Origin of the sequence: Mycobacterium sp. Aquia_213 (assembly GCF_026625985.1) — a bacterium.
GTDB lineage: Bacteria > Actinomycetota > Actinomycetes > Mycobacteriales > Mycobacteriaceae > Mycobacterium.
On record NZ_CP113116.1, the window covers coordinates 2,626,204 to 2,682,124 of the forward strand.

General features: G+C 63.9%; 57 protein-coding genes (2 of these 57 running past the window's edge). 29 read left to right on the forward strand and 28 right to left on the reverse strand.

Annotated elements, in window-relative coordinates; genetic code table 11:
• Positions 1–672 carry the 5' portion of a universal stress protein gene (locus LMQ14_RS12280; protein WP_267734977.1) on the reverse strand. It extends 141 nt beyond the left edge of the window, so 672 of the gene's 813 nt are visible here — the first part of the coding sequence; it begins with the start codon at positions 670–672; its stop codon lies off the left edge, out of view.
• A 272-nt stretch (positions 673–944) separates the two neighbouring features.
• Here LMQ14_RS12280 and LMQ14_RS12285 point away from each other — a divergent pair, with 272 nt between their 5' ends.
• The 8 genes from LMQ14_RS12285 to LMQ14_RS12320 all read left to right on the forward strand — a co-directional run bounded on the left by LMQ14_RS12285 (position 945) and on the right by LMQ14_RS12320 (position 9,832).
• Positions 945–1,832 carry a universal stress protein gene (locus tag LMQ14_RS12285; protein WP_267734978.1) on the forward strand — a complete coding sequence of 296 codons (888 nt, stop codon included), beginning with the start codon at positions 945–947 and terminating at the stop codon, positions 1,830–1,832.
• Between the two features lie 95 nt (positions 1,833–1,927).
• Entirely contained in the window at positions 1,928–2,815 is an 888-nt protein-coding gene (locus LMQ14_RS12290; RefSeq protein WP_267734979.1) for a universal stress protein, read from the forward strand.
• 93 nt (positions 2,816–2,908) lie between these two features.
• Entirely contained in the window at positions 2,909–4,405 is a 1,497-nt protein-coding gene (locus LMQ14_RS12295) for an AAA family ATPase (protein WP_420714680.1), read from the forward strand.
• A gap of 628 nt (positions 4,406–5,033) precedes the next feature.
• Positions 5,034–6,137: a 3-oxoacyl-ACP synthase III family protein gene (locus tag LMQ14_RS12300; protein WP_267734981.1), complete on the forward strand. Its 1,104-nt coding sequence runs from the start codon at positions 5,034–5,036 to the stop codon at positions 6,135–6,137.
• Complete coding sequence (locus LMQ14_RS12305; protein WP_267734982.1) at positions 6,121–7,056, forward strand: 3-oxoacyl-[acyl-carrier-protein] synthase III C-terminal domain-containing protein; 936 nt, start codon at positions 6,121–6,123, stop codon at positions 7,054–7,056. The genes LMQ14_RS12300 and LMQ14_RS12305 overlap by 17 nt, the downstream gene beginning before the upstream one ends.
• A gap of 4 nt (positions 7,057–7,060) precedes the next feature.
• On the forward strand, positions 7,061–8,464 hold the full coding sequence (locus tag LMQ14_RS12310) for a WS/DGAT/MGAT family O-acyltransferase (protein WP_267734983.1): 1,404 nt from the start codon (positions 7,061–7,063) through the stop codon (positions 8,462–8,464).
• Positions 8,465–8,647: 183 nt separating this feature from the next.
• Entirely contained in the window at positions 8,648–8,911 is a 264-nt protein-coding gene (locus tag LMQ14_RS12315; RefSeq protein ID WP_267734984.1) for a hypothetical protein, read from the forward strand.
• 138 nt (positions 8,912–9,049) lie between these two features.
• Positions 9,050–9,832, forward strand: coding sequence for an SDR family oxidoreductase (locus LMQ14_RS12320; RefSeq protein ID WP_267734985.1), 783 nt, complete (start codon positions 9,050–9,052; stop codon positions 9,830–9,832).
• On the opposite strand, the gene LMQ14_RS12325 is transcribed toward LMQ14_RS12320, so the two are convergent.
• The 7 genes from LMQ14_RS12325 to LMQ14_RS12355 form a co-directional block, all read right to left on the reverse strand.
• On the reverse strand, positions 9,825–12,725 hold the full coding sequence (locus LMQ14_RS12325; RefSeq protein WP_267734986.1) for an RND family transporter: 2,901 nt from the start codon (positions 12,723–12,725) through the stop codon (positions 9,825–9,827). The genes LMQ14_RS12320 and LMQ14_RS12325 overlap by 8 nt on opposite strands.
• On the reverse strand, positions 12,722–13,138 hold the full coding sequence (locus LMQ14_RS12330; RefSeq protein WP_420714641.1) for an MmpS family transport accessory protein: 417 nt from the start codon (positions 13,136–13,138) through the stop codon (positions 12,722–12,724). Before LMQ14_RS12330 ends, LMQ14_RS12325 begins: the two co-directional genes overlap by 4 nt.
• A 302-nt stretch (positions 13,139–13,440) precedes the next feature.
• Positions 13,441–14,049 carry a TetR/AcrR family transcriptional regulator gene (locus LMQ14_RS12335; RefSeq protein ID WP_267734987.1) on the reverse strand — a complete coding sequence of 203 codons (609 nt, stop codon included), beginning with the start codon at positions 14,047–14,049 and terminating at the stop codon, positions 13,441–13,443.
• A gap of 140 nt (positions 14,050–14,189) precedes the next feature.
• Positions 14,190–15,131 (reverse strand): alpha/beta hydrolase, encoded by a 942-nt coding sequence (locus LMQ14_RS12340; protein WP_267734988.1) that lies wholly within the window; start codon positions 15,129–15,131, stop codon positions 14,190–14,192.
• A gap of 73 nt (positions 15,132–15,204) precedes the next feature.
• Entirely contained in the window at positions 15,205–15,825 is a 621-nt protein-coding gene (locus tag LMQ14_RS12345) for a hypothetical protein (RefSeq protein WP_267734989.1), read from the reverse strand.
• On the reverse strand, positions 15,822–16,424 hold the full coding sequence (locus tag LMQ14_RS12350) for a methylated-DNA--[protein]-cysteine S-methyltransferase (protein ID WP_267734990.1): 603 nt from the start codon (positions 16,422–16,424) through the stop codon (positions 15,822–15,824). The genes LMQ14_RS12345 and LMQ14_RS12350 overlap by 4 nt, the downstream gene beginning before the upstream one ends.
• A 2-nt stretch (positions 16,425–16,426) precedes the next feature.
• The gene (locus tag LMQ14_RS12355; RefSeq protein WP_267734991.1) at positions 16,427–16,927 is read right to left on the reverse strand and encodes an RNA polymerase sigma factor; all 501 of its coding nucleotides are present in this window, start codon (positions 16,925–16,927) and stop codon (positions 16,427–16,429) included.
• 123 nt (positions 16,928–17,050) lie between these two features.
• On the opposite strand from LMQ14_RS12355, the gene LMQ14_RS12360 reads away from it, so the two are divergent.
• Genes LMQ14_RS12360 through LMQ14_RS12370 form a run of 3 tightly spaced genes read left to right on the forward strand, consistent with a single transcriptional unit; the run spans position 17,051 to position 18,977 of the window.
• Positions 17,051–17,563 (forward strand): methylated-DNA--[protein]-cysteine S-methyltransferase, encoded by a 513-nt coding sequence (locus LMQ14_RS12360; RefSeq protein ID WP_267734992.1) that lies wholly within the window; start codon positions 17,051–17,053, stop codon positions 17,561–17,563.
• Positions 17,563–18,276: a 2OG-Fe(II) oxygenase gene (locus LMQ14_RS12365; RefSeq protein ID WP_267734993.1), complete on the forward strand. Its 714-nt coding sequence runs from the start codon at positions 17,563–17,565 to the stop codon at positions 18,274–18,276. Before LMQ14_RS12360 ends, LMQ14_RS12365 begins: the two co-directional genes overlap by 1 nt.
• 35 nt (positions 18,277–18,311) lie before the next feature.
• Positions 18,312–18,977 carry a nitroreductase family protein gene (locus LMQ14_RS12370; protein WP_267734994.1) on the forward strand — a complete coding sequence of 222 codons (666 nt, stop codon included), beginning with the start codon at positions 18,312–18,314 and terminating at the stop codon, positions 18,975–18,977.
• Positions 18,978–19,032: 55 nt separating this feature from the next.
• Here LMQ14_RS12370 and LMQ14_RS12375 read toward each other — a convergent pair whose 3' ends face one another.
• A complete protein-coding gene (locus tag LMQ14_RS12375) occupies positions 19,033–19,644 on the reverse strand; it encodes a sigma-70 family RNA polymerase sigma factor (RefSeq protein ID WP_267734995.1) in 612 nt (203 codons plus the stop codon).
• Between the two features lie 174 nt (positions 19,645–19,818).
• Positions 19,819–20,736, reverse strand: coding sequence for a LysR family transcriptional regulator (locus tag LMQ14_RS12380; RefSeq protein ID WP_324291136.1), 918 nt, complete (start codon positions 20,734–20,736; stop codon positions 19,819–19,821).
• Positions 20,737–20,948: 212 nt separating this feature from the next.
• On the opposite strand from LMQ14_RS12380, the gene LMQ14_RS12385 reads away from it, so the two are divergent.
• Complete coding sequence (locus tag LMQ14_RS12385) at positions 20,949–21,527, forward strand: carboxymuconolactone decarboxylase family protein (protein WP_267734997.1); 579 nt, start codon at positions 20,949–20,951, stop codon at positions 21,525–21,527.
• Here the strand turns inward: LMQ14_RS12385 and LMQ14_RS12390 are convergent.
• From LMQ14_RS12390 to LMQ14_RS12405, 4 genes are all read right to left on the reverse strand, one after another.
• On the reverse strand, positions 21,524–22,648 hold the full coding sequence (locus tag LMQ14_RS12390; RefSeq protein ID WP_267734998.1) for an NADH:flavin oxidoreductase: 1,125 nt from the start codon (positions 22,646–22,648) through the stop codon (positions 21,524–21,526). The two genes, LMQ14_RS12385 and LMQ14_RS12390, sit on opposite strands and share 4 nt — an antisense overlap.
• 152 nt (positions 22,649–22,800) lie before the next feature.
• Entirely contained in the window at positions 22,801–23,826 is a 1,026-nt protein-coding gene (locus LMQ14_RS12395) for a CobW family GTP-binding protein (RefSeq protein ID WP_267734999.1), read from the reverse strand.
• A gap of 674 nt (positions 23,827–24,500) precedes the next feature.
• Positions 24,501–24,662 (reverse strand): hypothetical protein, encoded by a 162-nt coding sequence (locus LMQ14_RS12400; protein WP_267735000.1) that lies wholly within the window; start codon positions 24,660–24,662, stop codon positions 24,501–24,503.
• Positions 24,663–24,855: 193 nt separating this feature from the next.
• Complete coding sequence (locus LMQ14_RS12405) at positions 24,856–25,101, reverse strand: hypothetical protein (RefSeq protein ID WP_267735001.1); 246 nt, start codon at positions 25,099–25,101, stop codon at positions 24,856–24,858.
• 321 nt (positions 25,102–25,422) lie between these two features.
• Between LMQ14_RS12405 and LMQ14_RS12410 the strand changes: the two genes are divergently transcribed.
• Both LMQ14_RS12410 and LMQ14_RS12415 read left to right on the forward strand, forming a co-directional pair.
• Entirely contained in the window at positions 25,423–27,108 is a 1,686-nt protein-coding gene (locus LMQ14_RS12410; protein WP_267735002.1) for a GMC family oxidoreductase, read from the forward strand.
• A gap of 148 nt (positions 27,109–27,256) precedes the next feature.
• Positions 27,257–28,066, forward strand: coding sequence for a DUF1906 domain-containing protein (locus LMQ14_RS12415; RefSeq protein WP_267735481.1), 810 nt, complete (start codon positions 27,257–27,259; stop codon positions 28,064–28,066).
• 27 nt (positions 28,067–28,093) lie between these two features.
• Here LMQ14_RS12415 and LMQ14_RS12420 read toward each other — a convergent pair whose 3' ends face one another.
• Both LMQ14_RS12420 and LMQ14_RS12425 read right to left on the reverse strand, forming a co-directional pair.
• The gene (locus LMQ14_RS12420; RefSeq protein ID WP_267735003.1) at positions 28,094–28,705 is read right to left on the reverse strand and encodes an LGFP repeat-containing protein; all 612 of its coding nucleotides are present in this window, start codon (positions 28,703–28,705) and stop codon (positions 28,094–28,096) included.
• A 91-nt stretch (positions 28,706–28,796) separates the two neighbouring features.
• On the reverse strand, positions 28,797–31,079 hold the full coding sequence (locus LMQ14_RS12425; RefSeq protein WP_267735004.1) for a putative bifunctional diguanylate cyclase/phosphodiesterase: 2,283 nt from the start codon (positions 31,077–31,079) through the stop codon (positions 28,797–28,799).
• Positions 31,080–31,277: 198 nt separating this feature from the next.
• Between LMQ14_RS12425 and LMQ14_RS12430 the strand changes: the two genes are divergently transcribed.
• Positions 31,278–31,601, forward strand: coding sequence for a hypothetical protein (locus LMQ14_RS12430; RefSeq protein WP_267735005.1), 324 nt, complete (start codon positions 31,278–31,280; stop codon positions 31,599–31,601).
• A gap of 13 nt (positions 31,602–31,614) precedes the next feature.
• On the opposite strand, the gene LMQ14_RS12435 is transcribed toward LMQ14_RS12430, so the two are convergent.
• The 3 genes from LMQ14_RS12435 to LMQ14_RS12445 all read right to left on the reverse strand — a co-directional run bounded on the left by LMQ14_RS12435 (position 31,615) and on the right by LMQ14_RS12445 (position 34,329).
• Positions 31,615–31,821 (reverse strand): hypothetical protein, encoded by a 207-nt coding sequence (locus LMQ14_RS12435; RefSeq protein ID WP_267735006.1) that lies wholly within the window; start codon positions 31,819–31,821, stop codon positions 31,615–31,617.
• A 12-nt stretch (positions 31,822–31,833) separates the two neighbouring features.
• A complete protein-coding gene (locus LMQ14_RS12440; protein WP_267735007.1) occupies positions 31,834–31,968 on the reverse strand; it encodes a hypothetical protein in 135 nt (44 codons plus the stop codon).
• A gap of 321 nt (positions 31,969–32,289) precedes the next feature.
• Positions 32,290–34,329: a serine/threonine-protein kinase gene (locus tag LMQ14_RS12445; protein WP_267735008.1), complete on the reverse strand. Its 2,040-nt coding sequence runs from the start codon at positions 34,327–34,329 to the stop codon at positions 32,290–32,292.
• Between the two features lie 157 nt (positions 34,330–34,486).
• Between LMQ14_RS12445 and LMQ14_RS12450 the strand changes: the two genes are divergently transcribed.
• A complete protein-coding gene (locus LMQ14_RS12450) occupies positions 34,487–34,963 on the forward strand; it encodes an ATPase (protein WP_267735009.1) in 477 nt (158 codons plus the stop codon).
• A gap of 25 nt (positions 34,964–34,988) precedes the next feature.
• Here LMQ14_RS12450 and LMQ14_RS12455 read toward each other — a convergent pair whose 3' ends face one another.
• Positions 34,989–35,270, reverse strand: coding sequence for a hypothetical protein (locus LMQ14_RS12455; protein WP_267735482.1), 282 nt, complete (start codon positions 35,268–35,270; stop codon positions 34,989–34,991).
• Positions 35,271–35,539: 269 nt separating this feature from the next.
• Between LMQ14_RS12455 and LMQ14_RS12460 the strand changes: the two genes are divergently transcribed.
• A complete protein-coding gene (locus tag LMQ14_RS12460) occupies positions 35,540–36,226 on the forward strand; it encodes an NlpC/P60 family protein (RefSeq protein ID WP_267735010.1) in 687 nt (228 codons plus the stop codon).
• Positions 36,227–36,260: 34 nt separating this feature from the next.
• Here the strand turns inward: LMQ14_RS12460 and LMQ14_RS12465 are convergent, their stop codons facing one another.
• Positions 36,261–36,575 carry a DUF732 domain-containing protein gene (locus LMQ14_RS12465; RefSeq protein WP_267735011.1) on the reverse strand — a complete coding sequence of 105 codons (315 nt, stop codon included), beginning with the start codon at positions 36,573–36,575 and terminating at the stop codon, positions 36,261–36,263.
• Between the two features lie 419 nt (positions 36,576–36,994).
• Between LMQ14_RS12465 and LMQ14_RS12470 the strand changes: the two genes are divergently transcribed.
• From LMQ14_RS12470 to LMQ14_RS12480, 3 genes are all read left to right on the forward strand, one after another.
• Positions 36,995–37,561: an FKBP-type peptidyl-prolyl cis-trans isomerase gene (locus LMQ14_RS12470; RefSeq protein ID WP_420714642.1), complete on the forward strand. Its 567-nt coding sequence runs from the start codon at positions 36,995–36,997 to the stop codon at positions 37,559–37,561.
• A 309-nt stretch (positions 37,562–37,870) separates the two neighbouring features.
• The gene (locus tag LMQ14_RS12475; protein WP_267735013.1) at positions 37,871–38,920 is read left to right on the forward strand and encodes an MBL fold metallo-hydrolase; all 1,050 of its coding nucleotides are present in this window, start codon (positions 37,871–37,873) and stop codon (positions 38,918–38,920) included.
• A gap of 69 nt (positions 38,921–38,989) precedes the next feature.
• Positions 38,990–39,457, forward strand: coding sequence for a carboxymuconolactone decarboxylase family protein (locus LMQ14_RS12480; protein ID WP_267735014.1), 468 nt, complete (start codon positions 38,990–38,992; stop codon positions 39,455–39,457).
• On the opposite strand, the gene LMQ14_RS12485 is transcribed toward LMQ14_RS12480, so the two are convergent.
• Entirely contained in the window at positions 39,403–40,665 is a 1,263-nt protein-coding gene (locus tag LMQ14_RS12485; RefSeq protein WP_267735015.1) for a type III PLP-dependent enzyme, read from the reverse strand. The genes LMQ14_RS12480 and LMQ14_RS12485 overlap by 55 nt on opposite strands.
• Before the next feature lie 153 nt (positions 40,666–40,818).
• Here LMQ14_RS12485 and LMQ14_RS12490 point away from each other — a divergent pair, with 153 nt between their 5' ends.
• The gene (locus LMQ14_RS12490) at positions 40,819–41,853 is read left to right on the forward strand and encodes a GGDEF domain-containing protein (RefSeq protein ID WP_267735016.1); all 1,035 of its coding nucleotides are present in this window, start codon (positions 40,819–40,821) and stop codon (positions 41,851–41,853) included.
• Here LMQ14_RS12490 and LMQ14_RS12495 read toward each other — a convergent pair.
• A complete protein-coding gene (locus LMQ14_RS12495; RefSeq protein WP_267735017.1) occupies positions 41,850–42,290 on the reverse strand; it encodes a limonene-1,2-epoxide hydrolase family protein in 441 nt (146 codons plus the stop codon). The two genes, LMQ14_RS12490 and LMQ14_RS12495, sit on opposite strands and share 4 nt — an antisense overlap.
• A gap of 189 nt (positions 42,291–42,479) precedes the next feature.
• On the opposite strand from LMQ14_RS12495, the gene LMQ14_RS12500 reads away from it, so the two are divergent.
• Entirely contained in the window at positions 42,480–44,114 is a 1,635-nt protein-coding gene (locus LMQ14_RS12500; protein ID WP_267735018.1) for an L-lactate permease, read from the forward strand.
• 15 nt (positions 44,115–44,129) lie between these two features.
• Here the strand turns inward: LMQ14_RS12500 and zwf are convergent, their stop codons facing one another.
• A complete protein-coding gene (zwf, locus tag LMQ14_RS12505) occupies positions 44,130–45,629 on the reverse strand; it encodes a glucose-6-phosphate dehydrogenase (protein WP_267735019.1) in 1,500 nt (499 codons plus the stop codon).
• 125 nt (positions 45,630–45,754) lie between these two features.
• Positions 45,755–46,609, reverse strand: coding sequence for an LLM class F420-dependent oxidoreductase (locus tag LMQ14_RS12510; RefSeq protein WP_267735020.1), 855 nt, complete (start codon positions 46,607–46,609; stop codon positions 45,755–45,757).
• Positions 46,610–46,804: 195 nt separating this feature from the next.
• Here LMQ14_RS12510 and LMQ14_RS12515 point away from each other — a divergent pair, with 195 nt between their 5' ends.
• On the forward strand, positions 46,805–47,446 hold the full coding sequence (locus tag LMQ14_RS12515; protein ID WP_267735021.1) for a cutinase family protein: 642 nt from the start codon (positions 46,805–46,807) through the stop codon (positions 47,444–47,446).
• 78 nt (positions 47,447–47,524) lie between these two features.
• Positions 47,525–48,703, forward strand: coding sequence for a glycosyltransferase (locus LMQ14_RS12520; protein WP_267735022.1), 1,179 nt, complete (start codon positions 47,525–47,527; stop codon positions 48,701–48,703).
• On the opposite strand, the gene LMQ14_RS12525 is transcribed toward LMQ14_RS12520, so the two are convergent.
• Entirely contained in the window at positions 48,704–49,636 is a 933-nt protein-coding gene (locus tag LMQ14_RS12525) for a DMT family transporter (RefSeq protein ID WP_267735023.1), read from the reverse strand.
• Between the two features lie 115 nt (positions 49,637–49,751).
• On the opposite strand from LMQ14_RS12525, the gene LMQ14_RS12530 reads away from it, so the two are divergent.
• Positions 49,752–50,300: a thioredoxin family protein gene (locus tag LMQ14_RS12530; RefSeq protein ID WP_267735024.1), complete on the forward strand. Its 549-nt coding sequence runs from the start codon at positions 49,752–49,754 to the stop codon at positions 50,298–50,300.
• Between the two features lie 188 nt (positions 50,301–50,488).
• Positions 50,489–51,247, forward strand: coding sequence for a cutinase family protein (locus LMQ14_RS12535; protein ID WP_267735025.1), 759 nt, complete (start codon positions 50,489–50,491; stop codon positions 51,245–51,247).
• 12 nt (positions 51,248–51,259) lie between these two features.
• On the opposite strand, the gene LMQ14_RS12540 is transcribed toward LMQ14_RS12535, so the two are convergent.
• Positions 51,260–52,063, reverse strand: a complete 804-nt coding sequence (locus LMQ14_RS12540; protein WP_267735026.1) for an MOSC domain-containing protein — start codon at positions 52,061–52,063, stop codon at positions 51,260–51,262.
• A 61-nt stretch (positions 52,064–52,124) separates the two neighbouring features.
• Positions 52,125–52,529: a PPOX class F420-dependent oxidoreductase gene (locus LMQ14_RS12545; RefSeq protein WP_267735027.1), complete on the reverse strand. Its 405-nt coding sequence runs from the start codon at positions 52,527–52,529 to the stop codon at positions 52,125–52,127.
• Positions 52,530–52,604: 75 nt separating this feature from the next.
• On the opposite strand from LMQ14_RS12545, the gene LMQ14_RS12550 reads away from it, so the two are divergent.
• The 3 genes from LMQ14_RS12550 to katG all read left to right on the forward strand — a co-directional run.
• Positions 52,605–53,648, forward strand: a complete 1,044-nt coding sequence (locus tag LMQ14_RS12550) for a class I SAM-dependent methyltransferase (RefSeq protein ID WP_267735028.1) — start codon at positions 52,605–52,607, stop codon at positions 53,646–53,648.
• Positions 53,649–53,766: 118 nt separating this feature from the next.
• Positions 53,767–54,207 carry a Fur family transcriptional regulator gene (locus tag LMQ14_RS12555; RefSeq protein ID WP_267735029.1) on the forward strand — a complete coding sequence of 147 codons (441 nt, stop codon included), beginning with the start codon at positions 53,767–53,769 and terminating at the stop codon, positions 54,205–54,207.
• 49 nt (positions 54,208–54,256) lie between these two features.
• Positions 54,257–55,921, forward strand: the 5' portion of a protein-coding gene (gene katG / locus LMQ14_RS12560) for a catalase/peroxidase HPI (protein WP_267735030.1). Its footprint extends 540 nt past the window's final position; the window shows 1,665 of its 2,205 coding nt (coding positions 1–1,665); it begins with the start codon at positions 54,257–54,259; its stop codon lies beyond the right edge, outside the window.

The window sequence follows — 55,921 nt, forward strand, 5'->3', positions numbered from 1 at the left end:
GGCTCCACCTCGTGCGGCCGCCGGACGGACGTGCACCTCGCGATACTCAGCTGCCCAGCGGCCAAGGCGATGTTCGAGCTGCTGGTACGGAATTTCGCCCAGGCCCCAACGCCAAACTCCCAGCGCCAAAATTGGAGCACCGCGAAGCCGCGCTTCCCTGAATCCGTGCTCGAGTACGGCGTCGTTGTCCGGTGATTCGTCGACAACGACTGCGATCGACCCGGAACCCGACTCGTCGGCGCCACGGTTGTGGCGAATGATCGCCACCGGGCACTGGGCCTTCTGCGCAACCGCGTCGGCGGTCGAGCCGAGAACCCTGCGGGCGATCTGCCCGATCCCAATGGACCCTATGCAAATCATTGCTGCGTGGCGTGATTCGCCGATCAGAGCGTCTGCGGGCGATCCGTGCACGAGGTCGGTTTCAATTTTGACGTGTTCACTGATCGCATGCAGCGCAGCGCAGGCGGCGCGAAGCGCTGTTTCGCCGTACTCGATATCCAGACTCTCATCACCTGCGGCTCCATCTGCCTGTCGTTCGGGGATTGCGTGGATCAGGCGCAGCGGCACATCGCGGCTAATTGCTTCGGCAACTGCCCATTTGGCCGCGTTGATCGCTGCGTCGGAGCCGTCGACACCCACAACAACCCGTTGTGGCGATTGCGGATGGTTCATTGCATCCTCCGATTGAGAGCCGTGTTAGCGGGATATCCCGCGCTCAATTGGAAACGCTATTCGGCGGTGGGACCCCTCAGCAGGGCCGTTGGGCCCCCCTTCCGTGGCGATGGTCACCCGCCGGGTCCGTGCACGCAGGGGAGACGCTATGTCCGAGAGGTCAACCAAGGGTCAGCCGATGAAGGCCTCCCGACCATGGGGTTGGGGACGAAAGTCTCATGACTGACCGGCTGTTGGGTCCGTAGCGTTCTAAGTGACTGAGGGAGAACGAAATGGCGGCATCCGAGAAGCGTTATGGCATCGTCGTTGGGGTCGATGGGTCGGCCGCCTCGAATTTCGCCGTCTGCTGGGCCGCACGCGATGCGGCGATGCGACGTATTCCACTGACCTTGGTTCACATGGTGAACCCGGCTCTGCCGGTGTGGCCGCAGATGGACGTTGTAGCCGACACATTGACATGGCAGGACGACTACGGCCGTCGCGCTCTCGAAGAAGCGGCCAAGATCGCCCAAGACGCTGCGAAGGCCTACTGCCGCATCAGAATCGTGTGCGAGCTGAGGCACGAATCCCCTGTCCGGGCGTTGATCGGACTGTCCGAGCAGGCAGAGATGGTCGTCGTGGGCAGCAATGGGCGCGGTGCGGTCGCGCGGGCGTTGCTTGGTTCGGTCAGCTCCGGTGTTGTGCGAGGTGCACGCTGCCCGGTCGCAATCATTCGTGACGAAGACCCATTGATGCCTGATCCACTACACGCTCCGGTGCTGGTGGGGATCGATGGCTCACCGGCCTCGGAGCTTGCGACCGCCATTGCGTTCGACGAAGCGTCGCGTCGCGGGGTCGAACTGAAAGCGGTGCACGCATGGAGCGACACCGCGCTGTTCGAACTGCCCAGGGCTGATTGGTCGGCGGCCAGGTCCGAAGCCGAGCGGGATCTTTCTGAACGCCTTGCGGGCTGGCAAGAACGGTACCCGGATGTCGCGGTGCATCGACTCGTCATCCACGACCAGCCGGCGCGGCAGCTGATCGAGCAGTCGGAATCGGCCCAGCTGTTGGTCGTGGGCAGCCACGGCCGAGGCGGTCTGAGCGGCGTCCTGCTCGGATCGGTCAGTAACGCGGTCGTTCACGCGGTCCGTATGCCGGTGATCGTCGCGCGGCCGTCCTAGGCCGCCCAGGTCGCAGGACTATGGGGTAGCTACTAAAGCCTCATGATCGACGACTGTTCCCGCAGTAGCGTTTTCAATGACTGAAGGAGAACCAAATGACCGCTTTCGAGAGGCGTCACGGGATCGTCGTAGGAGTCGATGGATCGGCCGCATCCAATGCCGCCGTCGTTTGGGCAGCGCGTGACGCGGCCTTGCGAAATGTCTCGTTGACCCTGGTCCACATGTTCAGCACATTCGTGCCGACCTTTCCGCAGATCCCGATGCCGAGCGGAGTTGCGCTATGGCAGCAAGACGACGGTCGCCAAGCCCTCGAGCAGGCGATCAAGATCGCCCAGGACGCCGTCAAAGCAGACCAGAAGCTGGTAATAGCAACTGAAGTGAGGCCTTCACCTCCGGTGCCGACGCTAATTGAAATGTCGGAGGCGGCCGAGATGGTCGTAGTCGGCTCCAACGGACGCGGCGCGGTGGACCGGGTCTTGCTCGGTTCGGTCAGTTCGGGTTTGGTGCACGGCGCGCGGTGCCCGGTCGCGGTGATTCACGCCGAGGGTTCGGTCCTTCCGCATTCCGATCACGCTCCGGTTCTGGTGGGAATCGACGGGTCACCGGCCTCAGAGCTGGCAACGGCCATCGCGTTCGACGAAGCGTCACGGCGCGGTGTCGAGCTGAAAGCCCTGCACGCGTGGAGCGACGTCGAGTATTTCGAGCTGTCTGGACATGACTGGACAGCGGTGAGCGCTGAAGAGGAGCGGAATCTGGCCGAATCTCTGGCGGGCTGGCAAGAACGCTACCCCGACGTCACGGTGCAGCGCCTCGTTGTTCGTGACCGGCCCGCCCGGCAATTGGTCGAACTGTCAGAATCGGCCCAGCTGGTCGTTTTGGGCAGCCACGGTCGAGGTTGCTTGAGCGGCGCGATGCTGGGTTCGGTCAGCAACGCGGTCGTGCAAGCCGTTCGTGTGCCTGTGATCGTTGCTCGGCCTTCCTAGGTTTCTCCGCGAAATCCCCTTAGAGACAGCGAAATTACGATCATGGCGGTTGCGATCAGGGCCAACGGGTTCACCGGCTCGGGGACGGCAGAGATGCCTTACGTGGATGTGCACGAAACACACACGGGTGTGGTGGTATTGGTCGGTGACCGAGCGTTCAAGGTAAAGAAGCCGGTATTGACCGACTTTCTCGATTTCCGGACAGTTCAACAGCGTGAGCGCGCATGCGTCCGGGAAGTCGAGTTGAATAGCCGCCTATCTCCCGACAGCTATTTCGGCGTCGCGCATCTCAGCGATCCGGACGGAGGGCCGGCCGAACCGGTCGTCGTCATGCGGCGGTACCACGACGACGACCGGTTGGCGTCCGTGGTGACCCGTGGCCCCGACGAATACGTTCGCGGCGTACTTGACACCATCGCCGCCGTGCTCGCTGGCTTTCACGAGAATGCCGAGCGAAGTCGGGTGATCGACGCCCAGGCCAAGGCGGGCGCGGTGGCCGGACGCTGGCATGAGAACCTGTTGGAACTGAATCACTATGCGGACAAGTCAAATTCGATGGTCTCCTACGAGTCTCTCTCGCGGATTCAGCGTCTTGCCGCCGAATTCAGCTCTGGCCGCACCCCATTGTTCAGGCGGCGGATCGAAGAGGGGTGCATTGTTGACGGCCACGCCGATCTGCTCGCCGACGATATTTTTTTCGCCGACGGCGAACCGGCACTACTCGACTGCCTGGAATTCGATGACAAACTGCGTTACGTCGACCGCATCGATGACGCTGCTTTCTTAGCGATGGACTTAGAGTTCTTGGGCCGCAAAGACCTTGGCGACTACTTCCTCGCGCGTTACGGTGTGCACTCGGCCGATACGGCGCCATCGTCGCTGCTGGACTTTTACATCGCCTATCGCGCGGTGGTAAGGGCGAAGGTCGACTGTATGCGGTTGTCACAGGGCAAATTGGATGCTGCGGTAGATGCGTCCCGGCACCTAGCCATTGCGACCGAGCACCTTGAACACGGCAGCGTTCGTCTGGCGCTGGTCGGTGGGAATCCGGGAACGGGCAAGTCGACCGTTGCCCGTGCGCTGGCTGAAAGAGTTGGGGCGCAAGTAGTTTCAACAGATGACATACGCCGGGAACTACGGGAAGCGGACACCATAGTCGGGGACTCAGGCGCTCTTGATGCAGGGCTGTATAGCGCCAATAACGTCAGAACGGTCTACGACGTGGCCCTGGACCGGGCTCGGGAGTTGCTGGGTAACGGGCAATCAGTCGTTCTCGATGCCACCTGGCGGGATCCGCATGTTCGTGCTCACGCTCATCAGCTCGCCACGGAAACACTTTCGTCGATGGTGGAACTCGTGTGCGTAACAACGGCGGACCTGGCGGCCCAGAGAATTACGACTCGGCTGCGGGGAAACTCCGATGCGACTCCGGAGATTGCAGCAGCGTTAGCGTCCCGGTACAACGGCTGGGACACCGCGTACCCGGTGGACACCTCTGGATCGGTTGAGCATTCTGTCCAAGCTGCGTATGACGTTTGGTGTCAAGCGATCTACGCGCCGGGTCTGCGGACGATCACCGCTCGATCCTGATTGAGTGCGCGATTGCATATAACCGGGACGAGTCGATCGCGTCTCGGCGAAGCGCTCCGCACGCGCGCTCAATGTCACCGCATGCCCGGCAGCCAGCAGCCGCCCGGCGTACACACTGCCGTGACTCTGACGGTGGGCAACCGCGTGGCCTCGGGGCAAAGCCGATACTCCTAGCCGTCGCGGTCGTACGCCGGGTCCTGCGCGTAGGCCTTGCGCGCTGCGCTCACCGGGCTGGCTTGCAGGTGGAGTCGAACGTCTCGGAGGTTAAGGACCAATGGCTCTGTCAGCAAGCGACACGAAATCCCTAGTGTCGACTCACAGACTCAATGAGGTGGTTGACATGCCAGTCAAGGTGCCGGATTGTCACGTGATCCGGGACGCGGTGAGTCTCGCATGTCATGCGCCTTCGCTGCATAACAGCTGACGTTGAGTTGCGGTGCGGTCCTTGATCATCTCCGAGTCGCCATCGCCGCCGTCGGCTGGGACAGCGCCACGGCGCGCCTTCCCGATCCGGACGAACCGAATCATCTTGCGACACTTATATTCCAACCCATCCAGACGGTGACTGAGGCAGATCAGCGGCGCTCGGCTCGCTGACGACCAGTAGCCGCCGAAGGAGGTATCGCTGATGGTTCGGCATTGGCTGGTGATGGAAACCGACGGACAAGGGGTGCCGGCACCGTTCGTCGCCCGGTTGGCAGGTGCCGGCCGGCATCTGCCCGAGACGCACCTCACCACAGACGAATTAATGGCGACCACACGGCATCGCACCCACATCGATCTGGAACGGTTGACCGGGATCCGCGAGCGCCGGGTTTCGGTGGGCGACGAGGATTCCTACACTCTGGCCACCTCCGCGGCACTGAACTGTCTCACCACTGCGCAGCAGGATCCAGCGTCGCTTGACGTGGTTATCAGCTGCAGTATCACGAAGCTCCGCGGGGGGTTTACTCAGTGGCTTGAACCGACTATGAGTAGTGCTGTGGCGTGCGGCATCGGGGCGTCGCGGGCAATGACCTTCGATGTTTCGAATGCGTGCGCCGGGATGCTCACCGGGGTAACAATTTTGAACAATTGGATCCGGCAGGGCATCGTCGAGCGCGGACTGGTGGTCAGCGGAGAATACATCTCCCAGCTCGGCCATAACGCGGCCCGTCACATCCGCAACATCATGAGCAAAGAGCTCGCCTGCCTGACCCTTGGTGATGCCGGCGCGGCACTTCTGCTGGAGCGGGCTCCCGCCGGCTCAGCGGGAATCGTCCTTGCCGGGTTCACCACGGTCGCCGATTACAGCCGGCTCTGCTTGGCGTATCCAAAGGGCCACGATCCGGGCGCGCGGATGTTCACCAATTCCCGCGCCATCCAGAAGGCCGCGATTGCCAACACTCCGCTGCTGCTGCACGAAGTTCTTGACACCGTTGGCATTTCGATTCACGACATCGACCACGTGATCACCCACCAGACTTCGGCACGTGCTATCCGCAAAGGAATGGTCCGAATGTCGGAGTCGTTCGGCGACAGTCCGCGGCACGACGCCGTGATCACCGTCGACCGGTACGGCAACACGGCATCGACGACCCATACGGTGGCCCTCGTCGAGGAACTCGAGGCGGGACGAATCGAGGCCGGAGAAAGGATCGCGCTGCTTGCGCTGGCCTCGGGGCTGGAGATCGGCGTGGTTTTACTGACCCTGGATGAGGAGTTGGTGAGCCGTTATGGGGACAGTCATTGATCGAGTCGACATCGCGCACCCCCGCTGGCGTGACCGGCACAGCGCGCTGCACATCGCGGTCGGTGCCGCCAAGGACTGTCTGCAGCGTGCCGGATGCGATCCCAATGAATTGGATCTTGTGGTCAATGCGGGGATTTACCGCGACCGCAATTTGGGGGAGCCTGCGCTGGCCGCGCTGATTCAGGATGACATCGGGGCCAATCCCGAGGATCCTCACGATGACGGTCACGGCACCTTCTCTTTCGATATCGCCAACGGCGCCTGCGGACTACTTACCGCGCTGCAGATCGTCGACGGATTCCTGCGAACGCACAGCGTCCGCCGCGCGCTCGTCGTGGCCAGTGATGCCGATCCGGGTCATGGCATGAGCGAGCACTTTCCGTTTTCGGCCGCCGGTGCGGCGTTGCTGTGCGGATGGACCGATGACAGTTACGGCCTTCGCGGTGTGTCCTGGGTGAATGTCAACGATGCGGCAGATGGTGCCGAGATATTCTCTGCAACAGTCGGATTCGCTGACGCGCGTAACGTTCTTCGGTTCGCTCAGTCAGCCGCGATGGATGAGCGATTCGCAGCGGTGGCCGCGCAGGCGGCGCACGCCTGCTTGGAAGCGCAATCCGTGCGGCTGTCCGATATCGACATGATTGTCGCTGCACCTGCGCGGCACGGGTATCGCACCGCGTTGAGCAGCCGGCTGGGGGTGCCGGTCGACCAGATCTGCGTCGCTGACGATCAGCGGGTGCATACCGCCGCGCTGGCGGCGGCGTTCGAGCGGCAGGTCGACCGGCTGTCGGCGGGCGCGCAGGTTCTGTTCATCGCCGCCGGTGCAGGCACCACCGCGGGTGCCGCCCTGTACCGCCAGCCGCCGCCCACTTTCAGGACTTTCGACCCTCACCGCGGGCAACGCGAGAGAGCACAGTAGCGAGATGGAGCATCTAAGTGCCCTTGATGCCACTTTCCTCGAGGTAGAAGACTCCGATCCGCACGTGAGTCTGGCGGTCGGCGGCGTGTCGATCATGGCAGGGCCGGCTCCGAGCTACGACGAGTTCGTTTCGGTGTTCGCCGAACGGGTACCGACAATCCCGCGCTGCAGACAGATCCTGCGGACTCATCCGCTCGATCTCGGCTCACCCGAATGGGTGGATGACCCGCACTTCGAAATCTCGCGGCACCTGCACCGTCTCGCATTGCCACATCCTGGCGACGATGCCGAATTGTTCGAGATGGTCGCGACTGTGATGGAGCGGCGCCTTGATCGCGAGCGCCCGTTATGGGACTGCTGGATCATTGAGGGGCTGAGCGGCAACCGGTGGGCCGTGCTGACCAAAATTCACCACTGCATCGCCGACGGCATCTCGACAACGCAGATGCTGGCGAAGTTCAGCGATGGCGGCGGCGGCGACAGCTTCGCCACCGACATTCGCGCGGCCAGGGAGCCGGTCCGGCATTGGCTTGGTCTGCCGAAGGTGAGCTTGAACCCGTTGAGCTGGGTGAGCGGGATTGCCCGGAGTGCGTTTGCCGCAGTGGCCGCAGCCGAACACATGGCGGTGGGTGCGGCCGAACTGACGGCCAGTCTGCTCAGCGCGACGCCCGAATCGTCGCTGAACGGACCCGTCACGACGATGCGACGCTACAGTGCGGCCCGGGTTCTGTTGGCTGACCTGCGGGAGGTTTCTCAGGCATTCGACGTGACGCTCAACGACGTGGCGCTGGCGGCAATCACGGACAGTTACCGCAGGATTTTGCTTGACCGCGGTGAGCAGCCCGGCCGCAACTCGTTGCGCACACTTGTTCCGGTTTCGGTCCGCGCGACGAGCAAATTCAACATGACCGATAACCAGGTCTCCGCGATGCTGCCGTTACTGCCGGTCGATGAGGCGGACCCGGTGCAGCAGCTGCAGCTGGTGCACAGTCGGCTTGCGCGGGCCAAGGCCAGCGGTCAACGCGAAGGTGGCAGCGCGCTGACTTCGGCGGCCAAAAGTGTCCCGTTCGCGTTCTCGGCGTGGGCCATTCGCTTGCTGACCCGGTTGCCGCAAAAGGCGGTGGTCGCCGTGGCGACCAATGTTCCCGGCCCACGGAATAGGCAAAAACTGATGGGCCGGCAGGTGCTGGAAGTCCTGCCGATACCTCCGATCGCTCTTCAGCTGCGCACCGCCGTCGCGATGCTCAGCTATGCGGACAACTTCGTGTTCGGCATTACCGCCGACTACGACACCGCGCCCGACATCGACGCGTTGGCCGCGGGAATCGAGGATGGGGTTGCGCGGTTAGTCATGGCCAGCGGCGCGCGTCGCCGCAAACGCGGATCCAACCCGCGTCGGACAAAGTGAAATCCTTTACTAGCCAAGCCGTCTGGCGTCGCCAGGGCGTGAGCCTGACGCTTGGGCCAATGAGTAATTCGGCGCTCGGGCGAGGGACTTTCGGCCACGACGCCGGCCGTGATACTAGACGAGTCTGAGTTTAAGCTGGCCGCGGAGCGGCCCCCGATGAAGCCATTAGGAAACCGAATAACCATGGCGCACCGTGCATCGCCCGCTTTCGTCGATTTGTCCGCACTCTTGTCTTCGGTGTCGGACGAGGCACTGCTTGCTGATTCAGCGCTGAGGGCACTGATGGTCGACTACTCCTGTTACCAATTGCACCTGGCCGATTGGCACGCGCGGCAGCCGCCCAGGCGGCACGGCGAATTCAAAGACTGGATCATCGAAGGCCGGACACTGTTCGACGGGCTCGACGAACTGAAGCAGATCGCCCACAGCCACCTGCGACGAGACTGAGGCCGCAATCGATGGCTTCGGTGGATCGGCGTTGGCCGAAGTCATCGAGAACGGAAGGTCTGGTCATACAACCCTGCGTATATGTATGGTGATCGCCAGCGTCTAGGCCTGGCGCACCGACACGACAGGAGATATGTAGTGGCAGAGCGGTTGGCGGGAAAGGTTGCGCTGATTAGCGGGGGTGCGCGGGGGATGGGCGCCTCGCACGTGCGGATGCTGGTGGCGGAGGGAGCCAAGGTCGTGTTCGGCGACATCCTCGACGACGAAGGCAAAGCGGTAGCAGCGGAGGTCGGCGACTCGGCTCGTTACCTGCACCTCGATGTGACCAAGCCCGACGACTGGGATGCAGCGGTGGCAACCGCGCTGCGCGAATTCGGCGGCATCGACGTGCTGGTGAACAACGCGGGCATCATCAACATCGGAACCTTTGAGGACTACGCGCTCTCGGAGTGGCAGCGGATCCTCGACATCAATTTGACCGGTGTGTTTCTCGGTATCCGGGCCGTGGTCAAACCGATGAAGGAAGCCGGACGAGGCTCGATCATCAACATCTCCTCGATCGAAGGCATCGCCGGCACCATCGCCTGCCACGGGTACACCGCGACGAAATTCGCTGTCCGGGGTCTGACGAAGTCGGCGGCGCTGGAGCTTGGGCCCAGCGGAATCCGGGTGAACTCAATCCATCCCGGCCTGATCAAAACCCCGATGACCGATTGGGTTCCCGACGACATCTTCCAGACCGCGCTGGGCCGGGCCGCCGAACCCAAGGAGGTCTCGCACCTGGTGGTCTATCTGGCCAGCGACGAGTCCAGCTATTCGACAGGGTCGGAATTCGTGGTCGACGGCGGCACCACGGCCGGGTTAGGTCACAAAGACTTCTCCGCTGTGCAAACCGATGAGCAGCCGGAGTGGGTTACGTAGCGGCAGTTACAGATTCGGGCTCCGTGGCGGGCTTCGGCCAGGGCGACGGGATCGGGCGTTGCCGCACTCGTTGCGGCCACCAGAACCACTTGCCTAACAGCGCGGCAATGGATGGCGTCATCAGCGACCGCACGATCAGCGTGTCGAAGAGCAGGCCCAAACCGATGGTGGTGCCCACCTGGCCGATGACGGTCAACTCGCTGACCGCCATGGTCATCATCGTGAAGGCGAAGACCAACCCGGCCGAGGTGACCACCGAGCCGGTGCCGCCCATCGACCGGATGATTCCGGTGTTCAAGCCGGCGTGGATCTCCTCCTTGAACCGCGCGACCAGTAGCAGGTTGTAGTCGGCACCGACGGCGAGCAGGATGATGACCGACATCGCGAGCACCATCCAGTGCAGCTCGATGCCGATAATGTGCTGCCAGATCAGCACCGACAACCCGAACGACGCGCCCAGTGAGAGCAAGACGGTGCCGACGATGACCGCCGAGGCCACCACACCTCGGGTGATGATCAGCATGATGATGAAAATCAAGCAGAGCGAAGCGATTCCGGCGATCAACAGGTCGTAGGTGTTGCCGTCACTGAGGTCTTTGAAGATGGCCGCGGTGCCCCCGAGGTAGATCTTGGAGCCCTCCAGCGGCGTGCCCTTGAGCGCTTCGTAGGCAGCTTTCTTGATGGCGGCGATGTGCGAAATGCCTTCTTGCGACATCGGATCGCCGTCGTGGCTGATGATGAAGCGCACCGCATGGCCGTCGGGGGAGATGAAATTCTTCATGCCCTTTTTGAATTCGGCGTTGTTGAAGATCTCCGGCGGCAGGTAGAACGAGTCGTCGTTCTTGGACGCGTCGAATGCCTTACCCATCGCGTTCGAGTTCTTCTGCGCCTCGCTTTGCTGATCCTGCAGACCCTTTTGGGTCGAATACATGGTCAGCATCGTGACTTTCATGGCCTTCATGTTTTCCAGCATTGCTGGCATCAGCGCCACCATCTGAGGCATCAAAGTGTCGAGATGATCCATGACGGGCAGCAGGCTCTGGATGTCATCGGTCATCGTGTCGACACCGTCGAACAGGTCGAAGACGGATCGTAACGAGTAGCACACCGGGATGTCGAAGCAGTGTTTTTCCCAGTAGAAGTAGCTGCGAATCGGTCGGAAGAAATCTTCGAAATCGGCCATGTGGTCCCGCAATTCAGAAACATCCAGGGTCATCGCATGCATCTTGGCGACCATCTGGTGCATATCGTTGGCCATCTTCGCGGTGATGTCTGACATCTTTTGCATGCTGTCGATAGTCGTCTGCATCATGTCGGCCTGTTTGAGCATGTCGGCCATCTGGTCTTCTTGGTACTTCTGGTTCATCTGCTGGCTGACGCCCTGCATGCTGATCTGGAACGGGATTGAGGTGTGCTCAATCGGTTTTCCCTCGGGGCGGGTGATGGCTTGCACGCGGGAGATTCCAGGTACCCGGAAGATCGTCTTGGCGATCTTGTCGATGACCAGGAAGTCCGCGGAGTTGCGCAGATCGTGATCGCTTTCGATCATCAGCACTTCGGGGTTCATTCGCGCATGCGAAAAGTGCCGATCGGCGGCGTCGTATCCCTCATTGGCGGGTAGATCGGCAGGCAGATAATTGCGGTCGTTGTAGTTGGTGCGGTAGCCGGGCAGGGTCAGCAAGCCGACGAGCGCGACCCCGATCGTCATGACCAGGATCGGCCCGGGCCAGCGCACCACGACGGCACCGACCTTGCGCCACATACGAATACGCTGCGTGCGCTTGGGCTCGAGCGTCTTGCCGAAACGGGTTGCCACCGCGATGACGGCGGGACCGAGCGTCAGTGCCGCCGCCACCACGACCACCATGCCGATGGCCAGCGGGATTCCCAGCGTCTGGAAATAGGGCAGGTTGGTGAAGTGCAGGCAGAACGTCGCGCCGGCAATGGTCAAGCCGGAGCCCGCCACCACGTGTGCGGTGCCGTGAAACATGTCGTAATAGGCGTCTTCTCGGGAATCGCCCTTACCCCGGGCTTCCTGATAGCGGCCGATCAAGAAGATCGCGTAGTCGGTGGCGGCCGCGATCGCCAACGTGACCAACAGGTTGGTGGCGAACGTGGAGAGCCCGATGATGTTGTGGTAGCCCAGGAACGCGACCATTCCGCGCGCGGCCGACAGCTCCAGCACCACCATCACGAGCGTGAGCAGCAGCGTGATGACCGACCGATAGACCAACAGCAGCATTGCGATGATCACGGTGAACGTGCACATCGTGATGAGTTGGACGCTGCGATCACCCGCCATGTGCTGATCCGCTGAGAGCGCGGCGGGCCCGGTGACGTAGGCCTTCACGCCGTTTGGCGGGGGCATGCTTTTGACGATGTCTTGGACGGATTCGACGGAGTCGTTGGCCAACGCTTCGCCCTGATTACCGGCGAGGTAGACCTGGACGTAGGCGGCCTTGCCGTCGTTGCTCTGCGCGCCCGCCCCGGTCAGCGGGTCGCTCCACATGTCCTGAACGTGCTCAACGTATTTGGTGTCGGCGTCGAGCTTCTTAACGATCGCGTCGTAGTAGGCGTGAGCATCGGCACCGAGCGGCTTTTGGCCCTCGAGGACGATCATGATCGAACTGTTGGACTTGTATTCGTTGAACACCGCGCCCATGCGTTTGGTCGCGACCACCGATTGTGCATCGTCGGGTGCCATCGACACCGAGCGCATCTTCCCGACCGTGTCCAGGTCGGGGACGATCGTGCTGAGCACCGCAATGAGCCCGATCCAGCCCAGGATGATCAGTACTGCGAATTTCCGGATGAAACGCGGGATCTTTTCCCGCACTGGCTCTTTAGCCGCGGGAAGGGCGTCGGTGCGCGTGTCGTTGAACGTTGTGCTCATGCTGATTTCACCAGGCAGAAGGTCAGGGCGTGCACGCCATTGGTTATCTTCTCGTCCTTGATTTCGTCATCGATGGTGATGCGGCAACCGAGGTAGTCGCCGTCGCTTTGCGCTGAGAGGTTCGGGAAGACCGTCGGGGCGGTTGTGCTGAGGACCAATGTCCACGGCAGTGGTGCACCGTCGATCCGCTTGGGGTCTCCGGACAGATCCAGATAGTTCACGTTGGCGTGGCTTGCCGAGCCGAAGACCTCGTATTTGACGACCTTGGGTTTGAACGGCTTGGAGTCCTCGAGTCGCGGGCTCGTCAGGATGCCGGTGTCGTTGGCGCCGAAGAAAGACTTGACCCGCACCACGGCAAAGCCGCCCACCATCACAACCGCCACGATCAAGAGCGGCAACCATGCGTTCCGCACAATCTTGGATAGCAGCAACTACGTGAGTCCTTTTCTCGTCACCGTCGGGTGGCCAGCGCCCGCGTAACTTGCAGGCATTCGTGCGCACGAGCGGCATGACTCAGCATCGGATTTCGGTCCTAGCCGTGAGTTGCGCGCCCGATCGTTGCTTGCAGATGACGCTGACGGCGCGCGCCGGCAGTCGTTTCCGGTACCGACGCGTGCCTCGCTTTGCGGAAGCGTCCCCGAACACCGCCACCAGCGCATAGTACATGATGTGCATATCTTGCACATCATGCAACATTTGCCGGCGGTGTTTCAGATCACTTTGTAAAGATGCTGTTCACGAGCGCGGCGGCCCGCTCGACATAGGGCATCGGCGTGTCGTCGGGATCCACCGGCTCGCTGTTTGCCCACTTTTCGAGGCCCGAACGCACCGCGGTCAACGCCAGCGCGGAAATCAGGGCGGCCATCTCGTCGTCCGGCTTCATATCCTGGCGGCGCACGATGATGTCGGCCAGCTGAAGCTGAAAGCGCTCCAGGTCGGCGAGGAACGCGGCCAACACCGCGGGGGAGGTTTTGGCGAGTTCGAGCATGTGGGCGGCCTGCTCGCGCAGCGGGGGCACGTCGCGCAGATGGTGCGCGGCCAGGGTGATCAGCTCGGCCAGCACCACTGAGTAGGGAGCGGGTCCGGCCGCGACGAAATCCGCGGCCAGCTCGGGCGGGATGTCCGAGGGGCCGTAGGCGATGGCCGACTCTTTGTTCGGGAAGTAGTTGAAGAACGTGCGCGTCGAGATTCCGGCTTCAGCGCAGATTTCCTCGATGGTCACCTTGTCGAATCCACGCTCGAGGGCCAGCCGCACCGAGGCGTCGCGGATGTCTGCGCTGGTCTCGCGGCGACGCCGCTCGCGCAGTCCCATCGGGTTGGCCATACCCCCATAGTTGCACGTTCTGCACATTTTGCAGTCAACTAGCCTGATTCGACTACCGGCCGGGTCGGCTCGAACGACCGTTGCCTGCGGCGCACGATCGCGAAATTCGAACGCGTACACCGCAATTTCTGGGTAAGCGCTTAGCCTGGCTGGTCTTCTGCCGGCGCGGCCAAGGCGGCCCAGAGATGGTCGCGCTGGCTGGCGAAGAACTTCACCGAAATCGGCGCCTTGTCGACGATGTGGTCGAACGCGTGGAACGCGCCGGGGGCGATCTCCTCGTGGACGGGCACGCCTGTCTCGCGCAGCCGCCGCCCGTAGTCCAGACACTCCTGGTGGTAAAGATCCAACGTCCCGACACCGATCCAGGCCGGGGCCAGCCCGGACAAATCCGGGCGACGCCCCGGGGCCGCCTCGACGGGGTCTGCTCCGTCGAGGTACCACTGCCAGGCCAGTTGATTGTCGGTTTCGGTCCACATGATGCGCTTGGGGCCGTCACGGTTGACGCCCGTGCGATCGTCGAGCATCGGGTAGACCAGCATCTGATAGGCAAGCTTGATCTCGCCGCGATCGTGTGCCCGGTGTGCCAACGCGGCCGCGAAATGTCCGCCGGCGCTTGCTCCGCCGACCGCGATTCGGTCCGGGTTGACCCACGGCTGGCGCGCCAGCCAGAGCAGCGCCGCATAACAGTCTTCGAGCGGTGTCGGGTACGGATGCTCGGGTGCGAGTCGGTGCTCAACGGCTGCCACTGCGACACCGGTCAGGCGAGATAGCTTGCGGCAGAACTTATCGTCCTGGACGGCGGTCCCCATGATGGTGCCGCCGCCATGGATCCACAGCAGCGCGGACGCCCGCTCGGGGAGGCCGGCTGGGCGGTGCATACGAACTTTGACGTGTTCGTTGACCCTGACCACCGGCACATCGCGGAGTCGGCCGGCGTTGCCCAGGGCCAGCATGATGGCCCGCTGGACCTTGTAGCCGCGATGCAGCGCGTATCCCCGGGGCAGAAAGCGGGCCACCTTACGCAGATCGGGATCCAGCGCCTGCGGCGAGGTGAAGGCGTTCTCGGGCAACGCGTTTGCCATGGGTGTTCTCTGTTCCCTTGCGCCGACTGGCCAGTTTGACCATACACAGCGGGAACAATGTCAGGACCATGGGTTATCGGGCGGAGTCGTCAATCTGAACGGGGTATCCGGCGCGCAAAATTCGCATCGTGGACGGCGGGGTGAGCACCGTGGCCTCGCCGCTGTTGGGGCGAAGCAAATTGTGCCGATAGGAGTTGTCTTGGCCCCAGAGCGCGAGGTGGTCACCGACGACGGCCGCCGGTCCGGAATCTGTGGCAACGAATACTCCGTCGGGCAATTCGTCCCACGCAGCGCGGTGGCCAGTCTTGTCCATCCGTTCGTGGTGCAACGCAGCGTCGATGTCCTTAGCGTAAAGCGGTGTCGTGCAATGTGTTTCAATCCATAGCGATCGGTAGGTCTGGTAGGCGCGGTGTCGGCATTCGCCGCACGGGCGGTGTCCGGCAGCCAGCGCCACCGCCTCGTCGAGGAAGAACAGCGGCGTGTAGCGCTTCGTTTCCCACTGCGCGACTCGGCGGCCCCGGAACGACAGCACGCAGGTGATCCAGGTCTTGTGTTGATGATTGCGAACGATGTCGCGGGTGCCGCGCCCTTCGTGCAGACGCCCACGGTTGCCCATCCAGGCGCCCCGGCCTCCGACGGCGATGATCTCGCCCAGTGGTGAGACGCGGTTGCGCGCCGGCCTTTCCGTCGTCATCCCTCCCGCTCGAGGTCGAGCAGCGTGCGTTTGGCGACGGGTCCGCCCCGGTAGGCGCCGACGGTTCCATCGGATCGGATCACCCGATGGCAGGGCACGACGATGGGGATCGGGTTGGTCGCGCACGCGGTGCCCACCGCGCGTACCGCCTTGGGGGAGCCCGCCAGTTGCGCCAGCGCCGCGTAGCTCGCCGTGGCGCCGTAGCCGACGTCGGTATTGAGGTGTTCCAGGACCGTGCGTCGAAATCCGTGCGACAGCGACCAGTCCAGCGCCACATCGAAGCTGTGCCGGCGGCCGGCAAAGTATTCGTCGAGCTGTCGCGCGATCGGATCCAGCCGCATCGGCGCCTCGAGCATCCGGGGGCTGATCCGCTCGGAGAGCGCCAGCAGCACGCCGTCCTGATCCTCGTTCGCGAACGCCACCCGAACCAGTCCGAGCGGGGTGGCCGCCACCAACAGCGGCCCGACAGCGGAGTCCACTGTGCGGTAGGCGATGTCGAGTAGATCGCCGGCCGCGGCGTTCGTTTCCAGGCGGGCGTGCAGGCGCTGCAGATGGTCCGGGTCGACGGGGTAGTGATGGGCGAGGTCAGTCGGGGTCATGGTCATTCCTTTGCAGTGTCGATGAGGGGATAGGTGCGCCGCAGGGTGGCGATGCCATCGGCTGCCGCCCGGCGGGCGGCAGCGACGCTGCTGTCGAGGATCGTTGCGATCTCCGCGTAGGGCAGGCCGGCCAGATAGTGGTAGGCCACGGCCTGGCGTTGCTTGGGTGGCAGCGCACCGACGGCCGTGTCCAGGTCGAGATCGTGGCCATCGGCTCGTTCCCCGGCGGGGGAGTCGGGGGTATCGGCGACCGGGACGGCCCGTCGTGCCGCCGCGCGGGTGATGTCGATGGCTTTGCGGTGCGCGATCGTGACCAGCCACGCCTCGACGTTGGCGTCGCCCGGCAATTGCGGGTAGGCCTTCAACGCCGACAGGAAGGTGTCCGACCAGGCGTCGTCGGCGTCGCTGTGGCCGACCACGGCGCGCACCACCCGCAATACCGTCGCGCCGTGCTGCGCCACGACAGCCTCAAAGGGCAACTTGACGTGCTGGTCGGCCTTCACCGTGAGATTTCCTCCTGCTCCTGATGTGAAGACGTCGGCGCATCGTGGAATGTGAGAAATCAATTCGCACCTCATCTCACGCTTTCGGACCGCTCATCGTCTACCGATAAAGGAGGTTGAACGATGACAGCACGACACACGAGGATCGACAGCCCGTTGGGCGAGCTGACCCTCGTCGCAGACGATGGCGCTCTGAAGGGTGTGTATTTCCGGCACCATTGGCACCCGCCCACAGCGGACGCCCTCGGTGAGTATGTGGAACCGGCGGCCGACGAACTGTTCCGTCGCGCCGGCGAGCAACTGCGGGAGTACCTCGCTGGACAGCGCACCGGATTCGATCTTCCAATCGCATTGGCGGGCGACCCGCTTCGGCGCCGAATCTGGGATCGGCTTGTCGACATCGGCTACGGCCAGACGAAGACATACGGCGAGCTGGCCGCCGAGCTGGCCGACGGCACCACCGCCTACGAAGTAGGCCAGGCCGTCGGACGCAATCCGCTGAGCATCGTCGTGCCGTGTCATCGGGTCGTCGGAAAGGACGGCGCGCTAACCGGTTACGCGGGCGGCCTGAAGCGCAAACGATTCCTGTTGGAGTTGGAGGAGCCGTCACCCGCGATGGCTGGCAAGCTGTTCTGATGCCGTCGACCTGGCGTAAGCGCGTCGATGCCGCGGACTGGGAGGCCGTCACCGCCGACCTCGACGATGTCGGCGGTGCACTGCTGCCGGAGCTGATCAACCCCGCCGAGTGCGCTTCGATGATCGATCTGTACGCCGACGACAGTCTGTTTCGCGCCGTCGTGGATATGGGCACACACCGCTACGGGCAGGGCGAGTATCGCTACTTCAAACAGCCCTATCCGGGTCCGATCGAAGACCTGAAACAGGCGCTCTACCCACGGCTATTGCCGATCGCCCGTGACTGGTGGACAAAGCTCGGCCGCCAAGCCCCGTGGCCCGACACGCTCGACGAATGGCTGGACATGTGCCATCGCGCCGGACAGACCAAAGCCACCGCATTGATGCTCAAGTACGGCCCGGGCGATTGGAACGCTCTGCACCGAGACCTATACGGAGACCTCGTGTTTCCGCTGCAGGTCGTCATCAATCTCAACGAGCCGAGCGTGGCGCACACCGGAGGCGAATTCCTGCTCGTGGAGCAGCGGGCCCGGGCTCAGTCACGAGGGACAGCCACAACGCTGCCGCACGGACACGGCTACGTCTTCACCACCAGGGAACGGCCCGTGCGATCGACGCGAGGATGGTCGGCGGCCCCGGTACGCCACGGTGTGTCCGCCGTCCGTTCCGGCCGGCGCTACACGCTGGGACTGATTTTCCACGACGCGGCCTGAACACGGTTGTCGCCGGCTACGGCACGATGGTGGGCATGGAGTTGTACGACGTCATGCGATCTACCCCGGCAGTGCGCGAATTCACCGACGATCCGCTTCCCGATGAGGTTCTCGGGCGCATCCTCGATCACGCCCGCTTCGCACCGACCGGCGGCAACCGGCAGGGCGTGCGCGTCATCGTGTTACGCGATCCGGACACTCGGTCCGCGTTGGCGGATCTCGGGCTCACCGCTGCGCGCCGCTACACTGCGCAGCTCGCCAATGGCGAGTCCCCGTGGAATCCATTGCAGCCGACCAGCGTAGCCGCGTCCGCGATCGAGGCGGCGCAGCCGCCTGCGCAGATGTCGGCGCCGTTTCGTGAGGCGCCGGTCGTATTGGTGATCCTGGTGAACCTCGCTGTGGTGGCCGCCACCGATCAGGATCTCGATCGGATCGCGGTGGTACCCGGCGCTTCGGTGTACCCGTTCGTATGGAACGTGTTGCTGGCCGCGCGCAACGAAGGCTACGGCGGAGTACTCACCACGATGGTTGTCGCCGAGGAGCCGCGGGCAAAAGATCTTCTCGGCATACCCGACACATATGCCATCGCCGCGATGGTGCCGCTAGGCAAGCCCGTGCGCCAAGTGACGAAGTTGCGACGACGGCCGGTCTCCGAATTCGTCACCTCGGACCGGTTCGACGGAGCGCCCTTCGGCGGCTGACGACAAGGCGTATGCGGCGATCTGCCCCTCGCCCTTAGGCTGTGCCTACTTGCTATTAGGCTGCGGCTACCACGACGTCGCCTTCGCGGATGTATCGCTGCTCAATAGCGAAGTCCAGCAGCAACTTCCGCATGTTTTTGCGGCCACGGTGGATGCGAGACATGACTGAACCCAGTGGTATGTCCAGGATTTCGCCGATTTCCTTGTATCGAAAGCCTTCAACGTCGGCGTAGTAAACGGCCAGCTGCTGCGACTCGGGGAGTTGCTGCAGTGCCTGGCGAACCTCCGGGTCGCCGATCGAATCGAGCACTTCGGCCTCGGCCGACAAGCGTCCGGTGGTCGACTGCGGGGGCCCGGCGGGAATCAGAAAGTCGGTGACGTCGCCGGCCAACCACTCCACTGGACGACGTTTGGCGGTGCGGTAGTGATTGATTCGCGTGTGGTTCATGATCGTGAAGAGCCATGCGCGCAGGTTGGTGCCTTCCCGGAAGGACGCGAATCCGACGTAGGCCTTGATCATGGTTTCCTGGACGAGGTCTTCGGCGTCTGCGTGGCTTTGGCTATACCGGCGTGCCGCACGGAATAGCTGATCGCGCAACGGTATGACGTCGCGTTCGAATCGCGCTGCAAGATCATCGAGATGCGGGCTCGGCGTGGACTGCGACATGATCGTCAACCTCGTAATCTTTGCGCTCGGTTGTGTCTTTTCATCAGAGCAACGAAGCGTGATCGTGTCCAATGAATGGTTCTGATCCGAGCCATCAAAATTAGAGATGGGCGTTGGATAAGGCCTTTCAGCCCTTCCAGACGCGACCAGATGGCGCACCAAAAAAGCTGTCGGCTAGGGCGATTGGCATGTCGAACGCTGGTCAGGACGCTGCGTCGACGCCAAGATCAATTCGGCGAGCTTCGCGGCGGCCGGCGAGATCCGTGCCGGCCCACCCATGGCGAGGTAGATCGGCCACACAATCTCTGGTTGCAACGGCACCGCTCGGAGGTTCGGAAAACGGCTGGCGTCGCTCGCGGGCATGAACATGGTGCCCAATCCGTGCTCCACCAAACTGGATGCGACCCCGTCGTTGACCGCCGCTTCGTACCGAGTGCGCGCCGCGATGCCGGCTGCCGTGAAGGCGTTCTCCACGACGCGGCGCAGGCCGAATTCGGCGGGGAAGCCGATCAGGTTCTCGTGGGCGAGCTCAATGATGGCGATGCGGTCGCGCTGCGCCAAATGATGATCGGGCCTACAGACAAAGACCATCGGCTCCTCAGCTAGCAGCCGCATGTCAATACCGGTTGGGAAGCGGTCCGGGGCGGACACGAAGGCAAGGTCGAGCGAGCCTTCGGCAATCGCCGACAGATGTGGGGTCGAACGCGGCGTGCTCAGCCGCAGAATGATCTGGACGAATGGATAAGTGCGGTGGAATTCACCCAATACCTTAGGGACGTCCAGCGCTCCAAAGGATATGAGTGAACCCACTTCGACGGTCCCGGAGAGCGCGCCGAGGTAGTCGTTGATGGAATCCTTGGCCAGCCGAGCGCTGTGAATGATGCGGCGCGCATGCTCGCGGAACAACTCACCGGCCGGGGTGAGTTTGATCTGCTGCTTGGATCGATTGAACAGTTCGACGCCGAGTTCCCTCTCCAGCTTGCTGACTGATGTGGAGAGGGCGGACTGAACGACGTGGACCCGTTGTGCGGCACGCGAAAAGTTCATTTCGTCTGCCACAGCAATGAAGTACTCGAGCTGACGTAGTTCCATCCCGCACACCCTGTCAATGGAGTTGAGGAACATGTCAGAAGGCATCATCGGACCTGATGCTGTGCGCACGCTCCAACGAGATGTAACACCTGTCAAGTTGCATTCCGTGCGCTGCCGGCGCATGCGGATTCGTGCCGACGCGATGATTGCCTGTGGCCGCCGGAATGGCGATACTTCAGGGGCCCAGACAGGTGCTCATAGGAGACGATGAAGTGACACGAATCGCGCCATCCACCGCCTTTGCCGAGGTGCCGACCGCAGACCTCGGTCAAGGGGATCGGATCAACCTCGGCGTCGCTTCCATCGTCAGTCGCCTGCCCGCGGCGGCCGAGGCACTAGGCGCGTTGACCGCTGCGCTTCGTACCAATGGAAGTTTGTCGCCCCGGCTGCTCGAACTGGTGCGGCTGCGCATCGCGTTTTTCAACCAGTGCCGAAGCTGCATCGCGGTCCGCTACCAGAGCGCGATCGACGACGGGCTCGACGAGGATGCGGTGTGCTCGCTGGAGCGACCGGCCGACGCGGACAATTTGTCGAACGCCGAGCGATCGGCTCTTCGCTTCGCCGAGTTGTTCGCGACCAACCATCTCGCGATCGACGACGCGGTCTACGACGAGTTGCGCAAGCACTTCAGCGAGGACCAGCTGGTCGAGCTCGGCCTGCACTGCGCGATAGCTCTGGGAGTCGGCCGGCTCTCGGCGACGTGGGACGTCAGCGACGATCTGCCCGAATCGAACGGGTCGTCCGAACGCCTGGCTCCCTGGAACTCGGCGTCGGTCGTCGCGACCGGTTAATCGTCCAGAGGGACGACTTCCGAATCCTTGATGTCGGCAATGGGCCCGAACAGCTCGGCGGGCGCGTCAGGCGTGAGCGGTCGGCCGGTCTGAACCCGACGCGGCCAATCCCGATTAGCCAGCGCGGGTTTGGCCAGGGCGACGACATCGGCGATTCCGGAGTCGATGACGGCGGCTGCGTCGCGCGGGTCGTCGAGGTGGCCATTGACGATGAGCGCGAGTCCGCTGTATTGCTTGGCAAGCTCGGCCAGCGTTTTGCCGGTGCCTCCGAAAGCGGGTGCCAGGGCACGGTATTCGGTGGTGTGAATGTAATCGATGCCGGTTTCCCCCAGAGCGCTGAAGATGACGGCCGCGTCGTCCTCACCGCCAGTCCACTTGTAACGGTTATCGGAGACCTTCCCCTGCGAGATACGAATACCGGTGGCCATGTCGGCGCCGACGGCGTCGGCGACGTCATGGCAGACCTCTGCTGCGAACCGGGCCCGGTTGGCGACGCTGCCGCCGTATTCGTCAGAGCGGGTGTTCAGGTAGTCGGTGAGGAATTCGTCGACGAGGTAGCCGTTGGCGCCGTGGATCTCCACGCCATCGAACCCGGCGTCGCGCGCCATCCGCGCTGCGTTGACGAATCCGGCGCGGACCTGACCGATCTGCTCGGTGGTCATCTCGTCAGGAGTCTGGTACGCCCCGGAACCGCGATAGTTCGCGGCCTGCTCGCCTTTCGGTCGGACCGCGGACGGCCCCCAGGTAGCGGTGGTGCGCGGATTGCCTTGTGACTGGCTGCCGGCATGCATCAGCTGGGCAAAGAATTTCGCGCCGGCGGCGTGGACGCCGTCGACGATCCGCTGCCAGGCTTTGGCCTGCGCGGCGGTTGCGATTCCGGGTTGGAAGAGGTAGCCCTGGCTGGCCTGCTCGTCGGTGTAGATGCCTTCGGTGATCAGCAGACCGAAACCGCCTTCCGCGAAAATCCGGTAGTAGGTGCCCATCCGATCGGTGGCCAGGCCTTCGGCTGTCGCGCTCACTCGGGTCATCGGCGATAGAGCGACACGGTTGGTGAGGTCGACACCTCCGATGGTGGTCGGGGTAAATAGCGATTCATGCGAAGGATGCTGCTGGGCGGTCATAGAACCATCCTTACAAGATTCCGATCCTGCTATCTTCTGCCAACTCGTGCCGACGACCGACTTGAGGAGCGGCGGCGGGCGGACGAGTTGACGGTGGGCCAGACAGTCAAACGTCACTGTGACGTAATCTGTTGGGGTGCTGGGCTTTTCAATCAGAGGTTACGCCGACGATACTGTCGTAGGCGGTGAACATTGGCGAGAGTCGCCGGGCCGGCGAAGGGGCGCAGTACGGTATCGAGTCGAGCGCGCACGGCATCGGTATCGAGGCCCATCCCGATCGCTACGAGACAGTTGGCTGACATCCCTGGTGGTGCGATCGCAATGTGAATCACCGAGCCGACCAGGTTGACCGCATACGTGTGGGTGGCTGCTCCGTATCGCACCGACACGGCACCCTTGATCCGATATGCCCCGGCAGGCGGATCCTCGAGCAAGTCGATCAGCGCGCCCGGGTCGATTTCGCCTTCGCTCGTCGCGGTGACCGAGTCGGCTTGGGAGTTGTCGTGGTCGTGGTCGTGATAGGTCGGGGCATCGACGAGCAGTTCGCGCAAGGAGAGCTGGCCCCACTCTTCGTTTGCTCCCGATACGTCGTAGAGCATTGCAGGATCGATCTGGCCGCCGATCGCGCCGACGACGGTGGCACGTGGATTGCGTTCTCGCACGCGTCGTTGGATCCGCTCGACAGTCGCAGTCCGATCGTCGCGGGGGAGTTGATCGAGTTTGTTGACGACGACAAGAGAAGCCGCGCCGTAGCGGGCCGGCGACGTTTGGCCGACGTCGACGGTGTCGAAGTGTGTCGCGGCGTCGATGACATCGACCAGTCCGCCGAACCGCACGCCGGTTACCTCGCTGAAACCGATGATCCGGGCGACCGAAACAGGTTCGGCCAGACCGCTGGCCTCGACGATGATGGCATCCAGATTGAGTCGAGGATCGGCGAGCTTGGTCAATGCCTCGTCGATCCCGCCGTCATCGGGCAGGCAGCAGATGCACCCGCCGGCGATGGAGGCAGGCTCGTCGACTTGCCCGGTCACCAGCATGGCATCGACATTGAGTTCACCGAAGTCGTTGATGATGACGCCGATTCGGGCTCCCGGGCTGCGAAGCACATGATTGAGCAGACTGGTCTTGCCGGCACCAAGATGGCCCGTCAGGCAGATGACAGGGATCGCTCGCACACTTGTCCTTCACGTCTCATCGGCTGCCGAGGTCCGGGTGGGGCGGTGACCGTAATGCTAATGATTTTCAATAAGCTGTAATGAGCCGGCCCTCGGATTCTGTCAGAACCTCTCGGTCGATGCGGGCTGCGACTGTGACGTGGCACCCAAAAGTCGTGCAGCCCAATGCCATTCGTCACAGTGACGTTTTGTCGACACCGGGCGGGGAAGGGAACCGGCGGCAGGGGCATGGGTGTCGAGTCGGTGGTCACGGCTGTCGCCGGCGTTGGCGCTCTCCGGAATCCGGTCCGGCGCGGGTGGGGTGGCGGTCGCCGGCTCGATGTGGACACGTTGCCCGATTTGCGTCGGATCAATTATGGAGCCTGAAGAGCCCTGTCGCGCAGAGCAATTCGTCACAGTGACGTTTTTCGATAGATCTCGCGGATGGGGCAATGGGCCTTTAACTAACTCGATTAGGGTTCGCCAACTAACTCCATTAAGGATCGCATGATCCGCCACAGCGGCCATGGCGCGGCCGTCGTTGCATGGGCCATGGTGAGTCGACTAAGCGTCGTCGAGGAGCCCGTCAGATGGGCCTGCGCGGCGGGACTTGATCGGCGTTCAAGTCGAACTGCGCATATGGCTTATGCCGATAAGCGACATTATGTCAGGTTGGGTAAAGCGAAATGCCCTGCTCAGCGGCGCGCCGCCACTACGCTCTGCTCACCGTCATCGGCCAGGAAACCGAACTGCTCAAGTTCGCCGCCCGTACCCTCGCAGGACTCTCCCAGCGCCTCGACACGACCTGCGGCGCACTCGTCGACGGTCACTGCACGGCTGGAAAGCTCTTGCGGCATCTACAGCCTGCTCGGAGAACGCCTCGCCACGAAATTCTTCCGGCGTCCTACCCAGGGTGACGTTGCCGCGAGGCCACCGTTGCTCATGGCGCAAGCGGGCCCTCCGCGCAGGGAGTAAGCCGCTGCATATTGCCAGGTAGACAGGTCGACTACCAAGACCGACGGGGCGCGCCCGTCCGTGCCGTATCCGGTGCTAACTCAGCGTCAAGATCGCGACCGCGGCGACGCCAATCACCGTCACAAGGGCCACCAAAATCACCGCGACCGCCGCGCGCACGATCGCTTCTTCCGTGAGTCGCCAGCGCGGATTCAATTCGACGACAACGGTGTCCCCTCGCCGGCCAATTGCGTTCATGTTTGCGACTGCCAAAAGGACATCGTCACGCGCGTCGGGCGCGTCTTGGTCGACTGGGTTGTGCGCGGCGATTGTGGTGGTCATATCAGCCCCCAGGCTTGCGGACGCCCGATAGGCGTTATTGGGAAGGTCGAAGGCTTCGGCCTTCGCGGAGGTCCAAAGTTACGCGTGCGAGATCACGATTGCGGTAACGAACCTTAACGGTCGCAGCACACAATCGTGCTCCCCGCACTGTGCGGTGAGAGGAATTTGCTCGCAAATGATTCCGTTTTTACATGTGCTACAACAATTTTGAGATGTCGAAGACAACGTGCAGGGTCAAGGCCAATGATTCCTCGACGAGATGTGGTGGTCATCGCGCACACTAGGACTCGCATCCGACGCTATGGAGGATTGATACCCGGAATGAGCCCGGTCGCCGAATTCGACTTCATCATCGTGGGAGCAGGCAGCGCAGGCTGCCTGCTCGCCAATCGGCTCAGCGCCAACCCTGATCGCCGTGTCCTCCTGATAGAGGCCGGCGGCAAAGATGACTGGTTCTGGATCAAGGTGCCGGTGGGCTATCTGTACACAATCGCCAATCCCCGCACCGACTGGTGCTTCACGACCGAGGCCGACCCTGGCCTGGCCGGCCGCAGCATTCACTACGCGCGGGGCCGTGTGATCGGCGGCTGCTCGTCGATCAACGCCATGATCCACATGCGCGGTCAGGCCAGCGATTACGACCTGTGGGCGCGGGCCACCGGTGACGAGCGATGGCTTTGGGGCGGCCCGGACGGTCCTGGCGAGACACTGGCGATCTACAAAAAGTTGGAGGACTACTTCGGCGGCGCCGACGACTGGCACGGCACCCATGGTGAGATCCGCGTCGAGCGACCACGTGTGCGCTGGAAGATCTTGGACGCCTGGCAGGCCGCCGCTGCCGAGGTCGGCATCTTTCCGATCGATGAATTCAATCGGGGCGTCAACGCCGGCTCTGCGTACTTTCACGTGAATCAACGGCGTGGCCGTCGCTGGTCGATGGCCGATGCCTTCTTGCATCCCATCGCCCACCGGCCGAACCTCACCGTCTACACGCAAACCCAGGCCTTGCAGCTTCTGATGGACGACCACGTCCCGGAGGATCAGCGGCGCGGTGCCTGGACCACGGCCCAGCGCCGCGTCATCGGTGTGCGGTTGCTCCAAGGCGGCCACATCGTCGACGTCCGAGCGCGCCACGAGGTGATCCTGAGCGCCGGAGCTATTGGCTCACCGCATCTGATGCAGGTTTCGGGTCTGGGCCCAGCCGGGCTGCTTGCCCAGCATCAAGTGCCGGTGGCCGTCGATCTGCCAGGCGTGGGCGAAAACCTTCAGGACCACCTGCAGATTCGAACGATCTACCGGGTCCGGGGCGCCCCGACCGTAAACACGCTGTACCGGAACTGGATTAGCCGTGCGGGCATGGGAATTCAGTATCTGCTGTTGCGATCGGGGCCCATGACGATGCCGCCTTCCACGCTAGGAGCTTTCGCCAAGAGCGATCCCGCGCTGGAAAGTGCCGATCTGGAGTGGCATGTGCAGCCCTTGTCGTTGCCGAAGTTCGGCGAACCCCTGCACCCCTTCGGAGCGATCACTCCTTCGGTCTGCAATCTGCGACCCAGCTCGCGAGGCCATGTGCGTATGGCCAGTGCAGATCCCCTGACCTACCCGAAGATCTTCTGCAATTACCTGTCGACTGACGCCGACCGTCAAATCGCCGTGCGGGGCCTCCGGATGACCCGGCAGATCATGGCGGCGCCGGCTTTAGCCCGCTACCGCCCTCAGGAGTTGCTACCCGGTCCCCAACTGGTGAGCGATCAAGAGCTGCAGAAGGCGGCCGGTGAACTCGGTACGACTATTTTCCATCCGGTGGGTACCTGCACGATGGGAGCCTTTGACGCCCACGGGCGACCGCATTCGGCCGCCACGGTGCTCGACACCGACTGCCGCGTGTATCGCGTCGCCGGCCTTCGAGTGGTCGATGCCTCGGCGATGCCCACCATCATTTCCGGCAACACGAACGCGCCGGTCATGCTCATCGCAGAGCGCGCAGCGCGGGCGATTGTGGGATAAATCGTTCCCCCGCATGCCCTTTCGCGGGTATAGCCGAACGGTCACGGCTCGGTATCCATTTGGGAATGGCCCCGCGTTTCGGCTGGCGCAGGTCTATCGGTAACAACAGTCACATCGTTAACATCGCGCGGTGCACATTTTGCCCCCGATGGCCAGTACCGCGCGACCGCGTGTCGTATCGCGGCGGGATGCGCTGCGCTACGCTGCGGCGTTGGCCGGTCTGGGTGCCGCATCGGTGACCTGCGGCATGCCCACGGTGGCGGCCGCCGCTCCTCCCCAACTGATCGACTTCGCCGCGCGCCAGATTCCGGCGCAGCAGATCCGAGCTGCCGGCTATAGCGGGGTGGTCAACTACGTTTCGGAGTCGCGCCCTGGCTCATCGTTTGGTGCCAAGCCGATCACTCGGCCCTACGCCGACTCATTGAAAGCCGCAGGCCTGGTGATCGTCAGTAACTACCAATACGGCAAACCAGGTAGCTCGGCACCGTCGGACTTCACGCGGGGCTACGCCGGCGGCATCGCGGACGCGCGCACCGCCTGGCAGCTGCACACCGCCGCGGGCGGCAGCCAGGGTGCACCGATTTTCTTCACCGTCGACGAGGACATCAATCGCGACACCTGGAATCGCACCGCGCTGCAATGGTTTCGCGGAATCAACTCGGTTCTCGGGGTCCAACGCACCGGGGTCTACGGAGGCGTCAGGGTGTGTCAGTGGGCCACGGCCGATGGCGTTATTGGGTCTTCGAGCACACCTGGCCGCCGCTGGGTTTGGCAAACTCGAGCCTGGTCCGGCAATCAGGTCCACCCCGCCGCTGTTCTCTACCAGCGAGTCGTGAGCACCTCGTCCAATCCCGGGCCGAAGGTCGGCGGACTCGAAGTCGACGTCAACGACGTCCTAGCTTCCGATTGCGGCCAGTGGAACCTCCATGCAAGCCCTCCAAGTGTCGATGTGCGGTAGTGGCGAGATCGCTGCCCGCAATTCGAGCTAGAGCCCGGATGGCACGACCTGGCCGTTGACCGTCACCGCGACCTGGCCGGTCGTCGGGTTGAACTCGATCTTGCCGTGCTCGAAGGTCGACACCTGTAGGTCGCCGACGGTGTTCACGTCGCTGGTGGGTAAGCCCAGCGGACCTGCCGAACCGTTCGTGCCGGTGACCGCGGGCGCGCCGGCCGGGTCGCGTGGGATATTCCAGGCCTCCCGGATCTTGCCCAGGATGATGAATGCGGGCGTGCCGGGCTGGTTGTTCTTGGCGGTGATCGCGCCGCCCTGGAACTGCTGGAATACCACGCCGCTCTCCCGGGTTCCCGCGTTGCGGTCACCCGTCAGGGGCTTGCCGAGAGCTTGCTTCTGACTCTCGGTTGCCGACGAGTATTTGGCAGCGATCGGGCCGGTCAGAGTCACCTCGATTCCGCTCTCTCCGGTGAGCTTCACCTCGGCGGGCTGCGCTGGGGCGTGAGACGTGGACGTGGTGTTCACCCCGACTTGAGGCGGTGCCGACGCGTCGACGCTCTTGCCGCCATTGCTGCAGCCCACGGTGATCAGCGCGACGGCGGCCAGGCCGACGACTGCCGCGTGGTGGTATGCGATCGGTCTCATAGGCGTCCCCCGGGTGTCTGGCGCGTGGTCTTCGTAGCTCCGAACGAACCTACAAGGCGGTTACAGACGGCGAGCCAGAGCACCTCGACGCTTACCTGCGGGTAGCAGATACGGCGATATCAGCGAGCGCAGCTGCGGCGCCGAATAGGTGGCCTTGCGCCAATCCGCATCCGGCCATGAAGACCGTTTCCGCCTGCTCTGAGGTTTCGATACCTTCGGCGATCACCTTGAGTCCCAGCGCTTCGCACAAGCCGATGACCGACCGGTACAGCGTGAGGTTTCGACCCGGCTCGACGCCCGCCGCGAGGCCACGGTCGAGCTTGACGATTTGGACGGGCAGCTCGTGCAGGTAGGTCAACGAGTTGTAACCCGTGCCGAAATCGTCCAACGCCAGTCCGATGCCTAGTTCGTTCAACCGTCTGATGGCGGCCGCTCCCTCGGCGAGATCAACGATGGGGAGCGTCTCGGTGATCTCCAGGACGAGTCGATGTGGCGACAGCCCGTGCCGTGCGAGTGTGCGGCTGACGGTGCGTTCGAAATCAACGCTGCCCAGCCGCGCGGCACCGATGTTGACGTGAAGATCCAGATCGAGGCCCGCGGCTTGGATCTGCGCACAGGCCTGATCGAGCACGAAGGCATCGAGTCGTGCCCCCATGCCGTTGGCTTCAGCCAGCGAGACGAAGGTTTGGGGAGGAATCTTTATCCCGCTCGGTGCCGTCCACCGGGCAAGTGCCTCGACGGCGACCGGCGTGCCGTCTGGGAGGGTCACCACGGGCTGATATTTGAGCTGAAAGCCTTGCGGGACAGCGCCGTTCGCTTGTCGCAGTGCAGTCGTAAAATCCTCCGAGACACTGAATGCCGGGCGGTACACCACGGCAGTGTCTTTGCCCAGCCGCTTGCCGGTGTACATCGAGATGTCGGCCTGTCTGAGCAGCTCGTCGGAGGTCGGCGGAACGTCGTCGGAACCGGGACTTACCAGGCCCATGCTGGCACGCACCCGCACCGAAGTCCCTTGCACCGAGAACGGACTTCGAAGAGCCATTCGGAGCTGGTCGGCGACCATCTCCGGTGCGCCGACAGCACCGGCACTGAGGATGGCGAACTCGTCTCCCCCGATGCGGGCCAGTGTGTCGGCGGGGCCAAGGCAACTCTGTAGGCGCGCACTGATCGCGCACAGCAACTCGTCGCCGGCCGCATGCCCGAAACGGTCATTGACGTCTTTGAAGTCGTCGATGTCGACGAAGATCAAGACGAACAGGCCGCCGCGGATGGCTTCGTCCAGCCGTTGGGCCAACAGCAATCGATTGGGTAGGCCGGTCAGTGCGTCGTGGTGAGCCTGATAGGCAAGGCGGCGCTTGGCGTCGACGATCTGTTCGGTCAGCATCCGCTGCACCCGCATGGCCACCAGGTAGCGGGTCGCGACGAGCAACGCCATCGCCAAGTAGGTGCTAGCGAATAGTGCGTCGATCCCCCGTCCGACCAGCACTTGAAAAGTGAGCAGGGCCGTGCTGCCCATGAAACCCACGTAGGGCAGCGTCAGCTGTGCCCAGTTGGTCGGCTCCTCGTTGTTGTCGTCGTCGTGAGGGCGGGGCCGCGGAGGTAGTACGAGCAGGCTCCACGCGATCAACAGCGGAGCCATGACGAATCCGATGCCGACCCACAGATCCAGCACCGTCACACCGACGCTCCGAAGGTAGGCGAGCAGCCTGTCCGAGGAGGTGAGGGTGATCACCGCGGCGGCAAGCAGCATGTAGTTCGCCCGGCCCGGCCGGTACGGCGGCCACCACATCGCCAGCAGAACCGCGCCCACCACCGTGACGAGCTCAATAGCGGCGATCCCATAAACGACCGCGGTATTAGTCGACCGTGGCAGCGCGGCGCCGCCCATGGCACCCAAGCGGGCGATGTACACCAGATGGCAAAACGCCAACGCGGTCACCAGTCCGTCGAGAACGGTCGTGGTGACCCCTCGCCCTGCTCGCACCCGGGTGCGGACGTCGTGACCACTGCCGGCGCGCACGAGCAGGAGCATCGCCACGCCGAACAAGAGGCCGGCGACAAAGTAGGCGACGACGGCAGGCTTCGGCGCGGTTCCGCCGGGGTGGCCGGCGCCGCCCAGCTGCGAGCCACCCTCGGCGGTCAGAAAGATCGCTATCGCCCCTAGCAGGGATACTCGCCACCACCGTGATAGGCCGGCAACCCGGCCCACGACGACGAGCCCAACGAGTAATGCGCCGACACACAGCGATGCTTCGAGGGCAAACTGCACGCGTCGCGCCACCGCCACTCCCCACAGGGCGAGCGCGTTGAACGCTGCCGCGGCGACGACGACGGCAGATAGCCCAAAATGCAGGCGGCGACTCTGAAACGACAACGCGCCCCCTCCGCGGCGTTGAAGTTCAATATCCTTGCAGACTAGTTTGCCGGTTGGAACCTTATCGCGTAACTAGCTATCCCCGCGGCCTCGTCAACACGTCGGCGCCACTTTCACCGGTCTGGCACCATGGAGCTTCCGGGCCACGCGGCGCACCAGGTCGTCAGAGCCAACCGCGCCCGCCAAAGAGGAGTTTCCGTGGGCCTATTCAAGAAGAAGCAGCCCGAAACAGCCCCCGCCGATGCCAAGGTTTACTACTCCACCCCTTTTGGCGACACCAAAGACGGCAAACAAAAGCCGTTCTTGCTTGAACGCGACGGTGTTTGGTACGTGCCGGTTTTTCGCAGCGTGGAATCGATGAAAGCGTTCTATGAGCGATCTAGCCGCGCCGGGTACATGATCCTCGAAGGTGACGTGAAGACGGTGATGGACACCAACCGCTCAATCGAGCTGATGAAGCGAGTAGCGGTCGTCATTGAGCCGTTCAGCGATCATCCGGTCGAGATCATGCCCGACTCTTGACGGACGCTGAGCGTCACTTCTTGAGGTGCTCTTGTAGCTTGGGGTACAGCTCGATGACGTCCTCGACGCCCAGAAGCTCTTTCGGCAGCTCGATTTCGCGGACGGACTGCCCGGGCCCAGCGATGGGTCCACCTGTTCCCGCCTCGGGGTTGGTTGAGGTCCGTTTACCGGCGGTGCCGATTATGTTCGAGCGATCATCAATGAGCACAGTGATTTTCATGGTTTTCCTCACTCAGGTGTTGAGCGGCAGGTCGCTGAATTTGACGAATTGGAGTAGGAACGGCACGGCGATGCTGCTGTCGTTTCTGACCTTGAATTCGTAGAACACCTCGGGTGCGTGGTCGTCGCCCGGGCCGCCGCGACACATCGCGAAATCGTATGTGACCAAGACGTTTCTGGCGGTATTGTTGCCGCCCTGGGATCTCCCCTTGGGTATCGCCCGGAACACGATTGGACCTTGGTTTGGTCCGCCGTTCGGACCTGGGTCCGTGAAGAAGTTCCAGTTCCAGTACTGAATAGAATTCGCTGCGATGGTCCAATTGCCGTCTACTTGCCAACGTACGGGCATATCGGTCCCCCAGTCTCTTTGTTGTGCGCCGTCGTTGGCGCCTGCTGGAAAAGTAGTACTGACTCAATGCGATAAGCGTGAGTAGTTCACTACCTGAATCGGCGTTCTACGGGCGCAGCGTCAGCGTTCGATCACTGTCAACGAGCCATGGTTCAGATCGCTGGTGACGTAGGCGAAGTGCGTAGTCGGGTCGACGGCGATGGCGAGCGGATTGTTACCGACGGCAAGGATTCCGGTGACGATGCGCCTCGTGGTGTCGACCACCGATACGGACGCGCCGCTGTAGTTGGCCACGTAGGCGGTGTTCGTCGGCGGGTCCACTGCGACACCTGCGGGGCGTTGCCCTACGGGCACACTAGCGGTGACGCCGAGGCTGATCGTGTCGACGAACGACACCGATGCATCATCGCCGCTGGCGATATAGGCGGTGTGCGATGCGGAATCGATGGCGATACCGGCCGGGTGGACGCGAAGCGCGACAGAACCGATGACGGTTCGGTTCGTGGTATCGATAACCGTCACCGTCGGATCAGCAGTGGTGACAAACAAGCGGTGAGCGGTCCGATCGATGGCCACGCGGCTGGGACCTTTTCCGGTCGGCACCGTCCCCGTCACGGTATGCGTCGTCGTGTCGATGACCGACACCGATGCGTTATCACCGTTGGTGGCATAGGCGATGCGGGCATCCGGGTCGACCGCTATTCCGCCCGGATGGCTACCGACACCAATTCTGGCGATGACCGTGCCGTTGGCGGTGTCGATGACCGAAACCGACGAGTCATCGAAGTTGGTGACGTAGACGGTCCGGGTCGACGGATCCACGGCAACACCCACCGGGTGGAGTCCCACAGCGACGGTGGCTGTGACCTTGCGACTGGCGGTATCGACCAGCGACACGGAGTTGGAACCGGTGTTCGCGACATAGACGGTGTGTGTTTCGGCGTCGACCGCGACGCCGAAGGCGCCATTGCCGACCCGTACCGAGGTGGCGATCGTAGGAGGACCACTCGGCACTGCCGTGACCCCCGCACTAGGCGTGGCTCCCCCGCTGGGTGCCGATGGCGGCGGTGCGGCCGGCGCAGATCCCGTCGTCTGCGTAGATCCAGTCGTGGATGTGTGTGTCCGCAGAAGGTAAAGGCTCGCGCCCCCCAACACCACCACCACCGCGATCACTGCGCCGGCGACAATCCGAGACCGGTTGGCGCGGTTGCGGTTCCCCGCCGTCTTCTGCGGGGGGTCGGGGTGCAATGGTGTGTGCGCTTGCTGCGTTGGCTCGCTCGGGAATGAGTCCACTTGGGTGGGGGCAGTGGCACTGGCGGGGTGTGACTCCACACTCGGATCCGGTCGATGTAGCGGCACCGTGATCGCATCGCGCGCGGCGCGCGCCATATCCACCGGGGTGGCGTAGCGCTGCGCAGGGTCCTTGGCCATGCCAGTGGCGATGACCGCATCGAATGCCGGCGGCGCGCCGCAGTCAGACGGGCGCGGCGGCGGCTCCGACAGATGTCCTGCCAGTTGTTGCTCGATGCTGTCACCCGGAAATGGGGCGCCTCCCGTCAAGCACTCATAGAGCACGCAGGCGAGCGCGTAGATGTCCGAGCGCGCATCGGCCTGACCGACCCGGAAGCGCTCCGGTGCCATGTAGCGCAGCGTGCCGACGACCGCGTCCGTCCCCGTCAAACCGGTCTCGCCCAGAACCCGCGCGATCCCGAAATCGATCAGATACGCAAAGTCGTTTTCATCGAGCAAGATGTTGGAGGGCTTGATATCCCGATGTACCAATCCAATCTTGTGCGCGGCATACACGGCGTGGGCCACCTGCTCGACGATGTGCACCGCGCGTGAGGGAGCCATCGCACCGGAGGCCAGCACGGTCGCCAGGTCGCGGCCGTCAATCAGCCGCATGTCGACGAATAGCCGCCCGTCGATCTCGCCGTAGGTGTGAATTGGCACCACGTGCGGGTTGTTCAACCGTGCCGCTGAGTGGGCCTCGCGACGGAATCGCTGTTGAAACGTTCTGTCCGCAGCAAAATGCGCCGCGAGCACTTTCAGCGCGACTATCCGATCGGTGACGGTGTCGTATGCTCGCCAGACCTCGCCCATGCCGCCTCGGCCGAGCAAATTGATGAGGCGGTACGGGCCGAACGGGGTCCCCTCCATGGAAACCTCCCGACGGCAGCAATTCAGCAACACCATAGTCCACCGCCGGTGCGGCAGACGTGGCAACCGATGTGCCTGCGCGACGGTCCACCGATGAATTTCTGGCGCGCCGTTCGTCATACCTTTGAATGGATAAATCGACAGCAAAGGACAAGTCATGACCGCCGACGCCGAACGCTACGTCGTCACACGCACCATCGCCTCCAGGCCGGAACAGATCTTCGCCGTTCTTGCCGATCCCGTTCGCCACCAGAACACCGAGCCCGGCGACTGGGTGCGCGACGCGAAGGATGCGGCACCCATTAGCGGCACCGGACAGATCTTCGCGATGAACATGTACCTCGAGCAGGCCGGCGGGCACTACATGACCTACAACCTCGTGAACGTATTCGACGAAGACCATGCCATCGGGTGGATGCCGGGCGTGCTTGATGACACCGGCAACCACACCCCCGGCGGTTGGTCGTGGCGGTACGACCTCGCTCCAAACGCCGACGGCACGGACGTCACGCTCACCTATGACTGGAGCGGTACGACGCAGGATTTCCGCGAGCGGGTCGGCGCGATGCCCATCTTTCCGGCGGACTACCTCGCCGCGTCGCTGGCGACATTAGAGCGATACGTCGCGAATTAGTCGCGATCCCCCACCTCGGCCGGAATCAGCCGGGCGGTACCAGTGGCGGACGACATGTGTTGGCGCCCGGATCCCACCACCAGCCGTTGTCGCATGCCAATGGTTGTGGTCCGACGCCCAGCGGACGACACAAATTGGCCGTCGGGTCCCACCACTGCCCCGCGTCACATGCCAACGGTTGGGGCCCGACACCGAGCGGCCGGCAGACCTTGCCCGTCGGGTCCCACCACTGGCCATCGGCGCAGTCGGCCGAACTCACCGCGGGCGTCGCGATCGTCGTGACCGCCATTGGTGCCAACGCCACCATGACGACGGCGGAAAGTTTGCTAGCGGACTTTCTCACTACGGGCCTCCCCTGGTGGCGTATGCCGCGTGGTGCATGCATCATCGAACCGCTCGGGCATGGAGGTCAAGCCCGTCCGATTGAGCAGAGAGCGGTTGACGCATCGAATGAAGTTTCCTGTCCCGATTCTGTTGGCGGTCTGCGTAGCTGGTTCGGTACTAGCCGGCGGTCCCGTCGGAGTCTCGCGGAGTGGCACCGGTGATGCCTACCCTTTTTCGTGCACCCGAGACTCGTTGACGGCTGATTTCGCCAGCCGTGACGGCCTGCCGCAGAGCGCAGTCCCTCCCTCCGAGTGGTACCGCACAAGTGCCGAGGGCCACTACTTGAATCAGGGCTGGGGACCCGCAGCGGACGCCCTACCTCCGCCGGTCATCCCGCCGGGCGCCGGTTGTGATGCCAACACGTGGAAGCGGGAACGGATCCTCGCGGCGGCCATGCGCTACATCTACGCACCCGACAACGCGCTGGGACTGCAATACCGTCACCATCACATCCCCGGCTGGGACCCACCAGCCTCGACGCATGCCGGTGGCGCCGAGGAGAATCCAGATACTGACACCCCGCATGAGTCGGTTGCATGGAGTTCCGGACGAGGCCTGGATTGCTCCAATTTCACCGCGTGGGTCTACGACTACGGTTTGGGCATCAAGTTCAACGGCGATGTCCACCAGCAATACGACGGCAACGCGGGTCCGATGGGCACTCGCATCCCCAAAGCAGGGCCCTTCGCGCCCGGCGACCTAATTTATTTGCATCCCAACGGAAGCGAGAGCCAAGCCTCGCATGTGGTCATCTACATCGACGACCAACACGTCATCGACAGCCGAGTCAATGCCCAGAATGTCATCGGGGTTCAGATTCGAAATCGGCAGGGCTGGTACCGGTCCGCTGTCCTCGGCGCGTGGCGGCCAATCGTCTGAGCGGTCCGGGGTCAGCTACGGCCTGATTCCCCAGTCAGGTGCAAAGCGAAGGCGCGTCACACACGTTGCCGGGGCAATAGATTGAGTGTGCGGCGTTGACCATCGTTCCGACATCCGGCAACGTCACGCTCCGCTTGTCCAAGTGTTGGTGAACTTCGTCGGCAATCTGTTGCGGCGACCAACCCCACACCAGGTCGTAGCAGATGAGGTGCGCCTCCCCGATGAGCGCCTCTTCCGTCTGCGGCGGCCAGGTGAGGCCGACGGCACGCAATTGGGCGAGGTATGCCTCATCCTGGGCCGTGGTGGCAGTCGCTGTCGCGGCGCTACCAACCAGCGCGGCGCCGGCCATCATGGGGATCGTGAGTCTGGCGAGCCAGCGGAGTGAGGGCATTCGATTCCCGTCCGTTCTTTTGGCGTTAGCAAGGGCGCCCGTGTGGGCAAAGCAGCACAAATAAGGAGAATAGCGAACGGCGGGCAAGGCGGCTCCGCTATTGACGATGCGCTGTCGGATAGGGGTTCACTCCCCCGATGCCAGATGTCGGCCACCAAGCGCTCATCAAGCTGTAACTCCTTGTGCTGAAGCCTATCTCACACTCTGGATCGTCATCGTTCAACGTGCGGGATACGAGTTCCTCAACTCGGCCGGTCATTACTCGCGACCGCGACGCAGCAATACCGGCCCGCCTGTCGCAGCCAACTGAGACCTCCGGTCGGGCAAACGAGCGGCGACCGCGGGTCCGCGACCTAGCAAAAGCGGGTGGCTGTAGCGTGACGCCCGTGAACTGTCTCCGGGTGTACTCCTCGATCGTGTTTGCGGCCTGTGTCGCGGCAACCGTTCTGATGCTCGCTGGAACGGGTACGGCAACCGCGGCCGGCTCGTGCCCAACCGCCGCAGCGCCGGCCGGTGGAACACCTGATTGGACGCTTTCCGGGACCACCGGCAGCATCGCCGTCATCGGATCCACCGATACGACCGCCCCGCGCGTGACCGTGACGGCACCGTTCAGCGTGAACCAGACCCAGGTGCATACGCTGCACGCGGGAGACGGGCCGGTGGTCTCAGCCACTGCCAAGGTTTCCGTCTGCTACATGGGTGTCAACGGACGCGACGGATCCGTGTTCGACAGCAGCTACGACCGGGGTGCCCCGGTCGACTTCCCGCTTACTGGAGTGGTGCCCGGCTTCCAGAAGGCCATAGCCGGACAAAAGGTCGGGTCTACGGTCGCCGTCGCGATGGTCCCCGCGGATGGGTACCCCGACGGTCAGCCCAGCGCCGGAATCCGGCCGGGCGACTCGCTCATCTTCGCGATCAAAATCCTCAGCGCCGCCGGCTGAACCGAGGGGCCGCGCAGGCTGAGTCAGGCTCGCCGTGAGTGTGGCGAGTGTCCCGTCATCGCGAGGTACTGGCTCGAGGAGCTAACCACATCCCGGACATCCAGTCGCTCAACAGATTTGATCGCTACGACTCGGCCTTGGTGGCGACCGCATAGCGGACGTTGGTATCGGCGCGAGCTGTTCTGTTGCAATGCAGTTGGTTTCGATCCGCTCGTGCTCAAGCCGAAAAACGCGGTTCTCTGGACACCTTCCGACCAACCAGGTCGGCGGGATGGCGCCATGGCTCACCACGTGCCTAGGCTGGCGACTATGTGTGGCGGTGGTGGGAATGATGTTGGCGGGGCAGCGCCCCGCGTCGTCGAGGGCCCGGCGGTCGACCCGATCGCGCTAGAGCCGGTAGACGAGCTGGTGATCACGACTCTGGTCGACAACAGCTACGACGGGCTGTTGACGGACATGGGCCCCGCGCAGCGAATGCCCATGACGCGTACGCCCGCAGTGCAGGCGGCCCAGTTCGGTGGCGGCACTACTGTCCCCGGAATGCTTGCCGAGCACGGATTCTCGGCGCTGGTCACGGTCCGCCGGGGCGATCGGTCACACACGCTGCTGTTCGATACCGGCATCTCCCCCGACGGCATGGCGACCAACATGGAGCGCCTGGGCGTGGACGTTGCCGATATCGAGGCCGTCGTTCTCAGCCACGGCCACTTCGACCATGCCGGCGGCTTTGCCGGCCTGTCGCGCCTGCGCGGCCGCACCGGGCTGCCGTTGACCGTGCACCCGCTGGTCTGGAGTCAACGCCGGATTGCGGTTCCGGGGCGGCCGGGGTGGGAACTTCCGACGCTGAGCCGGACCTCGCTGCAGAACGAGGGCTTCGAGGTGATCGAGCGGCGCCAGCCCTCAATCCTGCTTGACGGGAGCGTGCTGATCACCGGCGAGATCGACCGCACAACCGATTTCGAGACCGGGATGCAATTCCACGAGGCGTATCGCGACGGTCACTGGGAGCCGGATCCCCAGATCCTGGACGACCAGGCGCTCGTCGTTCACGTGCGCGGGCTCGGGCTGGTCGTATTGACCGGGTGTGGCCACGGCGGGGCGATCAACATTGCGCGCCACGCGATGCGGCTCACCGGTGTCGACCGGTTGCACGGCCTGCTCGGCGGCTTTCACCTGACCGGTCCCGGCTTCGAGCCGATCATCGAACCCACCGTCGACGCGCTCGTCGAGTTGTCCCCCGGCCTCGTCGTCCCGGCGCACTGCACGGGATGGCGTGCCCAGCTCCGGTTCGCCACGTCGCTACCGGACGCCTTCGTGCCCAACGCCGTGGGCACGTCGTTCGTACTGAGCGCCGCTTGAACGATGGTATGCTAAGTGCCACAATAACTTTCGCTTGCTGCGGTGACGGCGCGGGCGTACCGTGCCCCCATGAGGAATAGATTCAAGATGTGCGCGGTCGCAGCAGCCGCCGCGCTGATCATCAGTGGAACCCCATCCATCGCGCCGCGCAGTAGCGCCGACGGGTGCGGCGATGTCGCCCCGGCGCTGGTGCCTCCGAGCGGCTGTGCCGGTCCCGCGCCGGCTCCGCAAGCGCCGTCGGGCAGTCCGCCATGGGTTGCAGCGGTGCAACAACGCGACCCACAATTTGCCGCCTCGTATCAAGGGATGCGGGAGCGGATCCTCAAAGACGGTGCGATTCCAGCCAAGTACAAGCTGCTGATGGGGATGATCACCGACACGATCGCCGCGCATCCCGATGGTGTCAGGTCGCTCGCCGACAGCGCTCGCGCCGCGGGCGCCTCGGAAGCTGAAATTACCGAGGCGGTCGAGGTCGGATACCTCTACGGCGGTACTGCCGCGCTCGTGATGGGTGTCAACGCCTTCCCCGGCAACTGACGAATCAGGTTGGCGGCCTCGATCTCCGCGTAGTTCGAACTGCGCTGCGCCAGCACGACGGGCGTGGCCGCGATGCCGTTGAATCCCGACGCCGAGACCATCGTGTAGGCGCCCATCATCGGGCTGACCACCACATCCCCCACTGCCAACTGCGGCATTGGATAGTCGCAGGCGACCACATCGACACAGTCGCACGTGGGTCCGCCCAGGGTGACGGGTTGATGCGAGAACGACACGTGTTCGCCGAGTTCGCGGAGCGCAAGTATGGGTGGTTCCACATCGGACACCGCGCTTGAGTAGCTCCCGTACACACCATCGTCGAGGTAGTGCCACAGTTGACCCTCACGTGCCGACGTGCCGACGACACTTGTCAGCAGGGTCATGCATTCGGCCACCAAGAACCGCCCCGGTTCGGCGAGCAGGGTGAACTCCGAGCGGCGCGATCCGAATGCCTCATCGATGGCCGAGGAGATGGCGCCCATCGACGGTACGGGCTCGCGGTAGGTGACCGGAAACCCGCCGCCGATGTCGATAATCCGGGCGTCGACACCCAAAGTTCGGCGCACATGGTCGACCAGCTCAAGCGTCGCCCGCACCGCCCTTCCGTACGGCTCGGCCGACGTCGCTTGGCTACCGACATGGAAGCTGAAGCCGCCGAACCTGACGCCGGCGGCGATCAACTGCTTGACCACCGCGTCGGCGTGGGCGGCGGTGACACCGAATTTGCTCGAAAGATCGCATTTGGCAGACGGATTGGGGAATGACAGCCGCACCAAAACGTCGATGTCGGCCGGTCGGCCGATGAATTTCTGCGCCTCCAGTGGATTGTCGACGACAAAGGTGCGGATGCCTGCTCGGTACGCGTAGTCAATCTCGGCAGGCTTCTTGATCGGATGCGTGTGAATACAACGATTCATCGGCAGTCCTAAGCCGCGAAGCACGTCGATCTCGCCGCTGCTGGCGACGTCGAAGCCGCCGCCACAGTCAGCCAGGGCGGTCACGACCGTCGGGTGCGGCAGCGCCTTCACCGCGTAGTGCAGACCGAATCCGCGCAAGTCCGTGCTCAGGAGTCGGTACTGCGCCACCACCCGCTGGGGATCAAGGACCAACAGTGGCGTGCCGTATTCGGCGATTAGACGTTCCCACTGGTGCGCGGATGCCTGCCGGTGCAGCGAATCACGCAGCTGCGACCTGATGGCTGCGTGCATTCGTGAGCTCCTCACCGTCCGGCCTGGCGTGGGGCGGATGCGCTGAAAACCATTCCGAGGGAATGGCTTTCGAGCAATCGGGACCGTTCTACCGTCGCGCCAACCTTATTTGCCCACGTTCTCGACCGCCGTCGGATCGAGCAGGTGTTGGTCATGTATTCGCTGGCGCAGCCCCGCTGTTATACGGCTGTTCATACCGGAAACGAAAGGGCTCCTACGTGCCCTTATTCTGAGCAGGTGCCATGGCGTGCCGAACCCCGACCGACAACAAGGGTTTGGCATGGGATCGGGCTGACGGCGTATCTGTCGATGCTCGCCCTCTATGCCGGGGCAGGGCACTTCTACGGTGCTGGGTTTAGCCATCGGTTCGTTTGGGTTCTGTGCGGTGCCGTCGTCATTGCGGTGGTCGTCGCGTTCGTCGGCCGGTGGCGAGGTTGGCAAGAGCGGCGCGCCCTGCTGTTCGGGTGGCCGGTGGCGTCGCTGCTCGCGACGGTTCTGGTTGGCGCCGTTGCGCCCGCCGCGACCCAGAACCTGCCCGGCATCATCACGGTCACGTTCGGTTACATCGGCCTGACGTGCTCGCGCTGGCGCTCGCTCGCCTTTGTGCCGCTCGGCGTTGCGGCGTTCGTCGTTGGCGGCAGTAAGGCTCTCCCCGGTTCGTTGACCACCGTCGTGTTGGCCGCGGCGATGTGGGTGATCGTCGCGGAGGTCCCGGCGTGGCTCATCTCGCAACTCGAGGAGCAAAGCGCGCTGCTCCGCAAGATCGCGCATACCGACGCGCTCACCCAATTGCTGAATCGGAGCACGCTCGGACCGCAGCTGTCGGCGCATGCCAACGGGTCGGCCGTGGTGCTGATCGACCTCGATAACTTCAAGCGTTACAACGACGGCCACGGCCATGAGGCCGGTGACGAGCTCTTGATCGCCTTCGCTGACGCGATCCGATGGTCGATCCGCAACGAGGACGTCGCCTTCCGTATCGGCGGCGACGAGTTCCTCCTGATGCTCGTCGGTGCCGACCGCACCGAGGCCGAGCAGGTCCTCGATCGGCTCCGCCATCGCTGGGCCGAAATCGGTGAACCAGTCAGCTTCAGCGCCGGGATCGCTTCCGGCGAGCAGGATGTGATGCGCCTCGCGGACGAGCACATGTATGCCAACAAGCGCTCCCGCGACGTGGCCGCCGACTAAGCGAGCGCGTCGAACATGTGGGCGGCTTCGATACCGATCTGCTTTGCGACGTGGCTGGTGTCCCAATACTCACGCCAATGGGTAAGCGCACCGTCTCGGACTTCGAAGACCGCGATGACATGGAACGTGACCGGCTGACCACCCAACGCATTCACGTCGATTCGTTCGACGATGACGGTGTCACCGGTCGAGACAATGGTGCGGATTTCGCTGCCCTCGATCATTCCCGTCGAGAGGCTGTTGTGCTTTTCCAGCTCGGCCCGTGCGGCGTCGCGTCCGACGATCACGGGTGAGAGCGGCACATGGAGCTGCCAGATGAAGTCCTCCGCCATCAGGGCGGTCGCCGCGTCGATGTCGATGGTCTGCCCGTAGAAGGCATGGATGAAGTCGAGCACGAGTTGCTCGGTGTCATTCTTTGCGGCAACGCCTGGTGGCATCTTCTCTTCCTTTGCTAGTCACCGGTCTCGTCGAATGCAGCCGCAGGCTGCCTGTGTGCAAGCTGGTGGTGACTCTACGCCTAAATAAACTGGTTGATTTAATAGTTCTCCAAATCTGCGGTGGACATTCGTGGTTGTCAGCAGATTTATCCGTGACATAGGCGCGTTCGCGATCCATACGGTGCCAATATGTATCGTCAAATCCTCGACCCCCTTGCTCACTCCCTGGGTTTGAGCTCACTCGTGGCGGCCGTGCCGCTGGCGATGCTCTTTGTGTTGCTTGGCGTCCTGCGTTTGCGGGCCTGGGTGGCTTCACTGCTATCGCTGGGCGTGGCGATCGCGATCGCAGTTGCGGTGTACCGCATGCCAATTGGTCAGGCCATGTTGGCGGGTGGCGAGGGCGCCGTCTTCGGGTTCTTCCCGATCCTGTGGATCGTGATCAACGCGATCTGGGTTTACCAGATGACCGTGCAGACAGGACATTTCGATGTGCTGCGGCGCAGTTTCGCAAGCGTCAGCGACGATCACCGCATCCAGGCGATCATCATCGCGTTTTCGTTCGGCGCGCTGCTCGAAGCCTTGGCCGGATTCGGTGCACCGGTGGCGGTCACCTCGGTGATGCTGCTCGCCCTGGGCTTCAAGCCGCTCAAGGCTGCCGTGCTCGCGCTGGTCGCCAACACCGCGCCGGTCGCCTTCGGGGCGATGGCCACACCCATCATCACGCTCGGCAAGGTATCCGGATTATCGAGCGACGCGCTCGGCGCGATGGTCGGGCGTCAAACCCCGATCATGGCCGTCTTCGTCCCGCTGGCCCTGGTGGCCATCGCCGACGGCCGCCGCGGAGTTCGGGAGACCTGGCCCGCGGCGATCACCGCCGGCGTGGTTTTCGGCGTCGGGCAATTTGCCACCTCGAACTACGTGTCGGTGCCGTTGGCCGATGTGGTGGCCTCGCTGCTCTCCGCCGGTGCCGTGGTACTGCTGCTGCGCGTCACGCGTCCGCAGTCGGCACCGCGCGCCGCGGTGGTGGCGGTCGGTGCCGCGGACACCCCGTCCCCCGAATTCGACCCGAAGCTCGGACGGCCCGAATCACGCGCCGAAGTCGTCCGGGCCTACGCGCCCTACGCGATCATCATCGCCATCTTCGTGATCTGCCAGCTCCCGGCGGTGAAGAAGTGTCTCGACACCGCGACCTACACCGTGCACTGGCCGGGACTGCACTTGCTCACCACCAAGGGCAATCCCTCGGCCCTTCCGAACTTCACCTTCAATCTGCTGACCACGCCGGGCACCCAGATGCTCGTGGCGGGCATCGTGGCCATGGCGGTGCTGCGCCTGTCGGTGGCCGGCGCGATCAAGGCTTACGGGGCGACGCTGTATCAGCTCCGCTGGGCCATCATCACCGTAATGGCAGTTCTGGCACTGGCTTTCGTGATGAACGCCTCCGGTCAGACCATCACTCTCGGAACGTGGATGGCCGGGGCGGGCGGCGCTTTCGCGCTGTTGTCCCCCATTCTGGGCTGGCTCGGTGTGGCGGTGACCGGGTCCGATACCTCGTCGAACTCCCTGTTCGGTGCCCTGCAGGTGACCGCGGCGGCCAAGGCGGGGCTCTCCCCGCTGCTGATGGCCGCGGGCAATAGCAGCGGTGGTGTGCTGGGCAAGATGATCTCGCCGCAGAACCTCGCCATTGCCGCGGCGGCGGTCGAAATGCACGGAAAAGAAGGCGATATTTTCCGCCGGGTCGTGTTGTGGAGCGTGGTGTTCCTGGCTTTCATTTGCGTCCTGTCAGGACTGCAAGCCTCGGTGTTGTCGTGGATGGTGGTGTGACCCGTGCTCGCGTGACTAGCTTTTGTTTTCGCGCCAGCCCCGCTCGAACGGCAACCGCCACGCATTGGGAGCGATCAGTTGATGAATCGCGTTGGGGCCCCAGGTGCTGGGCGGGTACACCTTGGCCGGTGGCGGGTCGTCGAGCAGTGCCTGCGAACGCGCCCATAGTGATTCGATGCCCTCGGCGGTGGTGAACAGCGTGTGGTCGCCGCGCATCGCATCGAGAATCAGCCGCTCGTAGGCCTCGAGCGTCTGGTCCGCGGTGTCGATCTCCCGCGAGGAGAACTGCATCGATAATTTGTCGAGCTTCATCCCGGGGCCGGGCCGCTTGCCGTAGAAGGACAGCGAGACCTTCGAGTTGTCGGCGAGGTCGAACGTGAGGTGATCGGGCCCCTGGGTCCCCACGCCCGACCCGGCCGGGAACATGCTGCGTGGGGCCTCTTTGAACGCGATCGAAATGATGCGGATGCCCTGGGCCATCTTCTTGCCGGTGCGCAGATAGATCGGCACACCTGCCCAGCGCCAGTTGTCGATCCCGACCTTGAGCGCGATGAACGTCTCGGTGTCGGAATCTCTTGCCACACCGGGTTCCCCGCGATACCCGTCGTATTGGCCGCGCACCACGTCCGAACATTTGACCGGCAGCATCGAGCGGAACACTTTGTTCTTCTCTTCGCTGATGGCATACGGCTCGAGGGCGGTCGGGGGTTCCATCACCACGAAGGCCATCACCTGGAACAGGTGGGTCACCACCATGTCCTTGTAGGCGCCGGTGCTTTCGTAGAAATTCGCCCGCTGATCCAGACCCAGGGTTTCGGGGATGTCGATCTGGATGTGGTCGATGAAGTTGCGGTTCCAGATCGGCTCGAACAGACCGTTGGCGAAGCGGAACGCCAGGATGTTCTGGGCGGCTTCCTTGCCCAAGAAGTGGTCGATGCGGAAAATCTGGGCTTCGTCGAACGTTTCGTGCAGGAAGTCGTTGAGCGCGACAGCGCTGGCCAAGTTGGTGCCGAACGGCTTTTCCATCACCACCCGGGAGCGCTCGACGAGGTTCGCCTCGCGCAGCGTGGTGATGACGTCGCGCGCCGCTTTCGGCGGGACCGACAGGTAGTGCAGCCGGCGCACTTTCGGGCCCAGGTTTGCTTCGGCCTGCGCGACCGCATTGGCCAGTGCGGTGGGTCCGGCACCCTGCGGGACATAGGTGACTATTTTCGAGAAGTCGGCCCACTGTTCGGGTGTGAGTTTGTGGGTGCCGTACGAGTCGATCGCGTTCTTGGCGATGTCCCGGAACTCGTCGTCGCTCAGCTCTTCCAGCGATGTCGCGACGACCTGGATGTCCGGCGCCAGCTCGGATTGATCCAAATACGCCAGGCCGGAAATCAGCTTGCGCTTGGCCAGGTCCCCCGTGGCGCCGAACAGGACGATGACATGAGGGTCGAGCGGGTCGTAGTCGTGGCGGCGCGGACGTGATTCCGGCGCCGGGTAAGAGATCGTCTGCGGTTTCTTATCGGCCACGCCCGTGATACTTCCACTGTCGCGCTGTCTCCGCAGCCGCTGCCGCCGGATCAATTTTGCGAAGATCAGATGTTCATCTCCGATCGGTAGCGGGCGCCCGGTGATCTCTGCGCTGCGCGGGCCGCCTATTGCTTTCGCCAGGCGAGCATCGTCTCCAGCTCCGAAAAGTCATACCCGTTGTCGTCGGGGTGGATTTCAGTGGTGAAAAGCGTGACGCCCTCGTCGAGGAAGGCGTCGGCCGCCTTGGCGTCGGTCCACGCCATCGCGCGTTCGATGCCGGCCTCGTCGCGCCCGGCGTCGGTGGCGAGTTGCTTGAGGAGTTCGTTTTTGCGGCGGAATTCGTCGATCGGTTCGAAGCTGTGCCAGATGTGGGCGTGCCGCGCCGCGGCCGGAAGGGTGCGCCGCTCACCGCCTCCTCCGATCAGGATCGGGATCTGACGCAACGGGCTGGGAGTCAAATGGTTGAGCCGATATTCGATGCGCTCCAAGCCCGCGTCGAACTGGTCCATCCTCGATCTCACGGTGCCGTACTCGTATCCGTAGGCGATGAAGTCGTGCGGATACCAGCCGGCCCCGAGGCCCAGGATCAATCGCCCTCCACTGATGTGATCGACGGTGCGTGCCATGTCCGCAACCAGGTCGGGGTTGCGATACGGCATCCCACTAACGAGCAGTCCGATCTCGGCTCGACTGGTGATCTCCCCCCACGACGCCAGGGCAGTCCACGCTTCGAAGTTGTTGACCTCCGGTTGTTCATCCTGGAGTTGCGGGGTGCCGTCGACGATGTCGACGAAGGGCTTGTGAAAGTGGTCGTAGCCGAAGATGGCGTCGGCCCCGAGTTCTTCGGCGTGCAGCACCGCCTGCCGCCACGTCCGGTAGTCCGGTGTCCCGCCCGCCCACAGCTGGACGCCTATTCGCACCGGACGCGACGCGGCTGCGGATGTCGCAGCGGCCTTCGTCCCGCTCGTCGAGTCGGTCACGCTTCCTAGCCTTTCAAAACCCCCAGGACGGATCGTTACGGCGTCGCCGGGTTACCTTCGCTCAAACTGAGCCAACATGCAGTTCCTTCCCACCGGCAAGCACCTCATTTTGATAGGTGCCGCCGTCGCCCGCCCGTACCCGGGTAAATCGAGCCGCCGGTACGGCCGTCTCGGTCGGTATGTCAGCATTTGGGAATGAGCGCACTCAGGGTTGTTCGAATTGTTGGTGTCGCGGCAGCGATGGCGTGGGCGCTGGTCGGCGCGCCGATCTCCCCCTCCGCGTCGGCTGATCCCTGCTCCGACGTCGAGGTGGTGTTCGCTCGCGGTACCCATCAGGAGCCCGGCCTCGGCAACATCGGGCAGGCATTCGTCGACTCGCTGACCTCACAGGTCGGCGGGAAGTCGGTCGGGGTCTACGCGGTCAACTACCCGGCCAACGACGATTACCACGCCAGCGCACCTGCCGGCGCTGACGATGCGAGCGGTCACATCCAGGGCACCGTCGCCAACTGCCCCAAGACGAAGCTCGTGCTCGGCGGGTACTCCCAGGGCTCGACGGTGATCGACCTGGCCACTCAGGCGATGCCGCCCACGGTGGCTGACCATGTCGCCGCAGTCGCCCTCTTCGGCGAACCGACCAGTCAATTCTCGAGTGCGCTGTGGGGCGGCCAGCCGTTGCCGACGATCAACCCGATATACACCGCCAAGACCATCAGCCTGTGCGCGCAAGACGATCCGATCTGCTCCGCGGGCGGGAACATCATGGCGCACGTTTCGTATATTCAGTTGGGGATGACCAACCAGGCCGCCACGTTCGCGGCCAACCGAATCCGCTGACGGTCCGCCGCGCAGAGCCGCGCGGCGGTTCGCCACCAACAGACCACATCCGGTGCTCGGGACAGGCAGGTTCCGCCGATGAAATGCGTGCTGGCCGGCTATGGAAGTCGCGGCGATGTCGAGCCCCTGGCCGCCGTCGGCCGGGAGTTGATGCGACGCGGCCACGACGTGCAGATGGCCGTCGCGCCCAACATGGTGGCCTTCGTCGAATCCGCGGGGTTGCCCGCGGTCGCGTACGGCCGGGACTCGCGAGAACAACTGGACTTCGCCGCGGCTTTCGTCGGCAAGATCTCGAACCCGGTCACCATGTGGGCCGAGATCGCCCAGCATGTCAACGAGATCAAGGCCGAAAAGAGTGCGGCGCTGACGTCGTTGGCAGACGGAGCCGACCTGCTGGTCGCAGCCTTCAACGAGCAGGGCCTGGCCGCCAATGTCGCTGAGTATTACGACATTCCGCTCGGTGCGCTGCACTACTTCCCGGCGCGGATTCTGGCGTCCGGCGCACTCGGTCCGCAGATCACCAAGGAGACCGACGACGCCCAACGCCCCGCGCTCGGCTTGCCGGAGGTCGCCGGGGATTCGGTGCGGCCCACGCTCGAAATCCAGGCCTATGACGAGATCTGCTTGCCGGGACCGGCGGCCGAGTGGCTGGACTCGGATCCTTCGCCTTTGTTCGTCGGTGCGCTGACGCTGGGGCTGCCGAGCGATGCCGACGACGAGGTGTTGTCCTGGATCGCCGACGGCACGCCGCCGATCTACTTCGGCTTCGGTAGCACCCCGCTCGCATCTCCCGTGGAGACGATCGCGGTGATCAGCGCGGCCTGCGCGCGGCTGGGCGAGCGGGCGTTGATTTGCACCGGCCCGAATGACGTTGCCGGCGCTCCGGACGCCGAGCACGTGAAAATCGTGGCCGGGGTGAACCATGCGGCCGTCTTTCCGGTCTGCCGTGCCGTCGTCCACCATGGCGGCGCCGGCGCGACGGCCGCGGGCCTGCGGGCCGGAATCCCCACGTTGATCCTGTGGTTCTGGCTTGATCAGCCGGTCTGGGCGGAAGGGGTCGCGGAGCTGAAAGTTGGCTCCGGACGGGGCTTTATGGAAAGTACCCTGGATTCGGTGACCGCGGACCTGCAGGGAATCCTCACCCCAGAATGCGCGACTCGGGCCCGCGAGGTTGCCGCGTTGATGACCAAACCTGCCGAAAGTCTTTCGCGCGCTGTCGATTTCCTGGAAGAGGCCGCCCTCAAGCAGCCGCGCTGACTACTTGAGGATCACGCCATCTTCTTCGTTGGGACGCGGTGTCCCAACATCTTTCGTGGCCGGATGGCCCGCGCCGGGTGCCGTGTCGCGCGCCAGCGCAACGGTGGATGCCACCATTGCGACGATGGCGACGAGCAGGCCGATGGCTGCCGATCCTCGCACCGCGAGGTGTTCGCCGAGCACGACGACCCCGAGCACCACCGCGACGACGGGTTCACCCACCAGCATCAGCGGCACCGAGGCCTGTAATGCGCCGGCGTGAAAGGCGGAACTTTGCACCATCGTTACCGCCATCGCCAGCACGACGAGCAGGTACGGGGCCGGGACGGTGAGCAGTCCGTGCCACCCGCCCATGGCGTAGCGGTGCGTGCAGATCTTCGTCAAGACGGCGACCATGCCGAGCAGCACCGCCACCGCGATCGCCAGCAGCATGGCGCGCGTGCGGCCGTGGGTGCGCCGCGCCGCGACGAGGCACACGATGACCAGCGGCGCGGTGAGCGCCAGCGCCATGGTCCACGACGGTATCGGCGAACGGTGATGGCCCTCGCGGGGCTGACCGACCAGCACGAACGCGGCCAGTGCGACGGTCAACACGATCGCCCACGCCCATTCGGCCGGGGTGATGCGCTGATGGCAAAGCCTCGCACTCAATGGCAGGGCAAACAGCAGCGACGACACCAGCAGCGGCTGCACGAGCAGCAGGGATCCGTTGGCCAGCGCCAGGGCCTGAAACACGAAACCGGCGATGGCGGCGAGAATCCCGGCCCACCACAACGGTTGGCGAACCACGCTCGTCACCGTCGGTCCGGATACGTCCCCGTCAGCTGGAACGCGTTGGGCGACTCGTTGTCGAACCACGATGCCGACGGCTGCCCAAAACGCGGCGAGTAACCCCGAGATGATCGCGACGGCGTGCGAAATCACCCACCCCATGTTTCGGACTGGTACCCCGGATTGCAACGCGGCTAACTCTGGCCACACGAGATGCAGCCTGCCGCACCCGTGATCGGGGGTGGTCGCCGGGTCGCCGCGGACTAGTCTGGCGGGCATGGCTATCGAGTCAACAATGCTCGCCCTCGGCACGCCCGCACCGCTGTTCACGTTGCCCGACCCGGCAACCGGCGCCCAAGTCAGCCTCGACGAGCTCGCCGGTCCGGCGCTGGTGGTCACCTTCATCTGCAACCACTGCCCGTATGTCCAGCATGTCGCGCCCGGACTGGCCGCACTGGGTAGAGACCTCGCCGAGCAAGGTGTCGCAATGGTCGGGATTTCCAGCAATGACGTCGTCACTTACCCGCAGGATGGCCCCGACGAGATGGTCACCGAGGCCCGCCGCCACGGCTGGACGTTTCCGTACCTGTACGACGAGACGCAAGACGTCGCCCGCTCCTTCTCCGCGGCATGCACGCCGGACACGTTCGTGTTCGACGGCGAACGCCGACTCGTCTACCGCGGTCAGCTCGACGACTCCCGCCCCAAAAACGACCTGCCGGTGACGGGCGCCGACGTCCGGGCGGCGGTCGACGCGGTGCTGGCCGGGCGGCCGGTCGACTCGAACCAGCGGCCGTCCATAGGCTGCGGCATCAAATGGCGTTGAGCCGGCTTCGCGCCGACGGCGCGCGCTAGGTTCGGCCTGTTCCGATAGCAGCTGGCTACGCGCATTGTCACAGCGTGAAATCGACTGTGGCCGTTCGCCGTCCACCACGCAAACGCGCCGCTCCAGTTGTCCTCGGTGGGTTTGCTACGAACGCGTGTCGAATATCACCCGTTTGGTGAGCGGCTTCGATGGGCATTTTATTTGGCATGATCGCCGGTTACGTCATCCGTTTCGTGGGCCCCGCGGCCGCAGTAGCTTTGAGCCTTGGTGCCTCTGTCCTCTTCTCCCCCGTCCCCTGGGCGTCGGCCGAACCATGTCCGGACGTTCAGGTGGTGTTCGCTCGAGGTACCGGTGAGCCCCCAGGGGTCGGCCCGACGGGGCAAGCGTTCGTCGACAATCTGCGCGGGCGCGAGGGTGGCAAGTCGGTCGACGTCTATGCGGTGAACTACCCCGCCAGCGATGAGTGGTCCACCGGGCTCGATGGCATCCGCGATGCGGGCGCGCACGTCGTGTCGATGGCGGGCAGCTGCCCCAAGACGAAGATGGTGCTCAGCGGCTTCTCGCAGGGCGCAGCCGTGATGGGCTTCGTCACCTCGGCGACAGTGCCCGACGGGTACGACCCCGCGACCGTGCCCAAGCCACTGGCCCCCGAGATCGCCGACCACGTCGCCGCGGTGGTGCTCTTCGGAACACCCAACACCCGGGCCATGAACTTCCTCGGCCAACCGCAGGTCGTCATCGGACCGACCTATCAGGCCAAGACGATCAAGGTATGCGCGGACGAGGACCCGGTGTGTTCGGACGGCATGAACTTCGCCGCCCATGACACCTACGCCAACGACGGCACCATGATCGACAAGGGCGCGTCGTTTGCCGCCAGCCGACTCGACGCGGGCCCGGTCGGGCCCGCAACGGTGGTGCACGCGCCCAGCGGCTTCGGTAACTAGTCGCCTGGCCGGCTACGGGTCGAAGGTGACCTGGTCGCCGACCCGGATCACACCATCACTGGTCGCCTGGAAATAGATCCCGGCGCACGCCGCCACTCCGCACGTGCCCGCTTCCCGACGATTCTCGGCGGCGGGTATGCGCAGCGCCTGTGGCGATTTCGGTAGCGGTCCGTGTTCGAGCGTCGGCACGACGCAGCGTGGGGTGAGTTCCAGGCCGCGCAGCCGCACCTTGCCGATGCCCAATTCCCGGTCAACCCAATCGTTTTCGACGTACGGGGGGCAGTCGGCGGGTGTCGCGATCACGATATTCGGCCGGTAGCGCTGGGCCTCGACGCCGATGTGTTCCAGCGTGGCGGTGGTGATCGCGTGCAGTGGAGCATCGTCGGTAAACGAACCTCCCGGCGTCCCCAGACCGATCTCCAGGATGCGGCCGGCAACGTCGGCGTCCAAGCCAAGCTCGAGCAGCTTCTCCGGATCCGGACGCTCTACCGTGGCACCCTCCGGACGCTGGCTGACAAGTCGGACCGACCGCCCCAACAACCGGGAGAGCAGCTCGTTGACGTCAGGATCGTCGGCGGCGACCGTTGTACCGTCGGGCAGCCCGATGCTTACCCGGCCGGGATCTCCATTGGCGGTGCACTTCAACAGGTCGCGCCATAGCCGTGCCTGTTTGGCGCTGGCCACATGCCCGGTCGCGGTGTCGACGAGTGCGAGCCGTCGGTCGCCTTCGGCTCCACGTTCGTCGACGAACAAGCTCTCGACGGCCTCGCCGAGCATTGATTTCACCGGATACCGGCGCAAACTCTCGACCCGCATCTGAACATCTTCCATCAGATGATTCGGACTTCGAAATGGCCTGCGCCGTCAGGGAAATGCGTCAGACGGTCGCCGTCAGCGTGATGTGCAGGACGAACCGTGGCTTTCGGCCGCGGGCGGCGATGGTTTCGATGAAAGTCACCACCCGAAAACCCAAGCCATACTTGCGCTTGACCAGCGATTCGACGCGCGCGACTTCCGCTGGGTCGGTGATCACCTCGGCAGTTCCCGCGAAGACGGGCTGACTGGGTGGCACCTTTCCGGTTCGACCGCATGCCGCAAGGGTGACCCGGGGATCGCGCCGAACCCGCTTGACCTTCCACGAGTCGGCCGGCGTCCACATCGATAGGCGCGCGCCGTCGGCGACGATCCACATCGGCGCGGCGACCGGATCGCCGTTGCGTTTGAAAGTCGTCAAGGACGCGAACTTCTCAGCACCCAACTTCACGGTCGCATCGTCGCTCATGATCTCCCCTCTCGGCGGTTAGCTCGGGGTCCGACCCATTGTGCGGTCCGCGGCGGCGTCGTGTACAAGAGTCTGATGGAGGATCGGGACCGCAGATCTTTCGACCCGTCGACGCTGCGCGAAGCGATGGCCCGGCGGTTGTACCGACGCTCGATGGCCGAGGGTACGCTCCATCTTCCAGCCGTTCCGGGCATGCTCGACGAGTACCTCACGATGCTGACGACCATCTTTGCCGGCTTGGGCATCCGGTACACAGACGAAGAAACCGCTCAGCTCAAAACGGTGCTGCAAGGAGAGTTGGCGAAAGCCTTCAAGGCTTCGTCGCGTTCGAACATCGTCGTCGAGTTCAGTTCACCGTTCGGCACGATGCTGAATTACCGCGTCAAACCCCAGTGGGCATCGATCGGGGCCGATTACGACAATTGGGTCGACACCCGCGAGGGGCCGCTGTTCGGCACCGAACCCGACGCACGCGTATGGGCACTGGCCAACGAAGCCGGCGATCCCAGCACCTGTCGGGTACTCGACGTCGGAGCCGGCACGGGGCGAAACGCCCTCGCCCTGGCCCGGCGTGGTCACCCGGTTGACGCGGTCGAGCTGGCCGGGAAGTTCGCCGACATCATTCGTGGGGAAGCCAAACGGAATTCGTTCGATATCAACGTCATCCAGAGCGATGTCTTTGTGGCGATGGAAGGTGTCAGCGGCGATTATCAGCTGGTCGTGTTCTCCGAGGTGGTGCCGGACTTCCGGACCCCGCAGGAGCTGCGTGGGATGTTCGAACTCGCTGCGCAATGCTTGGCCCGCGGTGGGCGTTTGGTGTTCAACACTTTCCTGGCGCGCGAGGGCTATACCCCCGACGACGCCGCCCGCCAACTCGGGCAGCAATGCCACACCATGACCTTCACCCGCGACGAAGTCGGCAACGCGGCCGCCGGATTGTCGCTTGAGCTCATTTCCGACGAGTCGGCCTACGAGTACGAGAAAGCCCATCTACCCGAAGGCGCTTGGCCGCCCACGGCCTGGTTCGACGGATGGGCCAGTGGCCAAGACATTTTCGACGTCGAACGGGAGGATTCCCCCATCGAGTTGCGCTGGCTCGTCTACCGCAAAAACGCTTGAGTGGGACCAGTGGCGCCGCGGCGGCGCCGTGCAGCCGGCTTCGCGACGCCAAATTTTTACGGGGTGTTGCATCGATAAAGTCTTGACTGATTCCAGATAAGTGGGCCATATTGGCCTTGTGTCGTCAACGTCGGACTACGCGGAGCGGTTGCGTTTGGCCGACCTGCGTGTGACCCGGCCCAGGATTGCCGTCCTGGAGGCGGTACACGCCCATCCGCATGCCGACACCGAGACGATCTTTTCCTCGGTGCGCGTTGGCCTTCCCGAAGTCTCCCGTCAGGCCGTCTACGACGTGCTCAACGCCCTTACGGCGGTGGGCCTGGTCCGGCGCATCCAGCCACTGGGGCTGGTGGCGCGCTACGAGTCCCGGGTCGGCGACAACCACCACCACGTCGTATGCCGGTCCTGCGGCGTCATCGCCGACGTCGACTGCGCGGTCGGCGAGGCCCCGTGCCTTACCCCGTCGGACGAGAACAACGTGCTCGACGGCTACGTCCTCGATGAGGCAGAAGTCATCTACTGGGGCCTGTGCCCCGACTGTTCGACCGCAGCTTCCTGATCACAGCCCGTGATCACAGCCCGATCACTCACCACCGGAAAGGAATGTTGTGTCATCAGATACATCCCATAAGAGCGAGAGCGAAAACCCGGCTATTTCACCGCCCGAGCCCAAGGGGGGCGCTCCCCGGACCAACCAGGACTGGTGGCCGAACCAGATCGACGTATCGAGGCTGCACCCGCACGCACCCCAGTCCAACCCGCTCGGCGATGATTTCGATTACGCCGAAGAGTTCGCGAAGCTCGACGTCGAGGCCGTCAAGGCCGACCTGGTCTCGGTGCTGACCACCTCCCAGGACTGGTGGCCGGCCGACTACGGCCACTACGGCGGCTTCTTCATTCGGATGAGCTGGCACGCCGCCGGCACCTACCGCATCTTCGACGGCCGCGGCGGCGGCGGTCAGGGCCTGCAACGCTTCGCCCCGCTCAACAGCTGGCCGGACAACGCCAGCCTGGACAAGGCGCGCAGGTTGTTGTGGCCGGTCAAGAAAAAGCACGGCAACAAGATCTCCTGGGCCGACCTACTGCTCCTGGCGGGCAACGTCGCGCTGGAGTCGATGGGCTTCAAGACCTTTGGGTTCGCCTTCGGTCGCGAAGACATCTGGGAGCCCGAGGAGGTCATCTTCGGTGAAGAGGACGAATGGTTGGGCACCAACAAGCGCTACTCCGGCAAGCGCGATCTCGCGCAACCCTACGGCGCCACCACCATGGGTCTGATCTACGTGAATCCCGAAGGCCCCGAAGGCAAGCCGGATCCGGTCGCCGCGGCAGTCGACATCCGGGAAACCTTCGGCCGGATGGCGATGAACGACGAGGAGACCGCCGCGCTGATCGTCGGCGGCCACAGCTTCGGCAAGACGCACGGCGCCGCCAGCGGCGACCTGGTCGGCCCCGAGCCGGAGGCCGCCCCGATCGAGCAGCAGGGGCTGGGCTGGAAGAGCTCCTACGGCAGCGGCTCGGGCAAGGACGCCATCACCAGCGGCCTCGAGGTCGTCTGGACGCCTACCCCGACGAAGTGGGACAACACCTTCCTGGAGACCCTGTACGGCTTCGAATGGGAGCTGGTGAAGAGCCCGGGTGACGCCTGGCAGTTCACGGCGAAGGACGGCGCCGGTGCGGGCACCATCCCCGATCCGTTCGGCGGACCGGGCCGTGCTCCGACGATGCTGGTCACCGACATCTCGTTGCGCGAAGACCCGATCTACCGCAAGATCACCGAACGCTGGCTGAAAAACCCCGATGAGCTGGCCGTCGCGTTTGCCAAGGCGTGGTACAAGCTGCTGCACCGCGATCTGGGACCGATTTCGCGTTACCTCGGGCCGTGGGTCCCCGAGCCACAGCTGTGGCAGGACCCGGTTCCGGACGTTGACCACCCGCTGGTCAACGACAAGGACGTGGCGGGCCTGAAGAAGAAGGTGCTCGAGTCCGGCCTGACCGTTCCCCAACTGGTCAAGACCGCCTGGTCGGCGGCGGGCAGCTACCGCAACACCGACAAGCGCGGTGGTGCCAACGGGGCGCGGATTCGTCTTGAGCCGCAAAGGAATTGGGAAGTCAACGAGCCCTCCGAGCTGGCGAAGGTGTTGCCGGCGCTGGAAAGGATCCAGCAGGACTTCAACGCCTCGGCCTCCGGTGGCAAGAAGATCTCGCTGGCTGACCTGATCGTGCTGGCGGGTTCCGCGGCGGTCGAGAAGGCGGCGAAGGAGGCCGGGTATGAC

What these genes read in the sequence shown, in the direction of transcription:
- LMQ14_RS12365 (WP_267734993.1), top strand. Translation starts at nt 17,563, where the DNA reads ATGCCGTCGACCTGGCGTAAGCGCGTCGATGCCGCGGACTGGGAGGCC.
- LMQ14_RS12525 (WP_267735023.1), bottom strand. Translation starts at nt 49,636, where the DNA reads ATGGGGTGGGTGATTTCGCACGCCGTCGCGATCATCTCGGGGTTACTC.
- LMQ14_RS12480 (WP_267735014.1), top strand. Translation starts at nt 38,990, where the DNA reads ATGAGGAATAGATTCAAGATGTGCGCGGTCGCAGCAGCCGCCGCGCTG.
- LMQ14_RS12515 (WP_267735021.1), top strand. Translation starts at nt 46,805, where the DNA reads ATGAGCGCACTCAGGGTTGTTCGAATTGTTGGTGTCGCGGCAGCGATG.
- LMQ14_RS12405 (WP_267735001.1), bottom strand. Translation starts at nt 25,101, where the DNA reads ATGACCACCACAATCGCCGCGCACAACCCAGTCGACCAAGACGCGCCC.
- LMQ14_RS12295 (WP_420714680.1), top strand. Translation starts at nt 2,909, where the DNA reads ATGCCTTACGTGGATGTGCACGAAACACACACGGGTGTGGTGGTATTG.
- LMQ14_RS12300 (WP_267734981.1), top strand. Translation starts at nt 5,034, where the DNA reads ATGGTTCGGCATTGGCTGGTGATGGAAACCGACGGACAAGGGGTGCCG.
- LMQ14_RS12530 (WP_267735024.1), top strand. Translation starts at nt 49,752, where the DNA reads ATGGCTATCGAGTCAACAATGCTCGCCCTCGGCACGCCCGCACCGCTG.
- LMQ14_RS12345 (WP_267734989.1), bottom strand. Translation starts at nt 15,825, where the DNA reads ATGACGACGGAAAGGCCGGCGCGCAACCGCGTCTCACCACTGGGCGAG.
- LMQ14_RS12360 (WP_267734992.1), top strand. Translation starts at nt 17,051, where the DNA reads ATGACAGCACGACACACGAGGATCGACAGCCCGTTGGGCGAGCTGACC.
- LMQ14_RS12370 (WP_267734994.1), top strand. Translation starts at nt 18,312, where the DNA reads ATGGAGTTGTACGACGTCATGCGATCTACCCCGGCAGTGCGCGAATTC.
- LMQ14_RS12495 (WP_267735017.1), bottom strand. Translation starts at nt 42,290, where the DNA reads ATGCCACCAGGCGTTGCCGCAAAGAATGACACCGAGCAACTCGTGCTC.
- LMQ14_RS12400 (WP_267735000.1), bottom strand. Translation starts at nt 24,662, where the DNA reads ATGCCGCAAGAGCTTTCCAGCCGTGCAGTGACCGTCGACGAGTGCGCC.
- LMQ14_RS12380 (WP_324291136.1), bottom strand. Translation starts at nt 20,736, where the DNA reads ATGGAACTACGTCAGCTCGAGTACTTCATTGCTGTGGCAGACGAAATG.
- LMQ14_RS12540 (WP_267735026.1), bottom strand. Translation starts at nt 52,063, where the DNA reads ATGCGGGTCGAGAGTTTGCGCCGGTATCCGGTGAAATCAATGCTCGGC.
- LMQ14_RS12455 (WP_267735482.1), bottom strand. Translation starts at nt 35,270, where the DNA reads ATGGTGGCGTTGGCACCAATGGCGGTCACGACGATCGCGACGCCCGCG.
- LMQ14_RS12285 (WP_267734978.1), top strand. Translation starts at nt 945, where the DNA reads ATGGCGGCATCCGAGAAGCGTTATGGCATCGTCGTTGGGGTCGATGGG.
- LMQ14_RS12305 (WP_267734982.1), top strand. Translation starts at nt 6,121, where the DNA reads ATGGGGACAGTCATTGATCGAGTCGACATCGCGCACCCCCGCTGGCGT.
- LMQ14_RS12420 (WP_267735003.1), bottom strand. Translation starts at nt 28,705, where the DNA reads ATGAGACCGATCGCATACCACCACGCGGCAGTCGTCGGCCTGGCCGCC.
- LMQ14_RS12410 (WP_267735002.1), top strand. Translation starts at nt 25,423, where the DNA reads ATGAGCCCGGTCGCCGAATTCGACTTCATCATCGTGGGAGCAGGCAGC.
- LMQ14_RS12545 (WP_267735027.1), bottom strand. Translation starts at nt 52,529, where the DNA reads ATGAGCGACGATGCGACCGTGAAGTTGGGTGCTGAGAAGTTCGCGTCC.
- LMQ14_RS12290 (WP_267734979.1), top strand. Translation starts at nt 1,928, where the DNA reads ATGACCGCTTTCGAGAGGCGTCACGGGATCGTCGTAGGAGTCGATGGA.
- LMQ14_RS12520 (WP_267735022.1), top strand. Translation starts at nt 47,525, where the DNA reads ATGAAATGCGTGCTGGCCGGCTATGGAAGTCGCGGCGATGTCGAGCCC.
- LMQ14_RS12465 (WP_267735011.1), bottom strand. Translation starts at nt 36,575, where the DNA reads ATGGCCGGCGCCGCGCTGGTTGGTAGCGCCGCGACAGCGACTGCCACC.
- LMQ14_RS12415 (WP_267735481.1), top strand. Translation starts at nt 27,257, where the DNA reads ATGGCCAGTACCGCGCGACCGCGTGTCGTATCGCGGCGGGATGCGCTG.
- LMQ14_RS12535 (WP_267735025.1), top strand. Translation starts at nt 50,489, where the DNA reads ATGGGCATTTTATTTGGCATGATCGCCGGTTACGTCATCCGTTTCGTG.
- LMQ14_RS12485 (WP_267735015.1), bottom strand. Translation starts at nt 40,665, where the DNA reads ATGCACGCAGCCATCAGGTCGCAGCTGCGTGATTCGCTGCACCGGCAG.
- LMQ14_RS12490 (WP_267735016.1), top strand. Translation starts at nt 40,819, where the DNA reads ATGTATTCGCTGGCGCAGCCCCGCTGTTATACGGCTGTTCATACCGGA.
- LMQ14_RS12445 (WP_267735008.1), bottom strand. Translation starts at nt 34,329, where the DNA reads ATGGAGGGGACCCCGTTCGGCCCGTACCGCCTCATCAATTTGCTCGGC.
- LMQ14_RS12325 (WP_267734986.1), bottom strand. Translation starts at nt 12,725, where the DNA reads ATGAGCACAACGTTCAACGACACGCGCACCGACGCCCTTCCCGCGGCT.
- LMQ14_RS12390 (WP_267734998.1), bottom strand. Translation starts at nt 22,648, where the DNA reads ATGACCGCCCAGCAGCATCCTTCGCATGAATCGCTATTTACCCCGACC.
- LMQ14_RS12450 (WP_267735009.1), top strand. Translation starts at nt 34,487, where the DNA reads ATGACCGCCGACGCCGAACGCTACGTCGTCACACGCACCATCGCCTCC.
- LMQ14_RS12435 (WP_267735006.1), bottom strand. Translation starts at nt 31,821, where the DNA reads ATGAAAATCACTGTGCTCATTGATGATCGCTCGAACATAATCGGCACC.
- LMQ14_RS12310 (WP_267734983.1), top strand. Translation starts at nt 7,061, where the DNA reads ATGGAGCATCTAAGTGCCCTTGATGCCACTTTCCTCGAGGTAGAAGAC.
- LMQ14_RS12340 (WP_267734988.1), bottom strand. Translation starts at nt 15,131, where the DNA reads ATGGCAAACGCGTTGCCCGAGAACGCCTTCACCTCGCCGCAGGCGCTG.
- LMQ14_RS12475 (WP_267735013.1), top strand. Translation starts at nt 37,871, where the DNA reads ATGTGTGGCGGTGGTGGGAATGATGTTGGCGGGGCAGCGCCCCGCGTC.
- LMQ14_RS12500 (WP_267735018.1), top strand. Translation starts at nt 42,480, where the DNA reads ATGTATCGTCAAATCCTCGACCCCCTTGCTCACTCCCTGGGTTTGAGC.
- LMQ14_RS12375 (WP_267734995.1), bottom strand. Translation starts at nt 19,644, where the DNA reads ATGTCGCAGTCCACGCCGAGCCCGCATCTCGATGATCTTGCAGCGCGA.
- LMQ14_RS12550 (WP_267735028.1), top strand. Translation starts at nt 52,605, where the DNA reads ATGGAGGATCGGGACCGCAGATCTTTCGACCCGTCGACGCTGCGCGAA.
- LMQ14_RS12350 (WP_267734990.1), bottom strand. Translation starts at nt 16,424, where the DNA reads ATGACCCCGACTGACCTCGCCCATCACTACCCCGTCGACCCGGACCAT.
- LMQ14_RS12440 (WP_267735007.1), bottom strand. Translation starts at nt 31,968, where the DNA reads ATGTGTCGCGGCGGCCCGGGCGACGACCACGCACCCGAGGTGTTCTAC.
- LMQ14_RS12335 (WP_267734987.1), bottom strand. Translation starts at nt 14,049, where the DNA reads ATGGCCAACCCGATGGGACTGCGCGAGCGGCGTCGCCGCGAGACCAGC.
- LMQ14_RS12315 (WP_267734984.1), top strand. Translation starts at nt 8,648, where the DNA reads ATGGCGCACCGTGCATCGCCCGCTTTCGTCGATTTGTCCGCACTCTTG.